The organism is Arthrobacter castelli DSM 16402, assembly GCF_000430705.1.
Lineage (GTDB): Bacteria > Actinomycetota > Actinomycetes > Actinomycetales > Micrococcaceae > Arthrobacter_C > Arthrobacter_C castelli.
Genome location: NZ_AUMN01000005.1, coordinates 1 through 57671, shown reverse-complemented (window position 1 = coordinate 57671; position 57671 = coordinate 1). Strand labels below are relative to the sequence as shown.

The window sequence follows — 57671 nt, the reverse complement described above, 5'->3', positions numbered from 1 at the left end:
CTTGTGCTTGGCTGCGAAGCTCAGGGCGATGGGGGCCATGATGGCGACGGCGGCCGGGCCCAGCGCGCCGACGGCGGTGATTGCCGCGGTGATGGTGAACATGATCCACGGGATCATTGCCACCCGGTTGCGGACCAGCCGCAATGCTCCCTGGATCAGCAGGTCAATGGTGCCGTTGTTCTGCGCGATAGCGAATAGATACGTGACACCGACGAGCGTCAGGAACAGCCCGCCGGGGAAGTTGGCCAGAACGGCGTCGGCCTCCATGCCAAGGAAGACGACGCCGAGGAAGAATGCCCCCACAAACGCCAGCGCACCCATATTGATAGGCAGGAACGTGGCGAGCAGGAACATCACCGCCAACACGATGATGGATAGAACAGGGGCCGACATGAATTCTCCTTACACCCGGCGTGCTTGTGATTGGGCTAACAGGTCCAGTGGCCTAGCCTCCTGCACACTAGGTCTCCTTGTCAACAGGCGGAGCGGCTGTAGACTCGAAAAACGTCACCACATTGGCGCCCAGTGTCGCGCCGCCAGGAGGGGAAACATGCGTGAATCATCAGCCTCGGGCCCGTTCACCCGCGTGCCGCGCCCCCGATTGTATGAACAACTTGTCGAACAGCTGCTCGGCTATATTGAGGCACGCCAACTCGGACCGGGCGACGTATTGCCCGCCGAACGCGAACTGGCAGAGCAGCTGGGTGTCTCCCGTGCCACGCTGGCCCAGGCGCTGGTCGCCCTGGAAGTGCTCGGCGTCATCGACGTGCAGCACGGCACCGGCGCGGTACTCGTGTACCGGCCCAGCATTGCCCCGGTGATCAAGGGGCTGCGCGAACACAGCAACCGGCTGCCGGACATCGTCGAAGCCCGCAGCACCCTGGAAGTTAAGCTCGCTACGCTGGCCGCGGCCCGGCGCACCGACGCGGACATGGACGCCATCGATGCGGCGATCGAGGCCATGGCAGCGGAAGTCAGCTCCGGGGACAAGGGCGCCCACGGCGACGAATTGTTCCACCAAGCGGTCACCGCGGCGGCGCACTCGTCGGTGCTGGAACAGCTGATGGCATTTATCGCCGAGATGGTCCTCGAAACCCGGCTGGAATCGCTCGGCCAGCCCAACCGCCCGGAGCAGTCTCTGGCCTCGCACCGCACCATTGCCGAGGCCATCCGCGCGCAGGACCCGCAGCAGGCCGCCGATGCCATGCAATCGCATATCGAACTCGTCTCAGACGTCGCGCTGTTGAAATAGGGGTATCGGAGGGCGGCGACTGCTCCCCTCCAGCGTGAATCGGTATTAGATTGGGTCCATGTCCAACATCATCGAAAAGATCGCCGAATCGTTCAAGAGCTTTGGGGCCTCCACCGTCTATGGAGATCCCGTCACGATTAACGGCGCGGAAATAGTGCCGGTCTGCTACGTCCAGTACGGGTTTGGTGGAGGAGGCACCGCCGATGACGAGGGCGGCGGTGGTGGCGGTGGAATCGCGGTGCCGGTTGGCATCTACCGCACGAACGACTGCGGCAAACCGGTGTTCCGGCCCAACACCCTCGCGCTGCTGGTATCGCTTACCCCCTTGGTGTGGACCGTTGGCCGGGCTGCGTCCCGGGTTCTCAAGGAGTCGCGCCGATAGCCTTGGAATCGAAGCGCACGAAAAGGAGGTTGCCATGCCGGCAGTTGAAAGGACCACCGATGTTCTGATTGTGGGCGCCGGCCCCACCGGGCTGATGCTGGCCAACTGGCTGGCGAAGCTCGGCGTCGACGCCATCCTGGTCGACGGCAAGTCCGGCCCCACCCGGGAGTCGCGTGCGCTCGGGGTGCAGGCGCGGACCATGGAGATCTACGACCAGCTGGGCGTCGCGGACCAGGTGCTGGACGAGGCCTATATCGCCCAAGGTGTCGCCCCTGGCTATCAAGACAAGGCATTCGGCTTCGTCCGGTTCGCCAATATCGGCTCCGGTGTCTCGCCCTATCCCCACTTGTACATCCTGGAGCAGAGCCGCAACGAGAAGTTGCTGTACTCGAACTTGCAGCGGCTCAGTGGTGCGGTGCTGTGGCAGCATCGGCTTCAGGACCTGGACCAGGAGACAGCGGACGACGGCGGCAGCCGGGTGACTGTCACGCTGCAGGGCCCGGACGGGGAAGTGACGATCCGGTCGCGTTACTGCGTCGGAACGGATGGACCGTCGTCGGTGGTGCGCAAGCTGCGTGGTATCGACTTTGAGGGCCGCACCAACGAGCACACCTTCTTCGTGGCCGACGCCGCGGGGGTCGAAGGGCTGGTCCCCACCTCGATCAACCTCCGGTTCGGCCGGAAATTCTTCCTGCTCACGTTCCCGATGGGAAGCGACGGGCACAACCGGTTGCTGGGCGTGGTTCCTCATGGATCGGACGATCCAGCCGACGATGTCGCCGAGTCGTCCATCCGACCGATGCTGCAGCGGGTCTTCGGCGTGACCTATGCTTCGACGTCGTGGTTTTCCACTTACCGCTTGCATCACCGGGTGGCTGCGCAGTTTACCGACGGTCCGGTGCTGCTGGCCGGAGACGCCGGCCACGTCCATTCGCCGGTCGGCGCCCAGGGCATGAACACCGGATTGCAGGACTCGCACAATCTGGCCTTCAAGCTCGGTGCCGTGCTCAAAGGCGAGGCGCCGCCGTCGTACCTTCAACGCTATGAGGCTGAACGCCGCCCGGTGGCGCTGCGGCTGACCAACACCACCGACCGGCTGTTTGCCGCTGTCACCTCCAATAATCCGGTACTGCGGGCGGTGCGGAGGTTCCTGCCGCGGATCGCGGCGCCGGTGCTGCTGCGGATCATTCCCAGGCTGTCCGGCAGCTCGCGGATGTTTGAGTACCTGGCCCAGGTGCGGATCCATTACTGGATGGACGAGTCGGCGCGTGAACGTGCGCAGGGACAGCGGGACCGGATTGTGGGGCGGCGGCTGCCCTGGACCGGGCAGAACTTCGAATCGTTGAAGGCCGCCGCGTGGATGGCGCACGTGTACGGGGAGGTCGCCGAGGACCGGTTGCGGTCGCTGCGGGACGAACTCGACGTCGACGTACGCCAGTTCCCCGCCGCGCCGGCCAATGGCCTGACCGGCGGGAAGGTGCTGCTGGTCCGGCCGGACGGATTCGTCGCCGCGGCCGCCTACCCCGACCAGGCCGCAGCGGAATTCGCCGCTGCGCTTCAGCGGCACATTGGCAATTGACCGGCACACACACCACTTGCCCACCGATGTAAGCCCCAAACGCCACTCATCTGGCGGTCCTCGACGACCTTCTCCATTTCGGACCCTTCGAATGCATAATTATTCGACCGAAGCAGTCTTCCTGACTCATGCAATCAGCCTCGGTTCCACCTCCACCGCCATGCCCACGCCCGGCTGGCAACGTGTGTCAGTTGGGGATCCTTCATCGGCGCATACCGAAGTGGGATCGCAATGAGCCAAGTGTTATCGGGGATCCAGATTGGCAGCGTGGAGCACCACTGCCGGAGGAAACGGGGCGACCGTCACGCTTCGTCTTCAAGCACGATGTTGTCGATTAACCGGGCTGATGGCAGCCGCAGCGCTGCGAGCACCACTGCGCCATCTTTGAGTTCGTCGACCCTATCCAGGGTGATTGGGGCGACGGCGTCGAAGTACTCAAGAGTCATCGGCACTTTGGTCGCATCGAGCACGGATCGTCCCCGGCGCAGCCCCTCGGCAACCGACCGTTCGCCGGAGGAGAGACAGGCCTGTACCTCTTGCAGCGCCCGATAGAGCAGTGGCGCACTGCTCCGCTCCGCCCCGGAGAGACGGACGTTCCGGCTGCTCATGGCGAGCCCGTCCGGCTCCCGTTCGGTCCGTGCGCCGACCACTTCGACACTTAAGTGAAGGTCTTCCGTTATCCGCCGAACGACCTGTACCTGCTGATAATCCTTCAACCCGAAGTACGACCGGTGCGGGCGGACGATGTTGAACAACTTGGTGACCACTGTAGCTACTCCCGCGAAGTGTTCCGGGCGGGACGCCGCCTCGTATCGGTCCATGGCTACGGTCGGCGACACCTTGGTACCGAAATTCTGCGGATACATTTCATCGTCACTCAACAGAAGCAGTGCACTTACATCCTCCTGTGCACAAACGAACTCGTCCTTCGCCGGATCACGAGGGTACGTGTCGAAATCCTCACCAGGACCGAATTGCAGAGGATTTACGTAGAGGGTAACCACCACATGCTCGTTCTCTGCGCGTGCGCGGCGCATGAGGGAACGATGCCCTTCGTGGAGATAACCGAGAGAGGCCACATGGCCCACCCATCCCACCGTGGCCTCGCGCCACCGCTGGTATTCGGCGATGGAATGAAATATCTCCATGGCCACTCCCTTCCTCTGAGACGAACCTGATCCGCAGCGTTAGCGTTCATCGTCGAAACCCCACGCAGTGACAGCCTGCTCAACCTGTACCTGTGCACTGCCCATTCGTCGGTCCTGGCCATGCAGGGATCGGCCTACGAGAACGAGCCCATCGCGGCTTTCCGAATCCCTGTCCCAAGGGGAAGGGGCCATTTTGAGCCGAGTGGGGATGGGTGTCACAAGTCGGTCAACCTCCAACTCGAACCGGATTCGTGGGTGTGTTGCTCTCCATCGGGTGTGAAGATTCGCACCGGGTCTGGCCCGACATTGCGGGCCTGCCAATCTGCGACGGCCACGCCACTGCGCTCGGGTAGGGCGATGATGGTCCGTCCGCGCTGGTGGACCCACTGCTGCACTTCCGCATCCTGCGAGGGCCGGTAATGCGGGAGGACGACAGCGCCAGCAAGGAGATCCAACCCGGCGAGGTCGGTCAGGCCTGCGTCATTGGGATCGGCCAGCTCTGCCATGGCAATGTCAGCACCAAACAGGATGGCTCCGGCACTTCCTCCATACACACGGCCCCCGCCGGCCAGGAAATCGAGCACCACCTGCAGTAGCTGGCGCTGCTGCAGATGCTGTAACAGATCGAAGGTATTGCCACCTGGAATTGCCAGCACGTCGCTTCCCCGCAGCCGCAGCATACTATCCTCGGGGCTGCTGTTGGTGTCGTCCAGACCCCAGGGATCGATGGTGAAGTCACCGCGGCCGCGCAGGGCGTTGCTAAGCCACTGCACACTTCCGGTGCGTGCGGCACCGGCTGCCATCGCAAACGGCCAGATGCTGACGCCCTGACCAGAACTGAACGCCTCGTCCCACAAGGCCGCCTCGTCGTGTTCGCTGCCACCGCCACCAAGATAAAACCGCATCACCAATCATCATCCCCATAGAACTCTGGCCAGTCCAACCACCCCATTAGCGGAATCGCACTCAGGCCAAACCCGCGTCTCCAGTTGCACCTCATAGAAGCTGACCGAGCGGCCCGTTGGCCGATCCCTCAACTGACACAGCATGTCAGACTCTACGAATGAGCCGTCACGATCCTCAGCCCGCCGTCGACGAGCGGACCACTCTCCAGCAGTTCCTGGACTATCAGCGCGAAACGTTGTTGATCAAAACCGAGGGACTGGATCGGCAGCAACTGAACCAGCAGCTCCCGACGTCCGACCTAACGTTAGCCGGCCTGCTCAAACACCTCGCCCACGTGGAAGACGACTGGTTCCATGTCAAATTCCTGGGTCGAGCCGAGCTAGAACCTTGGGCCAGCGCCCCCTGGGATGAAGACCGAGACTGGGAGTTCCACACCGCCAGCGACGACGAACCTGACACGTTGCGCGTGCTCTATCGCTACGCATGCGACCGCAGCCGCCAAGCCGTGGACGACGTGGAACTGGACACTTTGTCAGCCGGACGCGACCGGGATGGTCACCAATGGAGCTTACGCTGGGTGATGACCCACTTAGTCGAGGAGACCGCCCGACACAACGGCCATGCAGACCTGTTGCGCGAGGCAATTGACGGCACCACGGGAGAATGACTTCAGCGCCGACTGAAGCCGATGTACCCTTTCGTAAGGGACGGAATTTCGTTCCGCTGGCAGGATGGAGTCATGACCACCAACCGAGCACGAGTGATCGGAATGCTGGGCGGAATGAGCTGGGAGTCCAGCGCTCAGTACTACCGCCTTGCTAACGAGCTCGTGCGAGAACGGCTGGGCGGGCTGCACTCGGCTCGTGTGCTGCTGGCGTCGGTGGACTTCGCCGACATCGAGGCGCTGCAGGCCGCCGGGCAATGGGACGAGGCCGGAAAGGTGCTCGCGGAGGCCGCCAAGGGGCTCGAGGCGGGCGGCGCCGAGCTGCTGCTGATCTGCACCAACACGATGCATAAGGTCGCCGACCGGGTACAGGCCGCGATCCATATCCCCCTGCTGCACCTGGCTGACGCGACCGCTCAGGCGATCATCCGTGCCGGCCTCGGCACTGTCGGGCTGCTCGGCACCGCCTTCACCATGGAGCAGAACTTCTACCGGGACCGGCTGGCCAGCCACGGCCTCACCGTGCTCGTGCCGTCCGCGGACGATCGAGCCGATGTGCACCGCATCATCTACGACGAGCTATGCCAGGGCCTGCTGCACGAGGAATCACGGCAGATCTATCGCGACGTTATCAGCCGCTTGGCCGAAGCCGGTGCCGATGGCGTCGTGCTCGGCTGTACCGAGATCGAACTGCTCATCTCGGCGGCAGACAGCCAGGTTCCCGTTTTCCCGACTACCCGCCTGCACGTCGAGGCCGCCGTCGACGCGTCACTAGGCGCACCTGCTCGGACCTGAACGTCCCGCTGCCCGATCCTTCCCCGGGGCATTCGGAGCCCGGTGTTAATGACGGCAGGGCTATTTGGAGTCCTGAGGCAGGCAGTGTCCTCGCGTGACACTGTTGGTCTCCGCCGCCCCGGGTCAGGGGTTTTGGTGCGCCTGGACGCCGTCGAGGATGACATCCAGCCCGTCTTTGAACCAGTCTCGTTCGCCGGCGGGGAGCGGCTGGGCGATGAGCCGGCTCAGGTGGGGGAAGTCTCTCAGGTCCACATCGTGGAGTCGGTGCTGCCAGGTACGGCCGGGGTCGTCCCCTGCGTTGGCGTGCCGGTCCCCGAGGACGACGCGTGCGCTGCCCTGGACGTAGTTGTTGATGGTCATGATTGCACGGGCAGCCGCGTCCGGTGTCAGCTTCAGCTCGTCCAGGGCGGACAGCGCCCATTCCATCGCCGCTAGAGAAGCCGTGCCGAAAGGTGGGGTAACGGTGGTGGTGGCGGTGAGCATCCACGGGTGGGTCAAAAATGCTGACCAGTCCTGGCGGGCAAGTGCATGCATGGCCTCCCGCCAGCTCAGACGGGATGGATCGGGGTACGAATATTCAGAGGTGACCTGCTCTACCATGGCGCCGATCAGCTCGTCCTTATCGGAGACGTGCCGATACAGCGACATTGCCCCGGCACCCAGCCGTTCGGCGACGCGACGCATCGTCACCGCGTCGAGACCATCCTCGTCGGCAAGCTCAATCGCCGCCGCGACGATCCGCTCACGGGACAACGGGCCCGTGGCCCCAACTCGTGGACTCAACCGATACCTCCTGAGGACCCCACTCTACCGTAATGGGTACGCCGTACGCTACGCTTGTTGCGTACGACGTACTCAAGGAGGAATCATGTCCGCCTCAACTTCCCGTTCCCTCGATGCGCGGTCGCGGTGGCTCGGTCTTGCCGTGCTGACGCTGCCGGTGATCCTGACCTCGATGGACATCACGATCCTGCACATCGCGATCCCGACGATTACCCGTGAGCTGACGCCGTCTCCCAGCCAGACCCTGTGGATATTGGATGCCTACGGGTTCCTGCTGGCCGGCCTGCTCATCGTCATGGGCAACGTCGGCGACCGCATCGGCCGGCGTAGGCTGCTCCTGATCGGTGGGGCAGTGTTCGGTGCGGCCTCGACGCTGGCGGCGTTCGCACCGGGCCCGGAGGTGCTCATCGCCGCCCGGGCCCTGATGGGGATCGGCGGTGCCACGCTGATGCCCTCGACGCTGTCACTGATCCGCAACATGTTCACCGACCCGGCGGAGCGCACCCGGGCCATCGGTATCTGGACCGCGAGCCTGTCCGGTGGCATCGCGCTGGGTCCGATCATCGGCGGTGCGCTGCTTGAAGTCTTCTGGTGGGGGTCGGTCTTCCTCATCAACGTACCCGTCATCGTGCTCCTGCTGGTGCTGGCACCCCGGTTCGTCCCCGAGTACCGGAATCAGGCACCGGAGCGGTTGGACGTGCTCAGCGTCCTGCTGTCCTTTGCCACGATCCTGCCGGTCGTTTGGGCGATCAAGACCGCCGCCGAGGAACTCGCTCTCACACCGGCCGCGGTGACCGGGCTGGTCGTCGGCGTGTTCGCCGGCGCCGTGTTCCTCATCCGGCAACGGCGTCTGCAGTCTCCCCTGGTCGATGTCGGCCTGTTCGTCAACCCGCGCTTCAGCGGGGCCGTCCTGGGGGCGGGTCTGGCGATGTTCTCGCTGGTCGGGGTGATGTTCTACAGCGCGCAGTACCTGCAGCTCGTTGCAGGCCTGTCGCCGCTCATCGCGGCCTTCGCGATGTTGCCGATCATGGCCGCTGTCGGCGGGATGTCTGTTCTGGCCTCCGTGCTCGTGCCCCGCTTCGGCTACCCCCTCGTCTTCGGAGCAGGCTCGGCCGTGGCAGCGGCAGGGATGCTCGCCTTCAGCAGGGTCCCGGTCGACGACGGCCTGATCGTCGCAGTCGTCGCCTCGGCTTTCATCGGTGCCGGCATCGCGCCGATGATGACGCTGGCCACCGACGTCGTGGTTGATGCCGCCCCGCCATCCCGCTCCGGTGCCGCGTCCGCACTGTCGGAGACTGCCGCGGAGCTGGGTGCCGCGCTGGGTATTGCCGTGCTCGGCTCGATCGGCACCGCCCTGTACCGGTCACGCGTCCTCGACGGGGTGCCCGCCGACCTCCCCCCGGAGGCCACTGAGGCCGTCAGCTCCAGCCTCGGCGCAGCCCTCAGTGTCGCCGAGCAGCTTCCGGCCGAAGCCGCGGCTCACCTCGCTGACCTTGCCCGCCACGCCTTCACCCACGGGCTGAATGCCGCCACGATAACCGGGGGACTCGTCCTGGTCGCGACCGCCATCGTGTGCCCGATACTGCTCCATCGCGGAAGACCCCCGGCCCGGCCTACGCACCCGCCGGAAGACGCGGGGAAACGATGAAAAGGCTGCGCTGCCTGGACCACTGCCGCTCGGGGACATGAAGCCGGCGCGACTGCGGCGGCAGTCCCGTAAGAGCAACCCTCACCGGTCACACCCAGCCCTGACCAGCACCGTTGAAGTGTCGCGGCCGAGACCGTCCCAGTTACCCCGTCCGGTGATCTGTCCGGTGACGGGGCCCTATACGACACACCTGCTGCGACACCCAGAAGATGTCGAGCGTGCCAGCATTGCCGTGCCCTCCAGCCCTGCAGACACTAGAACGGGGCTGTATTAACCAATCGGTGCTCACTCAACAGGGCGCATACTTATACAGCTTCAGTCACGCCTCCGATGGGGCTACTGGCGACACGAAATCCGGACGGGCCGACACGGTGGTGATACGAAATTGGGGCTGGTGACAAATTGCTCCGGAACTTTACAACCGACTTGCCGGGGGCCAAACTACACCGCCGAGTACCCGCCGTCGATCAGCAGATTCTCTCCGGTGACCATGCCGGCGTCGTCGCTGGCGAGGTAGCCGATCATGGCCGCGACTTCCTCCGGCTGGGCGAACCGGCCGGCGGGGATCAGTTTCTTCATGTCCTCACCCTTCTGCCCGGCCCAGGCTTTCTTACCTAATTCGGTCTCCACCACGGTGGGCGACACCGCATTGATCGTGACCCCGGCCGGTGCCCACTCCAGGGACATGGCCTTGGTCATCCCGACGATTCCGGCCTTGCTGGTGCAGTAGGCGACGTGCTGGTCCAGCCCGACCACGCTGGCTTGCGAGGCCAGGTTGATGATCCGCCCGTAGCCGCGCTCGGTCATCTGCCGGCCGGCAGCCTGTGCCATGGTGAAGCTGGCGGTCAGGTTGAGGGCCATCGTGGCGTTCCACTTATCCAGCGAGAGGTCCACTGCCTTGTCGAGCAGCGCCACGCCGGCGGAGTTGACCAGGATGTCGACTTGCCCGGTGGCGTCCACCGCTTCCGCGACGACCTCCGTGGCCGCACCCTCACGGGTCAGGTCCGCCACGATCGCGTGGTGCCCCTCGCCGGGCAGCCCGTCGGTTGCTTCGGCGAGCCGGTCGGAGATATCGACGCTGACCACCCGCGCCCCGCGCTCGGCCAGATGCGTGGCGACGGCGAGTCCGATGCCGCTCGCCGCGCCGGTGACCAGCGCAATGCGGCCGGAGAACGTGGTGCTCATGGGCCTTCCTCGTAGCTGCCAATGGCCGCGACCTTCTCCGCCGACGAACTGGATTCATCGAAGGTGTAGGTGAGCCATTCGCCGGCCAGTTTGCGGGCCAGCTCCAGTCCGACGACCCGCTGGCCGAAGCACAGCACCTGGGCGTTGTTGCTGAGCACGGAGCGCTCCACGGAGTAGGAGTCGTGGGCGGTGACGGCGCGTATGCCTTTGACCTTGTTGGCGGAGATGGCCACGCCGAGCCCGGTTCCGCAGACCAGTAGACCGCGATCGGCCCTGCCCTCGGCCACCATCCTGGCGGCGTCGACGGCGATGTGCGGGTAGGCGGTGTCCGCGTCGGCATCCGCCTCCACGCCGGCGTCGATCACCTCCGACACCACATCGCTGGCTTGAAGGTCCCGCTTGAGGGCTTCCTTATAGTCGTAACCGGCGTCGTCCGCGCCGACCACAATCCTCAATGCCATAGTGATTCTTCCTTTCTCAAGCGTCGTGCCGTTGTCCAACCGGGGTGGAGGGTGCCAGCCCTCCGACAATCATGGCGAACGACGTCGCCCCGGCGTCGGGGGTGCCGACGCTCTTGTCCGCCAGCGGCCGTGCCCGGCCGAGTTTGGGCACCAGGTCTGCCGTATCGGCGGCCTTTTGATGGGCGACGGCGGCCGCTGCGGCGAAGGCTTCGCCGAATTGAGTTCCGTCGTCGACGCCGGCCTGCAGGGTGTCGACAAAGGGAGCCAGGGAGTCCACCAGCGTCTTGTCCTCCACAGCCGCGCCGCCGAGGTCGGTGATGGCACCGCTGAAGGCCGCCGCGGCGGCCACGTAGTCGGCCGCGGCGTAGCTGTCCCGCTCGTCGGTCAACGATCCGCCGGCCGCCTCCAGCGCCGCGCCCCAGAGCACCCCGGAGGTTCCGCCGGCGTGTTCGGCCCAGGCCAGTCCGGCCTGTCTCAGCAACCAGGCCGCGCCCGGCTCGCCCCGCCGCGATTCGTGCTGGACCGCATCGAGGGCGGCGTCCACGCCCTTGACCATGCCTCGGCCATGGTCGCCGTCGCCGGCCACGGCGTCGATGTCACCGAGTTCCTTCTCATTGGCGTGCAGGGTCTGTGCCATGGTCTGCAGACCCTGCACGACGATGGTGGCCAGTTGGCGTGCCGCGGCAGTGGCGGCGGGAATGGATTCCGCTTCCTCCACGCCGGTTTCGCCGGAAGCGCCGCGGACCATGCCTGCCAGCGGTGTCTGCTGCTTACGGTACGCCGGAGTGTAGGTATCGGCCGTCCAGTATTCGGCGAGTTCGTCGTCCAGCCACATCAGCGTCAGGGAAACACCGCCCATGTCCAGGCTGGTCACCAGTTCGCCCACCTCGGGATCGACCACTTCCAGTCCCGCTTCGCGCAGCCGGGCGGCGATCAGCCCCCAGAGCAGGAAGAGTTCCTCGTACTTGGTGGTGCCCAGACCGTTGAGGATCACTCCCACCCTGGTGCCGGCTTCGTCAGGGGCCTGTGCCAGCACCGGATCCGCCAGGGTCGCCGCGAGGTCCGCCGCGGTGGGCAGTGCCTCGTCCCGAATGCCCGGTTCGCCATGGATCCCCAGCCCCACGCCGATCTGCCCTTCGGGCACGGTAAACAGCGGGGTGTCCGCCCCGGGCATGGTGCACCCGGAGAACGCGGCGCCCAGCGACCGGGTGGCGCCGTTGGCTGCCAGGCCGACGCGTTCGACGTCGTCGACCCCCTGGCCTGCCGCAGCCGCGGCTCCCATCACCTTGAAGACGGTGAAGTCGCCGGCAATTCCGCGGCGCTGCTGCTCCGTCTGAGCCGAGGCGATGTCGTCGGTGACGATCACAATCCGGGTGTCGATTCCCTCTTTACGCAACCGCGCCGCGGCAATACCGAAGTTCATCGTGTCGCCGGCATAGTTGCCGAAGCTGAGGATGACGCCGCGGCCCTGGTCGGCCGCCTTGGCCACGGAGTAGACTTGCGCGGCCGACGGGGAGGTGAAGATGTTGCCCACCACCGCGCCAGTCGCCAGTCCCGGGCCGACCAGCCCGGCGAAGGCCGGGTAGTGGCCCGAACCTCCGCCGATCACCACCGCGACCTGCGGTTGCCCGCCTTGGCGGGAGACCACTCCCCCGGGAACTGCCCTCAGGCGGTCCGCATAGAGGTCGGCGAAGCCGGCCAGCTGGTCGTCGACGAAGTTCTCCGGTTCGTTGAAGATCCTGGTCACGGTTATGCCTTTCCCCGGGCCGAGGCCGGCGCGGTGTCCGGATGTGCCACCGGATCGTGGGCGTCTGCGTCCACGTGCAGGTACTTCATCAGGAAGAACGCCAACCCGTAGAGTGCGACGAACGCCCAGACCACGGCTTCGGGCCCGCCCCACGGCAGCACCGCGGCCACCACGGCTCCGCCGAGGAAGGCAGCGCCGCCGGCCGCCGTCGTATACATCGCCATGGCGGCGCCCTTATGCTCCGGTGTCAGCGCGGGCATGATGGCGCCCATCGGGACGAAACCGGCCAGCAGGATGCCGAAGGTCACGCCGGCGATCACCGAGAGTACGAAACCCCAGTCGGAGCCCGGTTCCACCCAGTGCGGCACGTACCACCACAACAGCAGTCCGACGGCCGAGCCGGCCACGCCGAACCATTTGACCGTGCGCTGCCAGCCCCATTTGTCGCCGATGGCGCCGAAGACGGCGTTGAAGGCGATGTTCGAGGCATAGACGATCACCGTCATCGCCAGCCACTGTGTCTGCGACCAGCCGAGGGACCCGCCGATAATGGTGGGCAGGATGATGAACATTCCGTACTGCGGGGCGGTATTGATCAGCCGCACCACGAACCCGGTGAAGATCTTCGGTTGCTTGAAGCTGAGCCGGATGCCGCCGAAGATCACCTGCGAGGCCGATTCGCCTTCCGGAGCAAGCCGTTTGGTGCCGGCGTTGTCCCGTACGCCGAGCATCGCGATCAAGTAACCGACGCCCACCAGGGTCGCAGATGCGATCATGGTCAGCGTTTCGCCCTCATGGCCGCCGCCGAAGACCGGGATGAAGATCAGCGCGAAGAGCGAGCCGAAGGTGGGAAGCCCGCCGGTGAACATCACGTAGAACCAGCCCACGGCCGTGCCGTTGCGCTTGCGCGGGACCACGGCGTTGATCCACACCAGGAACGCGAACGCGAACAGCGGATAGCCGAAGCCGCGGGCGAAATAGGTGACGAAGGCCCCCACCGTGGAATCAGCCGCAAGGCTGAGCAGGAACAGTGCCTCGAAAACGACCCAGATGCCGAACCCGAGGGTCATCACCTTGCGTGGCCCCCACAGATCGGACAGCGCGCCCGACAGGTAGGAGGACACCAGCACCGCCACGCCGTACATGGTGATGATGGTGGGAACCAGGTTGTCGGACCCGAGTGCCTCCGACATGTGCGGGGCGATGAAGTTGGACTCCACGCCGTTGCCGGTCATGAAGATCAGTACGCCAAGGAAGCCCCAGCGTAGCGAATGCGGGATGCCGATCCGGTCCAGGCGGGTCTCCCGCCCGCCTGACGATGCTGCTGTTGCAGTCACGATTATCTCCTCTCACGCCATTGAGCGAGGACGTTAGTTGGGCAGGATGGATACCTTCACGGATGCACCCGAGGTGTCGGATACCATGTCCAGCGCTTCCTGGAACTGCTCCAGGGGAAACTGGTTGGTGCAGATCTCGTCCATCGGCAGGATGGACGATTCGATCATCTTGATGGCGGCGGGCCAGCAGTGCGGGCCGAGGTGGGCGCCGAGGACGTCGAGTTCCTTGTCGTCGCTGATGATTGACCAGTCGACCGAGACATCCGAGCCGAACACGGAATACTCAACATAGGTGCCGAGCTTGCGCAGCAGGTTCAATCCCTGTCCGACGGCGGACGGGTGGCCGGTGCTCTCAATGTAGACGTCGGCGCCGTAGCCGCCGGTCATATCCTTGATGCGCGCCACTGCGTCTTCTGTGCCGATGTTGATGACTTCGTCCGCGCCGCACTTTTTGGCCAGTTCCAGCTTGTCGTCGACCATGTCCAGGGCCACCACCTTCATCGGACTCTTGGCCTTGGCGCCGGCGATCATCCCCAGGCCGATGGGGCCGCAACCGGCCACCACGACGACGTCGTCGAACTTGATGTTGGCACGCTCCACACCGTGCAGCGAACAGGAAAGCGGCTCGGCGAACGCGGCGTGGGCCGGGGGAAGTTCCTTGGAAACTTTGTGCACCCGGGCCTTGGACGGAACGACCATGTACTGCGCCATCGCGCCGTTGTAATTGCGGAAGCCGAACATGTCGTGCGGACCGCACATCCAGTATTCGCCGCGCTGGCAGTAGCGGCATTCACCGCAGGGCACGATCTGCTCGCAGGCGACGCGGTCGCCGACGGCGACGCCGTGGGTGTCGCGGCCCTGCTGGTCGGCGGACACGATGACGCCCACCAGCTCGTGGCCCGGGGTGACTCCGTGCTGGGCCCAGGCCGGGCGGTTCTCGTCGCCCCAGAACTTCGCGGCGCCGTGGTAGCACTTCAGGTCGCTGGCGCATACGCCGACGGCCTCGACCTGCATCAGCATCTCGCCGGCGGCAGGAGCCGGGGTATCAAGTTGTTCGAGCCGATAGTCTTCCGGACCGTGGCACACCACCGCGGTCATCTTCTCCGGCAGCGCTTCGGAGGCCCTTTGCTGCTCCAGTGTTGTTGTCGACATGTCCCGCTCCTCAGAAAGTTTATGTGATCTGCGTCAACATCAAGTACCCTAGTCGCATCTGAACATTTGTCAAGAACAATATTTCTATTTGATGTTTTTCCGGAAATTTTGTTCCCGGATGGCTGGAAGGAGGCACCGATGGCGGTAAAGTCGGAAGTCCATCATCCGCACCCGCCGAGGAGGGGAATGAAGCCGAGCACCACCGCTGAAGCGCCCGGGAGCAAGTTTTCCCTGGCCACCCTCTACGAGGCTGCCCGGATGTACTACCTGGAAGAGGCGAACCAGGTGCAGATCGCCGAACGGATGCAGGTATCCCGCCCCACGGTGAGCCGACTGCTCGCCGAGGCCCGCCGTGTGGGGCTGGTGCGCATAGAGGTGATCAATCCAGCCAACGACGAGGGCCGGCTGCTCGCCGAAGACCTTGCCCGCACCCTGGGACTGCACAAGGCCTACGTGGCCGACGGCGACCAGTCCGCCCGCATGGGAGCTGGCCTGTCGGCCCAAGTGGACGAGGTGTTCGCCGATATCGGCCTGACCGCCGGCGACGTACTGCTGGTCTCTTCGGGCCGCACCGTATACGACATCGTCGAAGGCGTACTGCCGCGCCTGCCCGGCGTCATCATCTCCCCCACCGTGGGCGGGCAGGCCGAACCTGAACCGTGGTACCAAACCAACGAGATCGCCCGGACGATGGCCGAAAAGACCGGCGGCAGCCCGGCGTTCCTCTTCGCCCAGGCACTGCCATCACCGGAGATGTACACCAGCATCCACCGCGATGCATCGTTCCAGCGGATCCAGCGCCTCTGGGAAAACGCCTCAATGGCGCTGCTCGGCGTCGGCGCGCCCCCATCCAGCCGGGGATCGATCTCCAAATTCATCCCGAGCGATGACGACTCGCTGCTGCGCGCGGTGGGTGACATTTGCCTGAACTTCTTCGACGCCGCCGGACACGATGTCCCCTTCCCCGGCAGCGAGCGGATGATCAACACCCGGTTGGAAACCCTGCAGCAGGTACCGCACACGGTCGCTGCCGCCGTCGGACTCAACAAGGCCTCCAGCATCGTCGCCGGGGCGAAGGCGGGCTACTTCAACCGGTTGATCACCGACGCCCGCACCGCCCGCGCCGTCATCGACCTCGTGGAGGAAGAGTAGGCGCAGCCGCCCCGCCCCGTCCTGCTGCCGGACACAGCACCGCACGCTCTGTCCAGTCGCCACAGAATACGACCTTCCCTAAGGAATCGCCGGTTGCAACCGGCGACTCCTTAGGGAAGCGGCTGCTCTGTTCAGGTAAGCGGCGATTCCTTGGGTAACGGCATCTCGGGAAGCCTTATGCCAGCGCAGCGCGGGGTCCCATGCCAAGGCCCCATGCATGACTCCATCCCACCGCGCATGACGCACGAATGACGGCGTCCACGCGCACGAATGGCTCCATTCGAACGTCTATGACCCCGCGATGGCGCGCGGCCCCGCGCCGGCGCTCACGCGCCGGACAGCGCACGGCCCCGCCCATCCGCGCGGCCCCGCGCCGGGGCTCAACTGTAATCGCGCTGGACTGCCGCGAGCGCGTGCATCTGGTCGCGGATGGCCGGATACAACCCGGCGTAGGTGTCGAACAGCCGGTCATAGATTTCGACATTGGCCGGATTCGGCTCGACGGTGTGGTCGGGCTGCGCCCACACCGTATCGGCCGGAACCGATCCGGTGCCGATCGCCGCCATCAGCGCATCGCCATAGCTGGCGCCGATCGTCTGGTGAGGCACCACCTGGGTCCGGCCGGTGATATCGCTGATGATCTGGGTCCACAGCGGCGCATTGGTGCCGCCACCGACGGCGACGAGGCGCCGCACGGGTTCGCCGCTGCCTTCAACTGACTCGAGGATCTGCCGGACGCCGAATGCCATACCTTCATAGGCGGCACGCAGCAGGTGTCCCCGGCCGTGCCGCAGAGTCAGCCCGGTCACCGTGCCGCGAGCGTCCGGATCCTGGATCGGCGAGCGCTCGCCGGCGAAGTAGGGCAGCACCAACAGGCCCTCCGCGCCGGGCTGGACCGCCGCGGCTTCCTCGAGCAATTGGTTGATTGGCACATCCCCGAACAATTGCCGCAGCCAGCTGATCAGACTGCCCGACGTCGCCATGCCGGCAGCCAGGGTCAAGGTGTCCTTGGTGACGCCTGAGCAGGCCCAGAGCATGGGGTGGCTGCGGGGTTCGCTGAGGATATGGACCAGGAACATGGTGGATCCATACATCAACATCAGGTCTCCGGGCTGCTGCACGCCGGCGCTGAACGCCTCGGCCCACGCATCCACCGTTCCGGCGCACACCGGCGTCCCGGCGGGAATGCCGGTGAAATCCGCCGCGGCAGCGGTGACTGTACCAACCACCTCGTCAGACCAGGCCAGCCGCGGTGTTGCCAGGTGCCCGGCGACCGCTGCGACGTGCTCCGGATGCCAATCCAGCCGCCTCACGTCGTAGAGCGGATCGCATTGGCTCGCCGAGTGATGGTCCTGGATGTACTCGCCAGTCAGCTTGGCCACGATATAGGAGTTGAGCCCGAACCAGTGCGTCGCACGCGCGAACACTTCGGGCTCGTGATTGGCCAACCAGCGGAGCTTGGGCCCTACGGCCTGCGAGGATAAATCCTTTCCGCAGGTCTCGAAGATGCTCCCGGGGCCGAATTCTTCGGTCAGCTCCGCAATTTCCGCGGTGGCGCGGGTGTCAACCCCGTACAGGATGGCCGGACGCAACGGCGTGAACGCGTCGTCAGTCACCACCAGGCACGGCCCCATCCCGCTGACGCAGACTCCCTTGAGGCTGCCGGCGTCGTTCCGTGAAAACAGTTCACGTGACAGCACGGCGATCTCCTGCCACCAGACCGCCTCGGCGTCGAACTCCGCCCACCCGGGGTGAGGCAACTCGACATCATGGGTGACACTGGCACGGTCCACTATGGAACCGTCGGCAGCGGCCAGCACGGCCTTGCTGCTTCCAGTGCCTATATCGATTCCCAGGAACATCGTCGTATCCACCCGTCGCGAAGAGTCCACTCCATGCTATCGGCCGCCCCAGACAATCCGCGCTATCCAAGGCCATGCACCGCGGGTAGGGTATGGACTGCAGAGTGAAATCGTCAGCTGTACAGGAGGTTGATATGAGCGACCCAGTCCCCGACCCCTTGGAACCGGACGCACCTGAGGCGGACATCCTGGAACAGCGCCGGACCGCCTCCTGGGATGACGAAGAAGACGTCCCCCACGCACCGCAGTCGCCGACAGAAGCCAACGAGGCTGACGTCGCCGAGCAGGAGCTCTATGTGGAGGACGACGAAGAGTACCCCCGCGACAACGAGTAGCCGATTGTGACATCGCCGTGAGCAATGTGTGCTCGCGCACATAACTTGCACCGTCATTGCGTGAGTGCAAAAATACACTTTGTGAGTAATAGTGCAACTCCTGCCGGGGGCCTGCGGGAACGGAAGCGCAGTGCGTTGCGTGCCTCCATCAGCGATGCTGCGCGCGCGCTGACCTTGGAGCACGGCTTCTCGCACTTCACCATTGAGCAGCTGTGCGAGCAGGTGGGCATTTCCCGGCGCACCTTCTTCAACTACTTTCCCAGCAAGGAAGATGCGCTGATAGGGCACCACGAGGACGGCGTGCCCGAACATCTTGCCGAGGCATTCGTCGCCGGCGGGGTTGAATCGCCGGCTGGTGAAATCTCGGGCTCGCTGTTCGACGATCTCGTGGAATTGTCCTGCCGGATGATGGAGCAGTCCCCCTTGGACCGGACGCAGCATCGCAAGTTGATTGCTGCCATCGAGAAAGAACCGGCCTTGCTGGCAAAGATTATTGGCAGCAAGGACAAGTGGGAGGCGGAGATTGTCGAGCTGATCGCAGAGCGCGAGCAGCTGGATCCGGATGATACCCGCGCCGTCACCGCCACGGTCCTACTGACAGGTTTGTCCCAAAAGGCGGGCCAGAAATACTTCAGCGCCGACAACGACGACAGCTATCGCACGGTTCTCACCGACTACTACGCCACCGCAAAAACACTCTTCTAAGTCTCGAAGGAACTCATGACCACCACGGCCTCGCGGTCCTCCGAACCGCTGCTGCTCACTCAGCGGCGGATCTGGATCATATTCTCCGCCCTCATCGCGGGCATGCTGCTCGCCAGCCTGGACCAGACCATTGTCTCCACCGCCATGCCCACCATCGTCGGCGAGCTCGGCGGCGTAGAGCACCAGGCATGGATTGTCACCTCCTACCTGCTGGCCACCACGATTGTGATGCCGATTTACGGCAAGTTCGGCGACGTGCTGGGGCGGCGAAACCTCTTCCTGTTCGCCATTGCGTTGTTCACCGTCGCGTCGCTGCTGTGCTCGCTGGCCACCGATTTCTGGAGCTTCGTCACCTTCCGCGCCATGCAGGGCCTGGGCGGCGGCGGCCTGATGATCCTCTCCCAGGCGATCATCGCCGACATCGTTCCCGCCAATGAGCGCGGCAAGTACATGGGCCCGCTGGGCGGCATCTTCGGCCTCTCGGCTGTCGCGGGACCGCTGCTGGGCGGCTTCTTCGTTGACCACTTGTCCTGGCAGTGGTGCTTCTACATCAACATTCCGATCGGCCTCGCCGCTTTCGCGCTGGCGTATTTCGCCTTGACCATTCCGAACAAGCGCGCCGAGAAGAAACTGGACCTGCCCGGCGTCGGGCTGCTTTCTGTCGCCACCGCCTGCCTGATCTTCTTCACCGACTTCGGCGGCAATGAGGAGCAGGGCTGGGACTCGCCGCTGACCTGGCTCTTCGGCGCCGGGATTGTTGTTGCGGCAACCCTGTTTATCTTCGTCGAACGCCGCGCCGAGGACCCGATCATTCCGCTGGGACTGTTCAAGAACCCCATCTTCATCCACAGCACCGCAATTGGTTTCACCCTCGGGCTGGGGATGTTCTCCGCCCTGGCGTTCATGCCAACGTTTTTGCAGATGTCTTCGGGAACGTCCGCCGCCACATCCGGATTACTGATGCTGCCTATGATGGTGGGCATGATGGGAACGTCCATCTACTCCGGTCTCGCCATCACCAAATCCGGCCGCTACAAGAAGTACCCGATTACGGGAACGCTGCTGACCATTGCGGCGATGCTGTGGATGACGACGCTGGAGGCCAGCACCCCCATCTGGGTCATCTGCGCCATGCTGTTCTTCTTCGGCGCCGGACTGGGCCTGATCATGCAGGTGGTGGTCCTGGTGGTGCAGAACTCCGTACCGGCCAGTATCGTCGGAACCGCCACCAGCACCAACAACTACTTCCGCGAAGTCGGCGCCTCCCTCGGTGTGGCAGTCTTCGGTTCCATCTTCACCTCGCGGCTGAGCGATAAGCTCACCGAGACATTCGCCGGTTCGGGTGCAGCCGGCGGCAACGCGGGCTCGGCCGCTGCGAACCTCGGCCCGGAAGCGATGTCAAAGCTGCCCGAACCCATCCAGGACAGCATTGTTGCGGCCTACGCGGACTCGCTGGCCCCGGTCTTCTGGTACTTGATTCCATTTTTGGTGATCGCATTCTTGCTGGCATTGCGCCTCAAGCAGATCCCGCTGTCCGACACGGCGGGCATGGTGTCCCGCGGCGAAGCCATCGGCGGCGAGGAAGCGGAGCGTCTGGAGACCGAGCGGCTGGCTTCGGAACGCGCGGCGGAGCCGTTGGTGCCCCTGGGAACCGACCCGGAGCAGCGGGGAACCGGACGTACAGGCATCGGCAGCAAGGACGACGACGGCGCTTCCGGCTAAGGAGCCCGGCTTCGGCCCGGCTTCGGCCAGCCTTGGGCCAGGCTTGGAAATCGTTCCGGCCGTGGCGGGCACCCCGATTGCGGGTCCGTGCCTACAATGGCGAATATGGGCACCAATAACTCACATGCCGACGTCGTCATTATTGGAGCAGGAGCCGTGGGAGCGGCCACTGCGTGCGAACTGGCAAGGCGCGGAGCCTCGGTCACCGTGCTCGAAGCAGGCGATGCCGTGGGCAACGGCTGTTCCTACGCTAACGCCGGGCTGCTGGCACCCAGCCATGTTGAGCCACTGACGACGCCGGCGAATGTGCTGGACGGGCTGCGCTATATGTTCGCCCCGGACAGTCCGTTCCACGTCCACCCCAACCCGAAGCTGCTGCCGTGGTTCCTCCAGTTCGCGGCCGCATCCACCCCCCGGCGTGCCCGCGCCATGACCGCGCGGCTGCAGGAACTGGCCGAACACAGCCTGCAACTGCATGCCGCATACGCGGACGACGGGATGGACACCGGCTACCGGCACAGCGGCTCGATGGATGTGTTCCTCACAGAACAGCACTACGAGCAGACGCGGGAAACCTTCGACGACGGAGCAGGTGCGCCCGGAGGCGGAACCCATCAGCCCGGGGCTGATTCCGGCCAGACCCGATTACTGACCGCAGACGAAACCCGCACATTGGAACCAGCATTGGGAACGGTCGCCGGGGCGATTCACCGGCCGGCCGAGGCCATCTGCGGAAGCCAGGAGTTCGTCGCCGCCACGTTGAAGACCGCAGAGCAACACGGCGCCACCATCCACTGGGGAACCCACGTCCGGCAACTGGACGCCGGCGCCACACGCATCACCGGCGTCAGCACGAACCGCGGCCGTTTCACCGGCGACGAATACGTCGTGGCCGCCGGGCTGGAATCCGACCGGCTGTGCGGGAACGTGGGTGTCCGAATGCCGCTGCAAGGTGCGAAGGGGTATGTGGTTGACCTCGAGGTGACCGGTGAGGTTCCGGAGATTCCCATGCTGTTCAAGGAGCTGAAAGTGGTTGCCACGCCGTATCCGGACCGGCTGCGGCTCTCCGGCACGTTGGAGTTGGGCGGCGATCCGCGGGAACTCAACCAACGTAGAATTCAGGCCATCCGCGACGCCGGCGACCGTGGGCTCCCCCGGCTGAACATCAGCAGGACCATCCAGACCTGGGCCGGACAACGGCCCTGCACCTCCGACGGCGTCCCGGTCATCGGCCGCAGCACGAAGCGTCCCAACCTGACGGTGACTGCCGGGCATGGAATGTGGGGGCTGACTCTCGGACCAGTCACAGGAGAACTGGTGGCGCGGGGCCTGCTCGAAGCTGCCCCGACCCTGCATGAAGCGGCTTTCTCGCCCGACCGGTTCAGCCGCAGCTGACTAAACCTGGCTAACCCGCTGATTGAGCCGCTGATTAAACGAAATGGTGCCGGCGAGCGAGGAGTAGTTGGGGGAAACTCCATCGCTCACCGGCACCGTGACCGATCCGGGGGAAGATCGGCCGTTCATCACTCGCACCTTCATGAGGTACTTAAAAACCTACGGATCGAATGTAAACAAACGCCCTAAATGACCTTAACGCCAGCTGTGAATATCAATTTGATGACGATCCCGTCATCGTCTTGACAATATTCGATGTGTTTTCTCCGAATTTGCGTAACACGTAGCCGACGACGGCAAGGGCAAACAGTGAGTTTGGGAGAGCCGGATTCCGGAAACTCCTCACTCGCAGAGCTTGCTTGAAGTATTTAAGCCGCCCTGTCCGACGGTGCGCCGATACTGCCTCGCCCCGGCCGGACCGAAGTTCATGGCCGGCCGGGCAACTTCCGTTGTCAGTTGGAGGGGAAGTTGAAGGTGGCGTTGGAGGTGTGGGCTGGTTCGGGCCAGCGTTGAGTGATGACTTTGTTGCGGGTGTAGAAGCGAATGCCGTCGGGCCCGTAGATGTGCAGGTCCCCGAACAGGGAATCGTTCCACCCGCCGAAGGAGTGCCAGGCCACCGGTACCGGCAACGGGATATTGACCCCCACCATGCCCACCTGCACCGAACGCTGGAACTTCCGCGCGTAGGCACCGGAGGAGGTGAACACCGCGGTGCCGTTACCGTACGGGTTGGCGTTGATCAGTCCGATCGCCTCATCCAGATCCGCGGCGCGGACCACGACGAGCACCGGTCCGAAGATCTCCTCCGTATACGCACTCATCTGCGTTTTGACCTGGTCGATGACGGTGGGCCCGACGAAGAACCCCTCCTCATTACCCTCCACGACCAGATCCCGGCCGTCCACGACCAGGGCGGCACCATCGGCCTCGGCCTCACCGACAATGCGGGTGACTTTCTCCCGGGCGGCGGGGGTGATCACCGGGCCCATATCCGAATCCGGGTTGGTGCCCTCGGCGACCGTGACGTTGTTCGCGCGTTCGGTGACCTTGCCGACCAGGGTGTCGGCGGCGTCGCCGACGGCGACCGCGACGGAGATTGCCATGCAGCGTTGGCCGGCCGACCCGAACGCTGCAGCGTTCAAGTGGTCGGCGGCCAGGTCCATGTCACCGTCCGGCAACACCACCGCGTGGTTCTTCGCCCCGCCGAGGGCCTGGACCCGCTTACCATGGGCGGTGGCCGTCTCGTGCACATGCTTCGCGATCGGCGTCGAGCCCACAAACGAGACACCGTCCACCTCCGGGTGGGTCAGCAGACCGTCGACGGCCTCCTTATCGCCCTGGAGCACATTGAACACCCCGTCCGGCAGGCCCGCCTCCTTCCACAGCCGCGCCATCAGCATTGAGGCGGACGGGTCCCGCTCCGACGGCTTCAAAATGAACGCGTTACCGGTGGCGATCGCCACCGGAGCCATCCACAACGGCACCATCACCGGGAAATTGAACGGAGTAATCCCGGCCACCACACCGAGGGGCTGCCGGAACGAGTACACATCAATGCCGGTCGAGACCTGATCCGAATACTCACCCTTGAGGTGCTCGACCAGCCCGCAGGCGAACTCGACGACCTCCAGGCCGCGGCCGATCTCACCGGCGGCATCGGAGAGGACCTTGCCATGCTCGGCCGTGACCAGCTCAGCCAGCTCATCAACATGCGCCGAGAGCAGTTCACGAAACCGGAACAACACCGCCGTCCGCTTCGACAACGACACCTGCGCCCAGGAATCCGCCGCGGCCCGGGCAGCAGCAACCACACTCTTAATATCGTCCTGGTTCGCCAACCGCAACTCACCAGTGACCTGCCCGGTCGCCGGGTTAAACACATCCTGCGACCGCGACCCCGAACCCGAAGTCACCTCACCATTAATAAAATGCGCAATCGTACTCGCCATCAATAAAGTCCTTACGTCTTGTTGCTCTCAGTCGTCGTTTCCGGCCTGGCCCGGTGCTGACCCGGTGCTGTCAGTACGGCCAGGACCGCGTCGGACCGGCCGGTTCCGGGCTGGCTTTTGAATCAGCTGCCGGTGTAGTACGTGTCGGCCACGTCCAACGCCTCGTCCAGAATGGCCAGCCCCTCGCGGACTTCGTCGGGAGTTGCCGTGCACGGCGGCACCACATGGGTGCGGTTGAAGTGAGTGAACGGCCACAGGCCGCGGCTCTTGCACGCGGCCGCGAATTCGCCCATGGGAGCGGCTTCCGGGCCGCTGGCGTTGAAGGGCACCAGCGGTTCCCGCGTGTCGCGGTCCTTGACCAGCTCCACGGCCCAGAAGACCCCCAGGCCCCTGACATCCCCGACGCTTGGGTGTCGTTCGGCGATTTTCGCCAGCTCGGGCCCGATCACCTCGTCACCCAGCATCTTCGCGTTTTCGTTGATGCCTTCATCGCGGAAGATGTTGATCGATGCAACCGCGGAGGCGCAGGCCAGCGGATGGCCCGAGTAGGTCAGCCCGCCGGGGTACGGCCGGTCATCGAAGGTTTCGGCGATACGTCGGGAGATAACCACCCCGCCCATTGGCACATAACCGGAGTTGACGCCCTTGGCGAAGGTGATGAGGTCCGGGGTCACGCCCCAGTGGTCGATCGCGAACCATTCGCCGCAGCGGCCGAAGCCGGCCATGACCTCGTCGGAGATCATCATGATCCCGAACTCATCGCAGATGGCGCGGACACCGGCCAGGTAGCCATCGGGCGGCACCAGGATCCCGTTGGTCCCGACCACCGGCTCGAGGATGATGGCGGCGACAGTGTGTGCGCCTTCCACCATGAGGGTGTCCCGCAAATGTTGCAGTGCACGTTCGCATTCCTGCTGCTCATCGTCAGCGTGGAAGGCAGAGCGGTACGGATAAGGGCCCCAGTAATGCACGACGCCGGGCATGGCAGGTTCCGAGGGCCAGCGGCGCGGGTCACCGGTCATGGAAATGGCACCGGCCGTGGAACCGTGGTAGCTGCGGTAGGCGGCGAGGATCTTGTGCCGGCCGGTGTGCAGCCGGGCCATCCGGATGGCATTCTCGGTGGCGTCCGCTCCCCCGTTGGTGAAGAAGACAGCATCGAGATCCCCGGGCGCAAGGTCTGAGATCAGCCGGGCTGCTTCCGACCTGGCGTCATTGGCAAACGGCGGCGCGACCGTGGCAAGCTTGCCCGCCTGCTCCTGAATGGCTGCCACCAGTTTGGGGTGCTGATGGCCGATGTTCAGGTTGACCAGCTGCGAGGAGAAGTCCAGATACTTCTTGCCTTCGTAATCCCAAAAGTACGACCCGCTTCCACCGGCAATCGGTAGCGGCTCGATTTGGGCCTGGGCAGACCAGGAATGGAATACGTGGGCCTTATCAAGCTCCTGGACGCGGTCACCCGTCGCAGGGTCCGCTCCCTCCTGAGCAATGGATGGTGTCATTGTGGCGCTCCTGCCGGTCAGTAATGTGCTTCTTCCGGAAGCATACGTGCCACACCTTACTAATACAATAGTATCTTTGTTACACTACAAAAATGAACGACCGAGGCACTCAGCTGGGGTGGTCCCCTGAAGAACCCACGGCCCGCGGGGTCGCCAACGCCGTCAGCCGCGCCATCCGCGAGGGAACGCTGCAGCCGGGAGAAAAGCTACCGCCCATACGCACGGTGGCAGCAACGTTGAAGCTCTCTCCCACCACGGTCAGCGCCGGGTGGTCGCTGCTGGCACGGTCCGGCTCCATTCAAACGAACGGCCGGCGCGGGACCACCGTTGCCGAATTCCGCCAGGGTTCGGGACGGTACCGCCGGGCAATGGATCAGCGGGGTTTGTTCACGCAGGATCTGTCCACGGGCGTTCCCGACGCCCGGCTGCTGCCGGATTTGGGTCCTGCGATGCAGACGCTGACCACTGCGGCCACCCCCGGCGGCTACCTCGACGAACCGGAAGTTCCCGAGCTGATTGAAGTGCTGCGCCAGGATTGGCCATACCGCGCAGAGGAAATGATCATCACTGACGGGGCCCTTGATGCATTGGAAATGGTGACCCGCGCCCGGATCCGCTTTGGTGACCGCGTCGTCGTCGAACATCCTTCCTTCCCCCTGCTGATCGATCAGTTGGAAACAGCCGGAGCGGAGATCGTCGGGGCCCCCGTCGATGGGCAGGGCATGCAGCCGGGCCCGCTGGCCGAAGCCTTGCGCACCCCTGCGACGGCCGTGTGGCTCCAGCCACGCGCCCACAATCCGACGGGCGCATCCATGACACCGGAGCGGGCCGGCGAACTGGCCGGAATCATCAGCGGTTCCGGCGCCTTGGCGGTTGAAGACGACTCCGCCGGCGCCGTCGCGTCGAGCCCGTCGGTCAGCCTCGGACAGTGGATTCCGGAGCAGACCGTGCATGTGCGCAGCTTCTCCAAATCGCACGGCCCCGACCTGCGGCTGGCAGCCATGAGCGGACCGTCCAGCATCATGGGTGACATCTCCGCGCGTCGCCAATTGGGCCAGGGATGGAGCAGCCGGTTGCTGCAACGCATCCTGCTCGCCCTGCTCACTGGGGAGGCCCCACGCCAGCAGGTTGCCGATGCGCGGGATGAATACCAACGACGGCGGCAGGCAGTTGTCAGCGAACTGGCCGCACACGGCATCGAAGTGGGCCGCCCGGATGGGATCAACATCTGGGTACCTGTCATGGACGAATCGGCCGCCATTGTCCGGTTGGCCAGCCAGGGCATCGGCGTCACCCCCGGAGCGCCGTTCTCCGTACTTCCGGATAAGAGCGGTCACATCCGGGTGACCGTGGGTGCGGCCAGCGATTCACATGCTGAGCTGGCCGCGATGATCGCTTCGGCAGCGCGGGCCGGCGGTTGGACCGGCGGACGGTAATGCACCGCGCCTGAGGGATCCACAATGCCGGTCCTTGTACAGAGCGTGCGTTGCACCCTGGCCTTCAGGGCCCTTCCTCGCGACGCTGATGCGCAATCTGTTCGGCACGTGGTGGTAACGGCGCGCCAATCGACGCGGCGAAGTCAAGAAAGCCCTGGTGACCACGGCGTCCGGGTTTTACATACTGTCAGTGGCGCGTGGAAAGATGAATGGCATGGCCCCTTCCAGCTTCCCGTTGGTCGACGTCGGCGACATTATCCGCCACGTCGGCGGGGCCGCGTTTGCCCGGGCGCAGAGCTATGCTCGTGATGATTCGGTCGCCGAGCTGGAGTTCGACGACGTCACGGGCCGGGTGACCAGCCGGGTCTATGGGACGGCGGCAATTCCGTACCGCTGCCGGATTCAGCTGGTCCGGATGAACAATGGCCGGCACCGGCCAGAGGACAGTTCGTGCAGTTGCCCCATGGTTGAGCAGTGCAAACACGTTGCCGCGACGTTGCTGCATGGCAACACAAACCACATGCTGAGCTCGAACGTGTTCTCCGATTCGCGCCAGCCTCAGTCCGGTTTGCAGGAAGAGTCCGAGAGTCGGCAGAAATTCGATTGGCGCCAGTCGCTGACCGGGCTGCTGGACGACGTCGGCCCCTCCCAACGCTCCACCTCACCGGACGGCGGTCGGCAGGCCATCACACCGCTCGGGTTGCAGTTCGACCTCGCCGCGCCGCCGGCACGCGTCCCGGCCCCGTGGCGTTCGGCCCGCAGGCAGGAGAACCCCAAACCGGCCGGAAGGCAGCTCCGGCCGGTGGTGCGCCCGGTGATGCTTAACAGCAATGGGCGCTGGGTGAAGAACAACCTGCGGTGGAACACCATCAGCTACAAGACCTACGGGCTGAACCTGGACCCGGAACAGCACCGTTGGTTCAGCCAGTTCGCTCCCCTGCACCGCGCCAATGGGCTGGCCTACTATGGCGAGGACAACGACTGGCTGCAGCTGGACGAATTCAGCAGTCCGCTGCTGTGGCAGCTGCTCAAGGAAGCCGAACGGCTCGGCATCGAATTGGTCGGCGCCCGCAAAAACCTGAGCGTGGTCGTCGGCCAGCAGGCGGTGCTGGGTATGGATGCGCGGCTGGCCACGGGCGACGGCGGCGGCTCCAGGCCCGGCTCCGGGTCCGGGTCCAGGGATAGCTCGGGACCCGGGGGCGACCTCACCTTGGCGCCCACAGTGGAGATCGACGGCGACCCCCACCCGGTGGAAACGTCCGGGACCATCGGTCACCACGGCATCTACAGTTACAGCACCACGGATCCGAAAGTGATCACGCTGGCGCCAGTGGCTAAACCGCTGGCAGAGCAAGAACGCCAACTGCTGGCCGATACGAATCCGCTGACCATTCCGGCGGACGAGGTTGACCATTTCCTGGAGGATTTCTACCCCGCCCTGAGCCAGCGGGTGGAAGTGGCCAGCAGCGATTCGTCGGTCTGCTTCCCCGAAGTGGTTCCTCCGGTGCTGGTACTCACGGCAACCTACGGTCCGGCGAACACCCTTGGCACCGCCTGGGACTGGGAGTACACCCACGGGCAGCGCACCAGCCGTAAGCCGCTGCGCCCGGAGCCCGGCGAAACCGGCCACCGGGACCACGCGGCCGAAGCGGCATTGATGAACGCCGCGTGCCGTGCCCTGCAGATCCGGGAGCTGCCCGCCGATGCCACGTTCCAGAACTTCGATGCAGTCGATTTCACTGAACAGATGCTGCCGCGCGTCGAAGAACTCGAGGGCGTGCGGGTCGACATCGTCGGCGAACGGCCGGACTACCGGGAACTGACCGAGACGCCTGAGCTGACAGTCAGTACCGTGGAGACCGACCAGAGTGACTGGTTCGACCTCGGCGTGCTGGTCACGGTCGAGGGGCGGAAGGTGCCGTTCAACGATATCTTCAAGGCGCTGACCCGCGGCGAACGGAAGATTATGCTCGTCGATAAGACATACTTGTCACTGGAGCAGCCTATCTTCGACCGGTTGCGCCGGTTGGTCGATGAGGCTTTGCTGCTGCAGGGCAGGACGCAGGAGAAGAAGCTGTCCGGTTCCGGACAGGAACCGGTGCCGGATGTGGCGGATGAATTGCGGATCAGCCGGTACCAGGCCGGACTGTGGGCCGAGTTGGAGGAGCTGGCCGAAGAAACCGAGCAGGCGAGGGCCTGGCGACAGTCCGTTTCGGGCCTGCTGGAACTCGAGTCGGTGGAGCAGACCGCCGTGCCCGCCGCCGTGCAGGCGGATTTGCGCCCGTACCAGGTCGACGGCTTCAACTGGCTGGCGTTCCTCTGGCACCACGGGTTGGGCGGCGTGCTCGCCGACGACATGGGACTAGGCAAGACGCTGCAGACGCTGTCCCTGCTGGTGCACCGCAAGGAGGTGGCCGGCGGCAGCACCGGAAACCGGCCGTTCCTGGTGGTGGCGCCGACGTCGGTGGTTCCCAACTGGGTTGCCGAAGCGACCAAATTCGCGCCGGGGCTGAACGTCATCGGGATTTCCGAGAGCCGGAAGCGCAGCCGCCAGTCGCTGGAGGCACAAGCTGCCTCCGCCGACGTCGTCGTCACTTCCTACGCGTTGTTCCGCATCGACTTCGAGGCGTACCAGAAGATTCGATGGGATGGGCTGGTGCTGGACGAGGCCCAGTTCGTGAAAAACCGGACGGCCAAGGTGCACCGCTGTGCCCGTGACCTGCAAGCGCCGTTCAAACTGGCAATCACCGGCACGCCGATGGAGAACAACCTGATGGAGCTGCATTCCATCTTCTCCATCGTTGCGCCGGGCCTCTTCCCCATCTCAACGAAGTTCGCCGAGCAGTACCAACGACCTATCGAGCGGAACGGGGACAAGGATCTGCTGGCACAGCTGCGGCGACGGATCAGGCCGTTGATGATGCGCCGCACCAAGGAAGCGGTCGCCGCGGACCTGCCTGCCAAGCAGGAACAGCACCTTGAGGTGGAACTGGGGTCCAAGCACCAGAAGATCTACCAGACGCATCTGCAGGCGGAGCGGCAGAAGATCCTCCGCTTGGTCGAGGACATGGATCGGAACCGGTTCACCATTTTCCAATCGCTGACGCTGCTGCGGTTGCTGAGCTTGGACGCCTCACTGGTCGATGACGAGTACGCCGCCGTCCCCTCGGCCAAGCTCGACGCCCTCTTCGAACAGCTCGGCGATGTGGTGGGCGAAGGGCACCGCGCGCTGGTGTTCAGCCAGTTCACCAGCTTCCTGAAGAAGGCGGCCGAACGACTGGAGGCGGAGGGCATCGACTACTGCTACCTGGACGGCTCCACCCGGCACCGCGCCGGGGCCATCGACCGGTTCAAGGACGGCGAAGCGCCGGTGTTCCTGATCAGCCTCAAGGCCGGCGGGTTCGGACTGAACCTGACCGAGGCGGACTACTGCTTCCTGCTGGACCCGTGGTGGAATCCTGCCACCGAATCCCAGGCAGTCGACCGCACCCACCGGATCGGCCAGACCAAGAACGTGATGGTCTACCGGCTGGTCTCCCGCGACACCATTGAGGAAAAGGTGATGGCTTTGAAGGAACGCAAAAGCCAGCTCTTCTCCTCGGTAATGGACGACGACGGCGTCTTCGCCTCCCAGCTCACCGCCGACGACGTCAGGGGCCTGCTCGCATAGTCCGGGTAGGCGACGTGACGTGTGTTATAATACGCCCATCCGCATCGGTTCGACGATGCATGGAATTGCGCCACCCAGATGCACACCCAGATGCACACCCCGACCGCATGAGGCCCGGCCCATGGTGACCATGACCCAGCACGATACCGAATCCCCCGCCACCGGATCGGATGTCCTCGTTGTGCAAGACCTGGTGCGCAATTTCGGTGAGCTACGTGCCGTCGATGGCGTGTCGTTCCGCATCGCGCCGGGCGAGACCTACGGTGTATTGGGCCCCAATGGCGCGGGCAAGACCACTTCGATCTCGATGATCGCCGGTCTCCTGCGTCCGGACTCCGGCAGCGTGCACGTGGCAGGGCAGCTCATGGGGCCGCGGCAGGTCGGGCCGAAGGCACTGCTGGGGCTCGTCCCGCAGGAACTGGCCATCTACCCGGAACTGAGCGCCGCCGAAAACCTCAGGTTCTTCGGCAGGCTGCAAGGCTTGGGCGGCGCCGAGTTGCGATCGCGCACCGACGAGGTCCTCGACATCATCGGACTGTCCGACCGCGCCAAGAGTGCCACCAAGGAGTTTTCCGGCGGGATGAAACGCCGGTTGAACATCGGTATCGGACTGCTGCACCGTCCGGCTCTGCTCATCCTCGACGAGCCGACCGTGGGCGTCGACCCGCAGTCCCGCAACTCGATCCTCGAATCGGTGGAGGCACTGGCCACCGAAGGAATGTCCGTACTGTACACAACCCACTACATGGAAGAGGCGGAGCGGCTGTGCGACCGGATCGCAATCGTCGACTCCGGACGGATCCAGGCGGAGGGCACCCGTACCGAGCTGATCCGGATCGTCGGCGAACTCGACGAAATCCGCCTTGACGGCTCCGGGGATATCGCCGCCGCAGCCGGCGCACTCGAGCGCTTGCCAGCCGTGGAGCACGTGCTGACCGAGGCCCGTACACTGCGGTTGACGGTACGCGAGGCCCCCACAGCGGTGGCGGGGATCGTCAACGCTGCCGGCCAAGCCGGTATGGAATTGGCCGATGTCGAGATTTCGCGTCCGGACCTCGAGTCAGTGTTTCTCCATCTGACCGGCAAGGCTTTGCGCGACTGATGCTGCGGCAGCTGTGGACTATGACCGCGTCGGATATCCGGCTGCGGATCCGGGACAAGTCGGTGCCGATCTTCGGCCTGCTGGTGCCGTTCGCCCTGATCTTCGTGATGAACCTCGTCTTCGGCGACACGGGCGACACCGATCTCGATGCCGTGACCGTTGCCGCAGCCCAACAGGACTCCGGCGAACTGGGCGCCGTCGTCGTCGACGCCGTGACCGAAGTGCCGGGGATCGACCTCACCGTTACCGACGTTCCGGCCTCGGAGATCCGACCGCTGGTGGAGGCCGGCGACGCGCAGTTGGGGATCACCGTGCCGGCCGACTTCACAGAGAACGTCACCGGCGGCCAGGGCGCACAGCTGAAGCTCATCCAAGGCGAGAGCGCCGCCATGGAGGTCGGGATCCTGACCTCCGTGATCGAAGGGGTGACCGGGCAGTTCGCCGCAGCTGCCGAAGCCACTACTGCCGCCGCCGGGCTGGCGCTGCCGCCGGATGAGGCCGGCCGGATCGCTCAGCAGGTCATTGAGTCCGAGGCGCGCGTGAGTGCCGTCGAGGGCCGGACGGCCACCGAGCAGCTGGGCGCCGGTGCGAGTATCGTGGCCGGCCAGGCCGGGCTGTTCCTGCTCTTCACGGTCGGCTTTGGGGTGCTCGCGCTGCTCAATGAGCGACAGCAGGGAACCCTCGCACGGCTGCAGGCGATGCCCATGCCGCCCGGTCTGGTCGTGCTCTCCAAGGCGCTGTCCAGCTTTATCCTGGGCGTGGTGGCCACGCTGGTGCTGTTGACCGCCGGCTCCCTGCTGTTCGGCGTTTCCTTCGGTGCGCCACTGACGGTGCTGGTGCTCGTGCTCTGCGTGGTGGCGGCCGGCACCTCGCTGATGTTCATCATCGCCCGAGTGGCGCGCACCCCCGAGCAGGCGGGCGTGATGCAGTCGATCTTCGCGATCGTGCTCGGTGTGGCAGGCGGGGCCTTCTTCCCGATCACCGCATCCGGCCCGGCCGGGATGCTGCTCGATCTCAATCCCGTGGCCGCCTTCACCCGTGGCCTGGGAATCAGTGCCGGCGGCGGCGGGCTGGGGGACATCAGTCAGCCGGTGCTCATCATGCTCGGCTTCGCTGTGGCGGCTCTTGTGGTTTCCCGACTGGTCCCCGACCGAGGGGCGGCGGCATGAGGAACCTGCTCGCCATCTCGGCGACCGAGCTGCGGCGGTTCATACGAGACCGGTCAAACATCTTCTTTGTCTTTTTCATGCCGCTGCTGCTCGTGGTGGTCCTGGGGCTGCAGTTCGGCGGTGGCGGCTCCGAATCGCGTGTGGCGGTCAGCGGTGCCGGTGGACGGCTGCGGCAAGCGTTGGCCGCCGAACTGGATGAGCTGTCAGTGGCGGTAGGCGCCACCGGCGACGAAGCCATGCGCGATCAAGTGGCCCGGGGCCGGGCCGCCGCAGGTGTGTACATCCCCAACGACGCCGCCGCGGCCTTCGCTGCCGGGGATCCGACACAGGTCGAGCTCATCGTCGGCACCCAGGGCGGCTCGCAGCTCATCACGCAACAGGTCACGACCGCGCTGCAGGCGGTGTCGCTGGAGAGCGCGCAGCGGGCTGCGTTGACCGGGCAGGGCATCCCGCCCGATGAGGCGGAGCGGGCGCTGGCCGCGGCCGAGCAGGACGTAGGTCCGGTGCACGTGACAATTGAGAGCGTCAGCGAGCTGGACGAGGAATTCAGCGGGCTTGGCCAGTTCGATCTCGGCGCGGCCAGCCAGCTGCTGCTGTTTGTCTTCCTGATCTCCCTGGCCGGCTCGGTCACGCTCATCCAGTCCCGGCAGTATGGCGTGCAGCGACGGATCGTGGCTGCCCCTGTCTCTCCGAGGCAGGCATTGGCGGGACAAGCCCTGGGGCGGTGGGTGATCGCAGTTTTCCAAGGTTCCTACATCATGGCGGCTACAGCCTTGATCTTCGACGTGGACTGGGGCAACCTGTGGCTGTCGCTACTGGTGCTCATGGTGTTCGGGGCCGTCGCGGCCGGCGGGGCAATGCTGATCGGCTCGCTGATGGACAGCGACAACGCTGCCAGCGGCGTGGGCGTGGGCGTTGGCCTCGTGCTCGCTGCGCTGGGAGGCTGCATGCTGCCCCTCGAGCTGTTCCCTGACACCCTGCGGACCATCGCGAATGTCACGCCCCACGCCTGGGCCTACGAGGCCTACGCCGAGATCCAGCGACACGGAGGCGGCTTGACGGATATCCTCCCACAGCTGGCCGCGATGGCTGCGGTGCTGCTGGCACTCGGTGCATGGGCACTGCGCCGCAGCGTGGCCAGGGCGATGTGAGGGCGGAGCGCCTCAGGTGCCCTCCGGTGCACCGGCCCTACCCATGGCATTCCCCGGCGGCGCGGCCTAGTATGTGGTCAAGCCCTACCCGCTCCGGGAACCGGGCACGCCCTGACAAGGCCTGCATTCCACTTCCGGCGCGGAGTGAGACTTTTGTGATCGGATCCGCACCAAAGATGGGCGGATCTACTGCGAACAGGAGGGGTATCAAATGGCAGGGAACAGAGCTGTTGCCTACAAGGAACCGGGCCGGGTCGAGGTTATCGATATCGACTACCCGGAGTTCGAGCTCAAGGACGGCCCGGGGGTGAACCCGGCCAATGTCGGCCGCCAAGTGCATCACGGTGCGATCATCAAGACCGTCGCCACCAATATCTGCGGCTCCGACCAGCACATGGTCCGCGGCCGCACCACCGCTCCCAAAGATCTGGTCCTCGGGCACGAGATCACCGGCGAAGTGGTCGAAACCGGCCGGGATGTGGAATTCGTTAAGAAGGGCGACATCTGCTCGGTTCCCTTCAACATTTCCTGCGGTCGGTGCAAGAACTGTATTGAGCGCAAAACCGGGATCTGCTTGAACGTCAACCCCGACCGGCCCGGCAGCGCCTACGGTTACGTGGACATGGGTGGCTGGGTCGGCGGCCAGGCCAACTACGTATTGGTTCCCTACGCCGATTGGAATCTGCTGACGTTCCCGGACCGGGATCAGGCCCTGGAGAAGATCATGGACCTGACCATGCTCTCCGACATCTTCCCCACCGGGTTCCACGGTGCCTATACGGCCGGCGTCGGGGCTGGTTCAACGGTCTACGTCGCCGGCGCAGGACCTGTGGGGCTGGCGACCGCCGTCGGCGCACAGTTGCTCGGCGCCGCCGTCGTCATTGTCGGTGATATGAATGCCGACCGGCTCAAGCAGGCACGCAGCTTCGGATGCGAAACGGTTGACGTGTCCAAGGGCCATCCCAAGGACCAGATCGAGCAGCTGCTCGGTGTGCCGGAGGTCGACGCCGCGGTCGATGCCGTCGGTTTCGAAGCCAAGGGCCACGGCGAGGGCGCGGCGGAGGCACCCGCGACGGTGCTGAACTCGTTGATGGATGTCACGGCCGCCGGTGGTTCCATGGGCATCCCCGGTCTCTACGTGACCGGAGATCCGGGCGGGGTCGACGAGGCAGCGCAGAAGGGGTCGCTGTCATTGAGCCTGGGCACCGGATGGGCCAAGTCCCTGTCGTTCACCACTGGCCAGTGCCCGGTAATGAGATACAACCGTGGCCTGATGCAGGCGATACTGCACGACAAGGTGCACATCGCCAAGGCCGTCAACGCCAAGGCGATTGGCTTGGAAGAGGCGCCGCGCGGCTACGAGGAGTTCGACGCCGGCGCCGCCACCAAGTACGTGCTCAACCCGAACGGGTACTTGCCCGCATAGCGACCGGGGCTCTCCCGGCGGGGGTATAGGCAGCTGTGGCGGTATCCGGGGGTTCGCCGCCACAGCTGCCTTCTCACGTGGTCGATGACCATCCGCTTGGTTGTCACCGCTCCGTCAGATCCCTTTGGCCTCGCCTGCCCGCCAGACGAATTCGGGCAGATTACCGTTGACCTCCCAGTCCCCCAGAATCCGTGCCTTATAGATCGCCGGATTGTGCGAACTCAACGTGCGGGCATTGCGCCAGAACCGGTCCAGCTGTGCCGGCGCCTTGGTCGCGGAGGCGCCGAGGGCGTCAAAGAGCCGCGACCCGGAACGCTGCGTCAACTCCCCCGCCACAACCTGGGTTTGGCTGGAACCAAGTTCGACGGCGGTAATTGCCGCTTGTTGCGACTCCGGGGTGGCCGTATGGCGCTGGTCGAAGGCAGTCTGAGCCAGCCGGGCAACCTCCAGCGTCGCCGCCGACGTCGCGAACGCATTGGCGGACAGTTCCCCGACCACCTGCTGTATCTGCACATCGGCGCTGGATCTTTCGCCGTTGCCGTGGCTGTAGACCCGGGTGCGGTCGCGGACATGCGCGGCGGTCTCCGTCACGATGGCCTTGCAGATTCCGGCGAGCGTCGCGTTGTGGATCAGCTGGAAGATCCCGGTCAGATACGGAGCGCGGTCCTCGCTGAACAGCACGTTCTCAGCAGGGACCGGGACGTTATCGTAGATGGTGGTTCCGCTGGCCGTCAGCCGTTGGCCGAAGCCGTCCCAATCGTCGCGGATGTCCACGCCAGGGGCGGAAGTATCGACCAAGGCATTGACATCCACGCCTTCGGAATCGCGTGCTCCCGTGAGGATCCAGTCGGCGAACAGGCTGCCGGTGGTGTAGTACTTCGTACCGGTGATACGCCAGCCCTCTTCGTCCGGCTCAATCCGCGTACCAACCTCACCAACCTTCGCCGGCCCCGTCTCGCTCCAGGCGTTTCCGACCAGCTGGCCCTTGCCAATCCGGCGCAGCCAGTCAGTGCTGGGGGTGCCGTGTGTGCTGTGTGTACTGCCGCCTGAGTACAGCCGGTCCTCCACGAAGGCAAAGTGCGATCGCAGGGCCTGCGGGAGATTGGAATCCGCGGCCGCGAGTTCGATCAACAGCGTGAAGAACTGCGGCAGCGTCGCGCCGTCTCCGCCGAGCTCGCGGGGAATCCGGATCGCTCCGAAACCGGCATCGCCAAGCCAGCGGATCTGCTCGGACGGCAGAATCCGGTGCCGCTCGCGCTCGACTGCTCCTGCTGCGATCCGTTCAAAGACCGGGCGATACTTGGCGGCCAGTTCCGCGTCAGTCGGTGGAGCTGTTTCCGCTTCTATGCTCGCTGTCGTCGTCATGCCGTCACCCCCACCTGGTTGAACGCGCCACGATAGGCCGCGCCGCGGTGGGTCGGCGGCAGTAGCGGACTCGCTCCAGGGAATAGCCGCTCGCGCAGGGTGGATTCGCGGTATTCCTTCCGGTACCGGCCGCGCTTCTGCAGTTCCGGCACCAGTTGTTCGACGACGTCGGTGAAGGTTCCGGGCGAGAGGAACTGGACGATGTTGAACCCGTCCAGGTCTGCCGTCTCGACGATCTCCTCGATCCGGTCAGCCACCTGTTCGGCGGTGCCGGCGATGAAGAATTCGTCGTTGCGGGGGTCTGCCATGGAGTCGATCACCTCGTGGGCACGCTTGCGGTTCGGCCCGGTGGAGAATTCGGCCTCCGCGGTCTGGCCATGGTCGCGGCCCACGTATTTGAGGTATTCGTCGGTCTCCAGCGAGGCGATGTCGATTCCGGAACCGCCACCGAAGTGCACCAGATGTCCCTCGACGTCACGCAGCCGCACTACTTCGGCGACCTTGCGTTTCACCTCTGCCTCGGTCTCACCGAGGACGATGTTGACCGATGCGAGCGCCTTGATCGCGTCCCGGCCGCGCCCAGCCGCCTCGGCCCGGGCGCGCAGGTCCGCGACGCTGGCCGCCACCCGCTGCACGCTGCGCCCGCCGACAAAGACCGCCTCCGCGTGCCGGGCGGCGAATGCCTTGCCCCGCTCGGAGGTACCCGCCTGGTAGATCACGGGGGTGCGCTGTGGACTCGGCTCGGACAGGTGCGGTCCATCGACCGTGAAGTACTTGCCCTCATGGCCGATCTCGTGGACCTTGGCCGGATCGGTGTAGACGCCACGGCCGCGGTCCCGGATCACCGCGTCGTCCTCCCAGGACCCTTCCCACAGTTTGTACGAGACATCGAGGAATTCCTCGGCCAGATCGTAACGGTCGTCGTGCTTCACATGCGCCGGCAGGCCAAAGTTGCGGGCGGCGTCGGGCAGGTAACCGGTGACCACATTCCACGCCAGCCGGCCCTTGGTCAGATGATCCAGCGTGGACAGCCGGCGCGCATTGCCGAACGGCGGCTCGTAGGTGGTGGAATATGTGACGGCGAAACCGAGGTGCTCCGTGGCCGCCGCCATCGCCGGGACCACCAGGTACGGATCATTATTGGGCACCTGCACACCCCGTTCGACGGCGGGATCCCGGCTGCCGCGGTAGACGTTGTACGTTCCGACGACGTCGGCCAGGAAGATCGCGTCGAACAAGCCGCGCTCGAGCAGCTGGGCTGTTTCCGTCCAGTATTCCAGGTCGGTGTAGTGGTGCCGCCGGTTTTCCGGGTGCACCCACAATCCATGGTTGATGTGGCTGACGGTGTTCATTTCGAACCCGTTGAAGTGGATCTCCTTGCTCACGCTTGCCCTCCTGTTGGCTTGTTCTCGCGCTGCGGCAGTGTCGGCACGGCGGCCAGCAGCTGTTGTGTGTATTCGTGCTGCGGATGGGTGAAAATGTCGCCGGCGGTGCCGTACTCAACGGTCTGTCCGTCTTTGAGCACCAGCACCTCGTCGCTGACCTGTTGGATCACGCCCAGGTCGTGGCTGATGAAGAGGTAACTCAACCCAAGGCGACGCTGCAGGTCTTCAAGCAGGTCCAGCACCTGTGCCTGGATGGACACGTCGAGGGCCGAAACCGGTTCGTCGAGCAGCAGCACCTGCGGTTCGGTGGCCAGTGCCCGGGCGATCGCCACCCGCTGCCGCTGCCCGCCGGAGAGGGTGAGCGGCCTGCGCCGAAGGACGTCGCGGGCCAAGCCCACCTGCTCCAGCAACGCAGCTGCCCGCTCAGTTCGGTCGCGGCGGGTGCCGATGCCTCCCGCGTGGAGGGCATCGCACAGTACGCGTTCGACGGTAAAGCGGGGGTCGAAGGAACTGAGCGGATCCTGGTTCACCAGCTGGATATCCGGCCGGTGCCGGCGCCGCTCCTTCTCGGGAATGCCGGACCACTGCAGCCCGCCGAGGGTCACCGTGCCGCCGTCGGCCCTGCTCAATCCGAGGGCGATCCGCGCGGTGGTGGATTTTCCCGAGCCGGATTCGCCGACGATTCCCAGCGTGCGGCCGCGTTCCACAGTGAACGAGACATCGCGAACCACCTGTCGGCTGGCGCCTCCGGGCTGTGGGTACCTCTTGGACAATCCGGTGGCCTGCAGCGCCGGAGCGTTGGGGTCGAGGTCGCTGGGCCGCCCGGTTTTGGCCGGCTCCATGCTGTCCGCCCCTGGTGCACTACTGCCCGCCCCTGATGCTGCTGCCACGTCCCGGCGCCGCTCCTTCGCGGCTGAGGGAACCGCATCCAGCAACGCCTGGGTGTACGCATGCCGCGGGTTCGTCAGCACTTCAGACGTCCGGCCCGATTCAACAATGCGTCCGGACTTCATCACGGCCACTTCGTCCGCCAGCTCGGCAACCACCGACAGGTCATGCGAGATGATGATCAATCCGCGGCCCTTGTCCTTGAACGACTGCAGCAGCTTCAGGATCTGTGCCTGCACGGTCGCATCAAGCGCCGTCGTCGGCTCGTCAGCAATCACCAGCGACGGGTTCAACACCGTGGCCTGGGCGATCAAGGCCCGCTGCCGCAGTCCGCCGGAGAGTTCACCGGAGAGTTGCCGCCGCCGCAGCTGCGGATCATCAACTCCAGCCTCCAGCAGCGCCGCCTCGGTCCTGGCGGATCGCTCAACCGCGGAACGGACGCCATGGGCCCGCAGCGCCTCGTCGATTTCCTGTCCGATAGTGCGCAGTGGATCCAGTGAGACCAGCGCGTCCTGCAGGATGTAGCCAATCTCCTTGCCGCGGAGGGACCCCAGAGTCCGCTCCGAAGCCGCCGCCACCTCGGTTCCGAGGACATCCAGTTTCCCCGCGGTAACGACGGCGTTTGCTGCGTTAAGGCCCAGCAATGCCCGCGCCGTGACAGACTTTCCCGAGCCCGATTCGCCCACCAGCGCCAGGCATTCACCCGGAGCCAACGCCAGCGACACGTCTTCGACCACCGCACGGCTGCTCCGGCCGCTGCGGAAGCTGATATTCAGGTCCCGCACCTCGAGGAGCCCCGCAGGACGCAAGGAGGTTCCGGCGTCGGACTTTACTGGTGTTGTACTCATGACTTACTCCTGTCCTTCCAGCCTGCGCTGTGCATAGCGGCCGACGACGGTCGTGGTCAGCGCGGCAAGGGTGATGAAGATGCCGGGAAAGACCGCAATCCACCAGGCGATTTGGATGTAGCTGCGTCCGTCGGCGAGCATTGCGCCCCATTCGGCTGCCGGTGGTTGCGCGCCGAGGCCAAGGAAGCTCAGCGACGATGCCCAGACCACGGCCTGCCCGACGCCGAGGGTGGCCAGCACCAGCAGCGGCCGGACGACGTTGGGAATCACGGTGTGCCACAGCGTGTAGGCAGGCGAGCGTCCGAGCGCATGCGCGGTTTCCACATACGGGGCGGCGACGACCTGGAGCGTCTGGGTTCGCAGCATCCGCGCATACCCCGGCGCGGTTCCAATGCCGACGGCGACTGCCGAGGTGACGACGCCGGTGCCGGAGATCGCGATCACGATCAAGGCGAGCAGCAGGCCGGGAAACGCAAACAGGATCTCCACCGCACGGCTGATCGCCGTGTCCACGAACCGGCCCATCACGCCGGCGGTGATGCCCAGCAATCCGCCGAGGGTGAGCCCGATCGCCGTCGCAGTAAAGCCGATCAGCAGCGATTGGCCCGCGCCGGCCACCACCCGGGAAAAGACATCCCTGCCGTTCTGGTCCGTCCCGAACAGGTGCTCTGCCCCCGGGGCCGTGAACGCCGCCGACGGATCGATCGCGTACGGATCGTGCGTCATGAACAATTGCGGCGCGGCAGCCGCCAGCAACAGGAACACCAGCACGGCACCGGCCGTCCAGATGCCAAGTGGGATATCGAGGGCAAAACGGGTAAGTTCGCTCGACCGCAGACGGCGGTTCCGGCCCTGTTGCGGCCCGGACGGCTGTGTTACCTCCGGGTCTTGAACTGCAATACTCATGCTTGCTCCTCCTGGACCCGGGGATCGACCACGCGGTACAGCACGTCGACGATCAGGTTCACAATGATGTAGACGGCGGCGATCATCAGCACCACCGCCAGCGTGATCGGCAGATCGCGGCTGGTAATGGCGTCGACCAGGCTGCGGCCCAGGCCCTGCCGGGCGAAAATAACTTCCACGACGACGGCGGCGCTGACCAGCGAGCCGATCGCCCAGGCCGACAGCGTCAGACCGGGCAGCAGCGCGTGCCGGAGCACGTGCCGGATCCGGACCGACCAGTCGCTGAGTCCGCGGGCCCGTGCTGAAAGCACGAAGGGCTGGACGAGTGCTTCCTCAAAGGAGGTGCGCGTGACCTGGGCGATGAAGCCGGCCAGCGGAATGGCCAGCGCCAGCGAGGGCAGCACCAGCGCCGCGAAGCCGCCATTTCCGGCCACCGGGAACCAGCCAAGTACGACGGCGAAGATCACCAGCAGCACGATGCCCGCCCAGAACTGCGGCACAGAGGCGAAGAGCACTTCCACGCCCCGGCCCACCGATTCGAGGACCCGGCTCCGTCCGACAGTCAGCAGGGTGAAAGCCAGGGCCATCGCCCAGGCGAACACCATGGCCAGTGCGGCCAGTTGCAGGGTGGGAAGGATCTGCGGTCCCAGTATCTCCAGCACCGGCACCTTGTACACATAGGAGGTGCCGAAGTCGCCCTGCAGCAGGCCGGCCAGATAGTCCAGGTACTGCAGTACCAGCGGCTGGTCGAGCCCGAAATCCTCGCGGATGCTGGCGATCGTGGCCGGCGAGGGCGAACTGGCATTCGGCCCCAGAATCACCTTGACCGGATCTCCGGGGACGAGGCGCAACACGAAGAATGCCACCGTAACCGCTGCCCACAATACGAACAGCGAGCCCAGTGTCCGCTTGGCGATCACCAGCGGAAGCGATCCCCTCGAGGCTGTGGTGCGGGGCAGCTCGGTGTGGACGGCCGGGCCGGTGCTTGTCGACGTCGTACTCATGATGCAGCCACCACCTTTGCGTCATAGAGATAGGGAACCGACAGCGATGGCTCCAGCCGGACGCCGCTGACCCGGTCCGTCCTCACGCCGATCTGGCTGGCCTGGTTGAACAGCGTCAACTGGTACGCTCCATCGCTGACGATCTGCTGGGCCTCGAGGTAGAGCCGACGCCGCTCATCGGGGTCATTCGTGGCCAGCGCATCGTTCAGGATGCGGTCCAGTTCCGGATCGCTGAGCCCGGCCCTATTGGAGCCGAATCCGTTGGAAGGCAAATATTCGGAGCCCAGAATGATCCGCAGCACATCGGCGGTGTTGGTGTTCCAGTACCCCGCGCGGAGGTCGTACTGGAAGGTATTCGTCCGCTTGGTCACGGTCGCCGTGTCCAGGTTCTGGATCACCATCTCGATGCCGATCTGCTTCGCGCTGGCCTGCAGCTGGGTCATCAGTGCCGTGAACGCCGACGGCCAGGAACCTGGATCGTAAGGCAGCACCACGGAAAGCCGCTTGCCGTCCTTGGTCCGGTAGCCTTCGTCGTCGCGGCCGGTCCAGCCCGCCTCGTCCAGCAACCGGTTCGCCTTCTCCTGGTCCGGAGCGTAAACGTCTTCGAATCGTGGCGAGTAGAAACGCGTGGCCGAACTCAGGGGCCCACCGGCGTGGGTGACCGTGCCGAAGTACACGCTCTCGATGCCGGCCTTCACGTAGGAGCCGTAGAGGAACGCCTTGCGGACCCGGATGTCGTCGAACGGCGGCCGGGTGATGTTAAAGGTCAGGTTGGTCGGATTGCCGGGCCGGTCCTGCAGGATCAGGGACACCCGGTCATCGGCTCTGGCCTCGGCGAAATTGACCGCCGGCATCCGGTCGATGGCGTCCACCTGGCCCGCCCGCAGCATGCCGTAGCGGGTGGCGTCCTCGGGGATAATCCGCCACACCAGCTCGGCGATATGCGCTGGCCCCTCGTGCTCGGCGAAGGGCGGCGCACTGTTGTAGTCCTCGTTACGAACCAGTTTGACCTTGCTCTGCGGCACGTAATCCACCACCTTGAACGGACCCGTGCCAACCGGTGACGCGCAGTTCTCCGCCTGCGACCGCTTCAGCGCCTTCGGAGACTGGATGCCAAGGAACGGCTGGGCGAGGACCTCGAGGAACGCGGCGTACGGCCGATCAAGGGTCACCACCGCCGTCGTCTCATCCACCACCGTGGTTTTGACGTACGGCTCCAGGTAGCCGCCAGCCGTACCGGAATGCGTGTCCGGATCGACCATGTGCTCCAGGTTCGCCTTCACCGCTGCGGCATTGAAGGGTGTTCCATCCGTGAACGTGACGTCGTCGCGCAGATGGAAGGTGTACCGGAGTCCGTCGTCGGAGACCTCCCAGGAGGTGGCGAGCCAGGGGTGGATTTCGCCGTCCTTGTCCATCGAAACGATTGAGTCCAGGTAGTTGGCGGCAAGGGACGCCTGAGGCATGTCGCCACCGACGTGAGGGTCAAGGCACGTGATGTTCTTGCCAGTCGCAAACACAAACTGACCGCCGCCGTCTTGTGCCGGGTCCCGGGCCTCGGCGGCCCCGGAGCATCCCGTCACAGCCAGCACGACGACGGCTATCATCGCACTTCCCACTACGTGGGCAATTGGTTTTTTCATCGGTCGGTAGGTTCTTTCTATCGTGAGTGCGCCTGCCATTCAGGCGCCGGGTGAGTAGGCCACTACAAGTGCCCGGAGGGCGCGGATCGGTTCATTAGTACCGGTGACGAAACGGCCACCGGCGGCCGGAGATAACGGCAAGATCAGACAATCTGCGCGACGAAGGCTGACTGATTAGCCGTTCAACGGCGGGAAACAGACGGCGCGAAAAAGATGCCCTGTCAGCCGGTTAAGGGCAAGGGGTGAATGAAATGCTAAGCGGGATCAGCTGGGACAGGAATTCATGACAATACGGTGCGGTGCACCGATTCCTTTCGGTGTGCTCTTGCCTGCACCAGGTGCCGCCAACGCGGCGAGTACAGGCCGCTTCATCATCCGAACCACCCGTGAAGCATGGGGTTGGTGCATGGCCAAGTCGGAGCTTGGAAGGCCACATCTCTTGAAGCTGTTCTGAGTATATGCAGGTCCGCCGCGTCGAAACCAGCAATGGCATTAATCATTCGTAATCTTTTTTCCTGCATTGCATTCGGGGCTATTCCTGCTTCCCCGAGCCACCGCTTTTAGCAATCTTCCAATGGAATTCCTGTCGCGCTGATCGGTTGTACATAATATGGCGCTTACGAAGATTCCGGTCTCCATCCTCGACCGGGCCAATGCCCGGGCCGGCTGGACTGAAGCCGCAGCGTTGCAGAGCACGGTCGAACGCGCACAACGTGCCGAGCGGCTGGGCTACCGTCGCTTCTGGGTGGCCGAACACCACGGAGTTCCGGGCATTACCGGATCGGCTCCGACCGTACTGATGGCAGCCCTCGCTGCTGCCACCGAGTCCATTCGCATCGGTTCCGGCGGCATCATGCTGCCCAACCATCAGCCGCTCGTGGTGTCCGAACAGCTCGCCACGCTGGAAGCGCTCTTCGGCGGACGGATCGATGCGGGACTGGGCCGTTCGCTCGGCTTCACCTCCGGAGTGCGGCGGGCGCTTGGCGCCGACAGGGAAGACGCCGCCAGATTCGAAGAAGACCTGGGAAGCTTGCTGGACTATCTGTCGGGCACCTCCGCGATCACCGCCCGGCCGGCGAACCGCGCACAAACTCCCGTGTTCGTGCTGGCAACCGGAGCCGGCGTCGACATCGCAGCACGCGCCGGACTGGCCGTCGTCTTCGGCGGGCCGGGGCTGTTCCGCGCACCTGAAGGCGGGGAACAGCCCCTTACCCGGTACCGCCGGATGTTCCGGCCCTCGAGGTGGTACGCCGAACCGCACATCATCGTATCGGCCAACATCGCCGTCGGCTCCTCTGCCGCCGCAGCCCGTGACCTGCTGTTGCCGGAGGCATGGGCATTGGCACTGTCCCGCACCCGGGGCGAGTTCACGGCGCTGCAGCCAGCCACCGAATTGGACACTGGACAGACCACGGATCGGGAACAGAGATTCGTTGAACAGAACCTGGAGATGGCCATCTACGGCACCGAAGGCGAAGTGCACCGGCGACTGGACGACCTCGTTGTGTCCACAGGCGCCAACGAACTGCTGGTGACCGGAGGGGCGTACGACGTCGGGGCGCAGCTGGAATCTGACGCCAGGATCATCAAGATCCTGGAGGGATAACGCCAGGAACATCTTGTCCAAGCGTTCAGACCAGAATATACTCTGTACTAGTCAGATAGGGCTTAGCATATGGCAACGTGGCAACTTCAAACAGCGAAGGCTCGGTTCAGCGAAGTCTTGGAAACGGCGGCCGCCGAAGGGCCCCAGATCGTTACCAAGCATGGCAAGGACTACGGGGTGATCATGAGCTATACCGACTACCACCAATGGCGGATGGCGATTGCACCCGGGCTCGTCGATTTCTTACTGCAACCCGCAGCCACCATCGAGCTTGATGTTGAGCGCACTAAAGACACCGGTCGGGAAGTCGAATTGTGACCACGACAACCGGGTACCTGCTTGATACGAATGTCTTATCCGAGACTCGGAAACCCCGGCCGAATGAGCACGTGCTGGAATTCTTGCGGACTGTTTCAGGGCAACCGGCCTTCATCTCGGTGTTGACACTTGGTGAACTCAACAAGGGTATCGCCAAGCTGGGATCGGATCCTCGCGCACCCGGGCTGCAAAGCTGGCTTTCAGAGTTGGAAACCGCATATCAGGAACATGTGTTGGCAATAGACTCTGCCGTGGCGAAAGTTTGGGGAGGGCTATCGGCAGAACGGCCGCGTCCGGTCATCGACACGATGCTGGCTGCTACAGCACTGCACCACAGGCTTGTCCTGGTAACGAGGAATGTCTCCGATGTCGCGGGAACCGGAGTTTCCGCACTCGACCCCTGGCAGGACAGCACGCCGTCTATCCAATAATCCGCCCCCGGACCGGTCCTGGGCGCCCTGTGCTGCATCTCAATAAGATGAGTGTGATGGCCGATTCACTCAGCCCGCAGCGACGCAGCTGGAACATGTCCAGAATCCGTGGGAAGAATACCAAGCCGGAGATGACGGTCCGACGGCTGCTTCACGGCGCGGGGTACCGGTACAGGCTGCACGACAAACACTTGCCCGGAAAACCGGACCTGGTGTTCGCCGGGCGCCGCAAGGTGATCTTTGTGCACGGCTGCTTCTGGCATTCCCACTCCTGCAAGGCAGGTGAAAAGGCGCCGGCGCAGAACGCCGAATTCTGGGCCGCGAAGCGCACCCGCACACTCGAGCGCGACGCCGGCCAGTTGGAACAGTTGCTCGGGTCGGGGTGGGATCCACTGGTGATCTGGGAGTGCGAGCTGAAGGACCAGGATGCGTTGCTGGAGAGGGTTACCCGCTTCCTGCGCAACTGACCGGCCACGTACAACGAGCCGGCGTCGTCAGCCGCCTCCACCCGGAGCCCCGGAAAAGCTGCTAAAGGCCTCCGGCCAATCCGGTGCACGCCGCCATGGCGCCGGAACCGCCGGCTTGTTGCTCGGCCACGGACTCGCCATTGACAATGATTTCGCAACTGACTTGAGCGGAACCGTCAGCTGAGTCTGCCGGGACAACTGTCACGGTGCTCAAGGGCGGGCCGGTGAAGTTGATCTGCTGGGTCCAGTCGCCGGTGATCTGCTCGGTGGCCGTCCCGTCGCCGTCGAAATATTGCACCTCTGCCGGCCCGTTGGTCGTTACGATGTACTCCACTTGGCGCGGTTCCGACATCGACTCCATCCCGGCATTGATCGCCCAGATGCTCACAATCGTGATGATGACGGCGATGACCGCCCCGACCGCACCCATGATGATCCCGGCGATGGACATCCCGCGCCCCGGCTTCTTCTTGACCAGGGCGATGATGCCGAGGACGACCGCTACGAGACCGCCAACGATGCTGATGAATCCGACGAACGGGATCAGGCACAACACCACGGCAACGATGCCGAAGACCAGCGACGTAATCGCCATCCCCTTCGACGGCTGGGGACCGCGGTAGGGACTCTGGGGGTAACCGTAGGGACCGGGCTGCTGGTAGGGATTGGCCGGTTGAGCGTATGGATTCTGCTGGGCGAAGGGGTTCTGCTGGTGCTGGCCATACTGGGTATAGGGGTCCTGCTCGCCCGCGCCGGACTGGCCATAGGGATTCTGCTGGCCATAGCCGTATTGGCCGCCGGAGGAAGGTCTCCCGTCCCCGCCGTCGGGTGGTTGCTGGCCGGGATATTGGTTCGACATGACATTCCTTCGGGCAATTGCCGTATGAGCCGGTGGTGCCGGCGGGACTGCTTCCCTCTTAATCCTACCGATTGTAGAAGAGACACCGGCTACGCCTTCCGGATGATTTTCCGCGGATTCGCCTGATGTCGGCGCGGACGCCCCTCGGCCGTGCCAGACTATGGAACATCACCACCGATCCAAGGAGTACATCATGCGCAGCGCCCTGTTCAGCGACCAAAACCAGGAAACGCAGACCAATGAACGGTGGGCCCTGCAATCCCCGAAGATGTTGCGGACCGTGCTCGGCGAGGACATGATCGCCACCAAGGGAGCGATGGTGGCATTCCAGGGGCAGATCGAGTTCAATCACGAGGGCTCGGGCAGCATCGGAAAGCTCATGAAGAAGATGCTGACCAGCGAGGATGCACCGATGATGCGGGTCTCCGGCCAGGGAGAGGTCTTCTTTGCCCGCCAGGCCAACAACATCTTCCTGATGCAGCTCGAAGGTGACTCCGTGTCCGTCGCCAGCAAAAACCTGCTGGCCATGGATGCCAGCATCAACTGGGATATCCGCCGGGTGCAGGGGGCCGGGGCGGTCAGCGGCGGCGTCTTCAACATGCTGCTGGAAGGTCAAGGCATGGTGGGCATCTGCTGTGAGGGTGAACCGCTGATCCTCGATTGCAGCCAACAACCCACCTTCGTCGATGCCCAGGCGGCAGTGTGCTGGTCAGGCAATCTGACGCCGCAGGTGCACAATTCGATGAACATGCGGTCTATGCTCCGTGGCGGTTCCGGGGAGGCGTTCCAACTGGCGTTCCACGGGCCGGGCTTCGTCGTGGTGCAACCCAGTGAAGGCATGCCGGTTCCGGCCCAGAGCCGGTGAAGTCCCGGCGGGGAAACCGCTGAACGAAGCGTTCGTCAGGACAACGATCCGAGGACTTCGTTCAAGGCCTCGGTCGATGACGGGTGTGTATAGACAGCATCGCGGAGCTCACTGGCCGTGATCCCGTGGCGCATCGCCATGGCCAGGAGGTTGATGACCTCCTGGGAATCAACGTGCATCAGCGCAGCGCCAAGCACCTGGTCAGTGGCTGCGTCCACCACCACCTTGACGATTCCTCTGGCTTCGCCCACGATTTTGGGCCGCGGCATGGCAGCAATATCCGGCACTTCCTTGCCGGCCACGAGCACGTCGTAGCCGGCGCTTCTGGCCTGTTCCTCGGTCAGGCCCACTCTGGCTAAGGGCGGGGTCAGGAATATCGTGTACGGCACGGCCGTCCGGTCTGCGGTGGACCGTTGCCCCTGGCCGAGGAGCTGGTCAGTCACAATGCGGTGGTCGTCAAGGGAGATGTAGGTGAACTGAGGCCCTCCCTTGACATCACCGACGGCGAAAACGCCCTCGGCACTGGTCCGCAGCTGTTCATCGACGGCGACGTACCCGCCGTCGTCGACCCTGATACCGGCGGCGTCCAGGTTCAGCCCCTCCGTTGCCGGGCGCCGGCCGAGGGCGACCAGCACCGCATCGGCTTCCACGGTGTGCGCGCCGCCTCCCTGCGTATACGAAACCACCGCCGCCTGGTCAGAATCTTCTATTCCGGTAACCGACGCGGCCGTCACAAAGCGAACGCCGTCCTGCTCCAAGGCGCGGACCGCGACATCGGCAACGTCCCGGTCCTCCCGACGCAGCGGACGATCTCCGTGGTCAAGGACTGTGACTTCCGAGCCGAAATGCGCGAACATCGAGGCGAACTCCAGGCCCACATATCCTCCGCCCACCACTGCCAGGTGCCCGGGCAGCTCGCCGGCATGCTGCAAGGACGTGGAATCGTGGACCCGTCCCTTACCGGTCTCGACACGGGACCCGTCAAGCTGCGGAGAAGCCGGGACGGCGCCGGTGTTGAGCACCACGGTATCGGCGGTTATCCGCATCCGGTCAGCACCGGCCGCGACTTCAACTTCGCGTGGACCGGTGAAACGTGCGCGTCCGGTAATGGCCAGCGCCGCGTCGAGCGAATCCAGCATGGAGAAGTTCTTCCGCCGCATCGCTCCGGTCAGGGTGTCGCGCCGGGACACGGCATTCTGGAACCAGGTTTCGGGGTCGTCGCTGTCCCGGCGGGTGTCGGCATCGTGGACCAAGGCCTTTGTCGGCACGCATCCGATATTGATGCACGTGCCCCCGTACATCTGGTCCGATTGCTCCACCATAGCCACGCGTTGTCCCGACTTGGCCATGGCCGCTGCCAGGGTCTTTCCGCCTTTGCCCCAACCGATAACCAGCACGTCCACGTGTTCGTTCATGGCGACCGCCTTTCTGCTCGCGTTCCTACGGTACTCAGGGGTTATGAGGTGCAGGCAACGTCATCCAGCGCCTCCGCCACTGACTCGGGGTTGCTGAGGCTGGCGTAATGCCCGCCGTCGACCTCCACCGGTTCGATCCCCAACCGCTCGCTGATCTGCCGCCTCATGAACGACGGCGGGAAAAACTGATCATCGCGGCACAGGATGGCGGCGGTCGGCACGTCGGGATGCCGGTCCGCCGGCCAGGGGCGTGACATCCACTCGCCTTGCTGGTCGCGTTCCCTGGACCGCGCTTCATCGGCGAGGTCGCCGGGAACCCAGTTGAAGAACGCGGCATCGGAGCCACTGTCGACGTCTTCCCGGTCGTGGCAAGTGTTCGTCCACCAGTCCATGAAGGCCTCGCCCGGCCACGGGATCATGCCGGCGAGGTAAACAAGACCGTCGGCGTGCAGCGCCTCGCATGCCAATGGCGCCGTGAAACCTCCCAGCGAGTGGCCGACGACGATGACGTCCTTCCGTCCGTCCCCTGGAACCTGATTGTCCACGGCATCGGTCATCGCCTGGACGTAGTCCTCAAGTCCGGCTTCCGCGTCCTCGATGGGCAAGTCGACCGCCACAGCGCGGTGGCCCTTCCGCTCCAGCAACGGGGCGACGAGGTGCCAGTCCCACGCGGTCGATCCACCTCCATGAATCAGTACGAACGTGCTCATTGCGGTGCCTCCTCGGTCCCCGATGCTCGACCAGCGACAGTTCAATGGATGGTATCGGATACGACGTCGACGTCGACCATCAGCCGCACTGGTTCGGCCTCGGACAACCCCACAAACCGCGCCTTTCCGGTCGGTGTCCGTCCTTGCCGCCACGCTTCCTCTATCGCGGCGTCCAATGTCGGACGATGGTCGCGGCCTTTCTGGAAAGCCTCGAATATGCGGCGTGCTTCCTGCTTGTCACTGTCCAGTTCGATACGAACGGTTGCCATACCCGGGACCATACACCGGCCACCGCGCCCTGCCCAGATCGGTGCACCGGTCCCGGTTCGAACGCGGGCCGAATCAGGGGCGGGCCGAATCAGGCGCGGGCGAGCGCGGCCTCATCCGCTGCGGTGTCCATGGCCGTCCATGGCAGTTCGGGTGGGTGGGCCAGATGCCACTGAACGGATTCGGCGACGCGTCGCTCCGGACTTCCAGGATCCCACCCCAGCAGTTCCTCGGCCCGCCGCATGGACACCAGCAGGTGCTGAGCCGGCGCGGAGGTGATGACAAGTTCGTCGTGGAGGGCGGATTCGGGAACCGTGACGAATTCCAGCTCCGCCCCGGCGGCACGGACAATCTGTGCCAGCCACTGGCGGATCGGCACGGTCTGCAACTCACCCAGATTCACGGCCGTCCCGTCCGCGGCGCGCACATCGAGCGCTGCCAGCACACCCGTGGCAACGTCTTCAACGTGTGCCCGGGTCCAGAGCAGGTTTCCGGCACCCATCGGCATCTGCTCCCGCCCGGCACGAATCCGGCGGAGCACCGCATCCTCGCGGCGTTGCCAGTCATGCTGGCCGTAAACCGTGGGCAGCCGCAACACCACGGCGCCACGCTCCAACCAGAGACGTTCGACGTCGAGCTTCTCGTAGTCGTCCGGGATGCCTTCGACACCGGATCCACGATGCGGATAGCGATCGCGCCGCAGCTCGGAGTCCTCTGTGATCGGCACCGCCGACTCGCACTGGTTGGTATTCATCCCCGTGTAAGCTTGGTATACGTCCTGGCTGGACAACACCACGGTGGGCACATCCGGCAGCACGCCGACGACGGCAGCCACGTCGCCTTCGGTCAGCGCGCACGTATCGATGACGGCATCCGCGCTGAACGCGTGGATAGTGTTTGCATGATCGGCCAGCGCATGACGGTCGGTCCGCAGGTGTTCCACAGGTACCCACGGTTGCGGTTCATGGTGTCCCCGGTGCACCACCAGCAGCTGGTCACCGCGCTCATGCAGACGTTCCACGACACGGCGCCCGATAAACGACGTGCCACCCAAGACCAAGACCCTCATGACGGCCATTATTCGCCCGGCCGCCGGGAGTGTGCCACCCCTCGTTACAAGTGCGTCGGCTCGAACAGCCTCACCCGGGATTATAGGCGTCTTCTATGTACTCGCGCAGGATCCGGTACACGCCTCGACGACGATCAGCCAAGTCGACGGGGACGTTGTGCTGCCTAACAGTGGCCACATTGGCGATTTTGCGGTCATTCACGCCTGGTTGTGCCCGTGGCTGCGATCACTTGTTCTTGGACGCGTGTAACGCCACGTGTAGTAGCTTCCCAGAAGAACAGGAAGAATCACTCCCAGGGTCAGTGTCAGGTCGGACCTTCGTCCGAGGATTTCGCGTTGCATCTCGAAGGTTTCAGCCTGCTGATACTGGAAGAAGGAAATCACCGCAAAAACGGCGAACGCCGCGAAGACGACCGCACTGATGGCGGTCGCCCACGCGGCTATCCTAGGTAGATGTTTACGCATTTTCCTTCGCCGTGAACGGGCACACTTTACCGGGTGGACAGTTGGGCGGAGTTACGGCCGGTGTCTGCGCTCGACAGTTGGAAATGAACACCGCACCAGTTGATGCAACCACCACATCGAAAATGATACCTCTCCCGTTGGCTTGATTCGCACAGGTCTCTATGGCGTTACCTGCAGCACCGGACATATACCCGAAGATCGCGCTGCCCACGACCAAGCTAGGAAATTTTGTAGTGATGCCGGCGACGACTTCTCCTGCCGTGCCCCCGGTCTGCAGTATGGATTCGACTTCATTGGCGACACAGGAGTCGAGCATCACGACGGCCTTGCTGCTATAGCCAAGACCCTGCTGGACGAAAGGCCCCTCGTAGTTGTAGCCATTGCAGTTGGAGGCGGCCGCAATCCCCCCGGACGGAGCAGCAGTGGCAATCCCTGCCGTCGTCAGCATGGAGGTGGCAACTAATGCCAGACCGGCTATTAGCGCCCCGATCCTGTGCGTCATGGATATCCGGCGTTCCGTGGTTTTCCGTATTTGTGTTCCTTTCATGAATCCTGAATCTAGAACTAAAGAAACCGCGGGTCAATGCTTCGAAATAGAATTCGCCCAAATTCTAGTTATCCACAGTAACAACATTGACGGGTGACATCGTGACTGCAACACTACGCGCATTCCCCTCAATGAAGCGTCACGAACGAAACCACGAGTAGGCAGAATCTGCAGAAGAAAATTCCGTATTGCGTCAGTCAAACCACCGGCCAACGCAGGCAGCACAACCCTTTCTGTTCTTGTCCCACTCCACTCGAGTCTCACCGCCGTCTCAACACGCCTAGGAACGCGCCCACAGTTCGATATCGAACTCACCGGATTTTGAAGAACCCTTGCATATTTCGCGGCTTCCTGCTGGGGGACTGTCCGGTTTCGATTCGAACGCTTGCCATATCCGTACGCTACGGCGTTCCAGGGAAGAGCCACTAAAGAACATCCGGTGTCACTTGGATTCAGACCGGGTCAGTGCTTGGCCAGGCAGGACAAAACGGGCGAATCGACCGGTTTGGGCGCTCCGTACCGTCGTTGTCCCGCCTGGACGAACTACAGGTGTGTTGGTTCGAACAGCTGCAACCGGGCTTCAACGACGACGACGTTCGGCCCGTCGGCCGCATAGGAATCCTCGAGCGCTGGCCCGATGCCGTCCGGGCCGACCTTCCGAGCCGGAACACCAAACGACTCAGCGAGCGCCACGTAATCGGGGCGGGCGAGTTCGGTGGCGGTGGCCTGTCCGAAGGCCCCTTCCATGTACTCACGCAGGATGCCGTACCCGCCGTCGTCGACGATCAGCCAGGTGACCGGGGCCTTGTGTTGCCTGGCAGTGGCCAGCTCGGCAATGGAATACATTGCCGAACCGTCCCCGGAGACGGCCAGCACCCGCTGGCCATGTCCGACGGCGCCGCCAATGGCTGCGGGGAAACCGTAACCGATCCCCCCGGCACCTTGGGCGGAGTGGAACTGGCCGGACTTGGGATCCCAACAGGACCAGCCCCAGTACCCGGCGATAGTCATGTCCCAGAAAGTCTGCATGGTTTCCGGCGTGGCTTCACGCAGGTCGGCCATGAACTTCCGTTCCATGGTCAGCTCCTGCTGATCGAGCCGGGCGGTGATCTTCGCCAGGGTCTGAGCCACCATGTCCTCGACGGAGGTACCGTGCCAGGACCTCGCCTGAGTCGCAGGCACCGCGTCGGCGAGCGCTTCCAGGGCCAGACCGGCGTCGGCGTGGATCCCGAGCGCTGGGTGGTTGGATTCCAGCACCCGCCACTCGGCGTCGATCTGGACCATCGTCCCCCGCGGAGTCAGCGTGAAGTAGTTGGAGGTGACTTCGCCCAGCGACGTACCGATGACCAGCAGCACGTCGGCGTCCTCCATCACCGCGGTGGCATAGCGGTCCTCCACCCAGCTCTGCAGCGACAGTTCATGGTCGCGCGGGAAGGAACCGTTGCCGCCGTTGGACGAGAGCACCGGCGCCCGCAGCTTTTCGGCCACCTGAAGTAAAGCTTGTTCGCCCTGCCCGCGGCGTACTCCCCCACCTGCGATGATGGCCGGCCGTTTCGCTGCGGAGAGCTGGTCCGCGGCGGCTTCGATCAATTCGGCCCGGGCAGGCAACGGTGAGGGCGCCGCGCCGACGTCGCGGACCGGCGGAATCTGGTGGCCGGCCAGCAGGATGTCCTGGGGTACCTCCACCCACACCGGTCCCATCGGGGCGGTGAGCGCTTCGGACCACGCGCCCGCAATGGCCGACGGGATCGCCGAGGCGTGCTGGACGAGTCGTTGGGTCTTGGACACGTTCGCCGCCGACGCCTGCTGGTCATCGAGCTGGTGCAGCATTCCCTTGCGCCGGGCCCCGAGGCCTTCCGATGGGATCTGCGACGAGATCACGACCATCGGAACGGCGGTGGCGTAGGCCTCCTGCAGCCCGGACAACGACGTCAAGGCTCCGGGACCTGTGGACAAGAAGACGACGCCGGGCCGGCCGGTGGCTCTGGCGTAACCGTCCGCGGCGAAGGCCGAGTTGTTCTCCACCCGTGAGGATACGAAGTGCAGGCTGCCGCGGCCCATGGCGTCAAACAGCCCCAGGGCGTGCTGGCCCGGTATTCCGAAGACGGTGTCAGCGCCCAGCGCGGTGAGGGTTTCGACGACGAGGTCCCCGCCGTTGCGTTTACCGGCGGCCGTCACGGCGGGTTCTTCGACAGCGGATTGCGATACGGACGCTTCGCTCATCCGATCGCATCCTGCTGCCGGACGGTGGCAATATCCACCCTGCCGTCGTCGTTCCCCTCCGCCTGAGTCGAGGTGCCCAGAGCCATCAAGGACACCAAATCGTAGGTCACGTGGGAGGCCGCAACGCCGGTGATGTCAGCGTGATCGTAGGCAGGGGAAACTTCGACGACGTCGGCACCGATCAGGTTCAGGCCACGGAGCCCGCGCAGGATCTCCAGCAGTTCCCGGCTGGTCATCCCTCCCGCTTCCGGAGTCCCGGTGCCGGGGGCGTGCGCCGGATCCAGCACGTCGATGTCGACCGAGATGTACAGCGGCCGGTCACCGATCCGCTCCCGCAGCTTGTCGACCACCTCGTCCACCCCGAGACGGAAGATGTCGGCCGAGGTGACGATTCCGAAGCCGAAGCGCCGGTCATCCTCAAGATCCTTCACCCCGTACAAGGGCCCGCGGGTTCCCACGTGGCACAGCGCCTCGGTGTCGATGATGCCTTCTTCGAACGCCCTGCGGAACGGGGTGCCGTGGGTGTATTCGGCGCCGAAGTAGGTGTCCCAGGTGTCCAGGTGCGCGTCGAAGTGCAGCAGCGCCACTGGTCCGTGACGCTCGGCCGCTGCACGCAGCAATGGGAGCGCCAGGGTGTGGTCGCCGCCGATGGTGACCAACTTGCCGCCGTCGGACGTCAATTCCAGTGCGGATGCCTTGGCGGTGTCCAAAGCTTCCTCGATGTTGAACGGGTTGACTGCGATATCGCCGGCGTCGGCCACTTGCACATTCTCGAACGGAGAGACCTCGAGGGCCGGGTTGTACGGGCGGAGCAGGCGGGACGCTTCACGGACATGGTTGGGCCCGAAGCGGGCGCCGGGACGGAACGATACCCCTGTATCGAACGGGATTCCGACGACGGTGACGTCCGCCGCGCCGACCTCGTCCAGCAGGGGCAGTCGGGCGAAAGTGGCGGCACCGGAATAGCGCGGAACCCGGGAGGAATCGATGGGCCCGACGTTGCCGTTGGCTGCCGTAATACGTGCTTCAGTCATAAATCCTCTTCCTTGAAGATGCGGCGGTGCGTATCCGCCATGGTACGTGAGGGTTTTCTCAAACGCATCAAATGTTTTCCGGTTGTCACCGCTGGGCGTTCACCAGGGTCCAGATCACGACAGTCTCCTCGTCGGTATCGTTGGACCAGCTGTGCGGTTCGTGTCCCGGGAAGGTCATGGTGTCCCCCGGGCCGAGGTCATACGCTTCGTGCGTCATGATCAGCGTCAGCCTTCCTTGAGCCACGTGGAGCACATCCACCTCGCAGTCCACGCTGTACAACTCCGACTCCCCCTTGCCCCGCGGGGAAATCACGGCACGGATCATCTGGACGCGGCGCTCGGACCGGACAGTGAGCAGGTGCTCGTCGATCCCCTCGCCGCCCAGGCTGATCCGCGGTGCACTGTCGAGCCGCACCAGATTTGTCTCCGGGGCCGTGAACAACTCGCCAATCGAAACGGACAGCACCTCGCACAATGTGACCAGCGAAGCCACCGACGGTGATGTCAGGTCCCGCTCAATGCGACTGAGGAACCCCTTGGTAAGTCCGCTCGAGTCCGCCACCTGCTCGATAGTCATCCGCTGCGCCTGCCGGGCAGCCCGGATCCGGGAGCCAATCGCCACCTGCGAATAGCTCGGTTCAACCGGAAGTGCTTTCATACCGCTCCTACTACATCCGACGCGCTCCGGCGGGCCCGGTGATTCCGACGAAGGGTCCGCGAATTGTTAGCCACGTCACAAGAGCCTACTGGAAAACCAATGTTGCGCGGCACGCAATTCGCCTCTCCGCCGGGCACGGGTGCATAACGATTGTCGCGACGTCTCCGTTCGACGTCGTCGGAAAACAGCTTGCCGAGGTAGCCCCTTGGCCGCGAGGTAGCCGCTTGGCCGTCAGGTAGCCCCTTGCAACGGGCTACCTGACGGGCAGGGCGCTACCTCGGCGGTTGGGTGCCATACTCGGGGCATGGCCACGTACGTAAGTGTTGCATTCGTCGACCGGGTCGAACGAGGGCTGGTGTTTGGTCGCGGCGAATGGCCGCTGCACATCACCCTCGTCCACTTCACGTCCGAACTGCCCCCAGCGTCGATCGCCGAACTGATGGCTGATCCCGCCCGCGACCTGCTCGGCACTGCCGTCCGGATTGGTCCTGACGAGATGTTTGGGCGGCGCCGCAGTGTGCAGGTCTCCTTGGTGGAGCATGACCCAAGATTGCAAAGCTGTCATGAGTCGATGGTCCGCCGGCTCACCGCCAGCGACGCTTCGGTCACCAGTTCTCGCCAGTCAATGGAGAATTTCCGCCCGCACGTAACGGTTACCAATGGCCGGAGGGTCCATCCCGGGGATGTCATCGAGCTGACCCAGGTCGGCTTGGTGGAAATGCGCCCGGACGGAGACGCGACTATCCGCCGGATTCCGGAACTGTGGAGCGTGGAGTAACAGCTCGGCCGGGACTCACCGTGTGGCGAGGCGCATATCGGTCAACAGCCGGCGCCGTTGGGGTTTTCGATGCAGTTGTCGGCGTAGAGGGATGTCTCGGAGGTCCAGATACTCATCAAGTGCGGGTCTGAGGGCACCGCCGCCTCGCCCGCAACCGGCCGCCAAGGGCCACCGTCGACCGAATAATCGCCGGCGAAATACGTCACCAGCGACACGTTATAGTCACCGGTTTCGGTATACCGGTGGCTGGTGGCCGTTTCGGTATTCATCGCACCGACATCCAGCTTCGTCCCGCCGGTGGTGGTGGTTTG

Annotated in this window: 51 protein-coding genes, 1 pseudogene and 1 riboswitch (1 of these 53 running past the window's edge); of the genes and pseudogenes, 23 read left to right on the top strand and 29 right to left on the bottom strand. The window is 64.5% G+C overall.

Features of this window, described 5'->3' with window-relative positions; all coding sequences use genetic code 11:
- On the bottom strand, positions 1–393 hold the beginning of the coding sequence (locus tag H535_RS0107395) for an SLC13 family permease (RefSeq protein WP_026819044.1). Its footprint begins 981 nt before the window's first position; 393 of the gene's 1374 nt are visible here — the first part of the coding sequence; its start codon is at positions 391–393; its stop codon lies off the left edge, out of view.
- 157 nt (positions 394–550) lie between these two features.
- On the opposite strand from H535_RS0107395, the gene H535_RS0107390 reads away from it, so the two are divergent.
- From H535_RS0107390 to H535_RS0107380, 3 genes are read left to right on the top strand one after another with little or no spacing between them, the layout of a single operon-like run.
- Positions 551–1252, top strand: coding sequence for a FadR/GntR family transcriptional regulator (locus H535_RS0107390; RefSeq protein ID WP_026819043.1), 702 nt, complete (start codon positions 551–553; stop codon positions 1250–1252).
- A gap of 58 nt (positions 1253–1310) precedes the next feature.
- On the top strand, positions 1311–1634 hold the full coding sequence (locus tag H535_RS0107385) for a hypothetical protein (protein WP_026819042.1): 324 nt from the start codon (positions 1311–1313) through the stop codon (positions 1632–1634).
- Positions 1635–1668: 34 nt separating this feature from the next.
- Positions 1669–3213, top strand: coding sequence for an FAD-dependent monooxygenase (locus H535_RS0107380; RefSeq protein ID WP_026819041.1), 1545 nt, complete (start codon positions 1669–1671; stop codon positions 3211–3213).
- 302 nt (positions 3214–3515) lie between these two features.
- Here the strand turns inward: H535_RS0107380 and panC are convergent, their stop codons facing one another.
- Complete coding sequence (gene panC / locus H535_RS0107375; RefSeq protein WP_026819040.1) at positions 3516–4361, bottom strand: pantoate--beta-alanine ligase; 846 nt, start codon at positions 4359–4361, stop codon at positions 3516–3518.
- Positions 4362–4576: 215 nt separating this feature from the next.
- Positions 4577–5266, bottom strand: coding sequence for a Type 1 glutamine amidotransferase-like domain-containing protein (locus tag H535_RS27680; RefSeq protein WP_051298757.1), 690 nt, complete (start codon positions 5264–5266; stop codon positions 4577–4579).
- A 158-nt stretch (positions 5267–5424) separates the two neighbouring features.
- Here H535_RS27680 and H535_RS0107365 point away from each other — a divergent pair, with 158 nt between their 5' ends.
- Positions 5425–5934 (top strand): DinB family protein, encoded by a 510-nt coding sequence (locus H535_RS0107365; protein WP_026819039.1) that lies wholly within the window; start codon positions 5425–5427, stop codon positions 5932–5934.
- Positions 5935–6006: 72 nt separating this feature from the next.
- Positions 6007–6726 (top strand): aspartate/glutamate racemase family protein, encoded by a 720-nt coding sequence (locus H535_RS0107360; RefSeq protein ID WP_035768719.1) that lies wholly within the window; start codon positions 6007–6009, stop codon positions 6724–6726.
- A 123-nt stretch (positions 6727–6849) separates the two neighbouring features.
- Here the strand turns inward: H535_RS0107360 and H535_RS0107355 are convergent, their stop codons facing one another.
- Positions 6850–7509: a TetR/AcrR family transcriptional regulator gene (locus tag H535_RS0107355; RefSeq protein ID WP_026819037.1), complete on the bottom strand. Its 660-nt coding sequence runs from the start codon at positions 7507–7509 to the stop codon at positions 6850–6852.
- An 85-nt stretch (positions 7510–7594) separates the two neighbouring features.
- On the opposite strand from H535_RS0107355, the gene H535_RS24075 reads away from it, so the two are divergent.
- Positions 7595–9157 (top strand): MFS transporter, encoded by a 1563-nt coding sequence (locus H535_RS24075; RefSeq protein WP_051298755.1) that lies wholly within the window; start codon positions 7595–7597, stop codon positions 9155–9157.
- 441 nt (positions 9158–9598) lie between these two features.
- Here the strand turns inward: H535_RS24075 and H535_RS0107345 are convergent, their stop codons facing one another.
- From H535_RS0107345 to H535_RS0107325, 5 genes are read right to left on the bottom strand one after another with little or no spacing between them, the layout of a single operon-like run.
- The gene (locus H535_RS0107345) at positions 9599–10342 is read right to left on the bottom strand and encodes a GolD/DthD family dehydrogenase (protein ID WP_026819036.1); all 744 of its coding nucleotides are present in this window, start codon (positions 10340–10342) and stop codon (positions 9599–9601) included.
- Positions 10339–10803, bottom strand: a complete 465-nt coding sequence (locus H535_RS0107340; protein WP_026819035.1) for a ribose-5-phosphate isomerase — start codon at positions 10801–10803, stop codon at positions 10339–10341. The genes H535_RS0107345 and H535_RS0107340 overlap by 4 nt, the downstream gene beginning before the upstream one ends.
- Before the next feature lie 16 nt (positions 10804–10819).
- Positions 10820–12550: a dihydroxyacetone kinase family protein gene (locus H535_RS0107335; RefSeq protein ID WP_026819034.1), complete on the bottom strand. Its 1731-nt coding sequence runs from the start codon at positions 12548–12550 to the stop codon at positions 10820–10822.
- Positions 12551–12552: 2 nt separating this feature from the next.
- Positions 12553–13887 (bottom strand): RbtT/DalT/CsbX family MFS transporter, encoded by a 1335-nt coding sequence (locus tag H535_RS24070; protein WP_051298753.1) that lies wholly within the window; start codon positions 13885–13887, stop codon positions 12553–12555.
- Between the two features lie 33 nt (positions 13888–13920).
- Positions 13921–15039, bottom strand: a complete 1119-nt coding sequence (locus H535_RS0107325) for a zinc-binding dehydrogenase (RefSeq protein ID WP_051298751.1) — start codon at positions 15037–15039, stop codon at positions 13921–13923.
- A gap of 186 nt (positions 15040–15225) precedes the next feature.
- Here H535_RS0107325 and H535_RS0107320 point away from each other — a divergent pair, with 186 nt between their 5' ends.
- A complete protein-coding gene (locus tag H535_RS0107320; RefSeq protein ID WP_026819032.1) occupies positions 15226–16191 on the top strand; it encodes a sugar-binding transcriptional regulator in 966 nt (321 codons plus the stop codon).
- Between the two features lie 380 nt (positions 16192–16571).
- Here H535_RS0107320 and H535_RS0107315 read toward each other — a convergent pair whose 3' ends face one another.
- Positions 16572–18083: an FGGY-family carbohydrate kinase gene (locus tag H535_RS0107315; protein WP_342667721.1), complete on the bottom strand. Its 1512-nt coding sequence runs from the start codon at positions 18081–18083 to the stop codon at positions 16572–16574.
- 104 nt (positions 18084–18187) lie between these two features.
- On the opposite strand from H535_RS0107315, the gene H535_RS0107310 reads away from it, so the two are divergent.
- The 4 genes from H535_RS0107310 (at position 18188) to H535_RS0107295 (ending at position 22210) form a co-directional block, all read left to right on the top strand.
- Positions 18188–18388 (top strand): hypothetical protein, encoded by a 201-nt coding sequence (locus tag H535_RS0107310; RefSeq protein ID WP_026819030.1) that lies wholly within the window; start codon positions 18188–18190, stop codon positions 18386–18388.
- Between the two features lie 81 nt (positions 18389–18469).
- On the top strand, positions 18470–19093 hold the full coding sequence (locus H535_RS24065; RefSeq protein WP_051298749.1) for a TetR/AcrR family transcriptional regulator: 624 nt from the start codon (positions 18470–18472) through the stop codon (positions 19091–19093).
- A gap of 15 nt (positions 19094–19108) precedes the next feature.
- Positions 19109–20815: an MDR family MFS transporter gene (locus H535_RS0107300; protein WP_026819029.1), complete on the top strand. Its 1707-nt coding sequence runs from the start codon at positions 19109–19111 to the stop codon at positions 20813–20815.
- Between the two features lie 105 nt (positions 20816–20920).
- Positions 20921–22210: an NAD(P)/FAD-dependent oxidoreductase gene (locus tag H535_RS0107295; RefSeq protein WP_026819028.1), complete on the top strand. Its 1290-nt coding sequence runs from the start codon at positions 20921–20923 to the stop codon at positions 22208–22210.
- A 452-nt stretch (positions 22211–22662) separates the two neighbouring features.
- On the opposite strand, the gene H535_RS0107285 is transcribed toward H535_RS0107295, so the two are convergent.
- Positions 22663–24159 (bottom strand): CoA-acylating methylmalonate-semialdehyde dehydrogenase, encoded by a 1497-nt coding sequence (locus H535_RS0107285; RefSeq protein ID WP_026819027.1) that lies wholly within the window; start codon positions 24157–24159, stop codon positions 22663–22665.
- 122 nt (positions 24160–24281) lie between these two features.
- Entirely contained in the window at positions 24282–25658 is a 1377-nt protein-coding gene (locus tag H535_RS0107280) for an aspartate aminotransferase family protein (protein WP_026819026.1), read from the bottom strand.
- 92 nt (positions 25659–25750) lie between these two features.
- On the opposite strand from H535_RS0107280, the gene H535_RS0107275 reads away from it, so the two are divergent.
- The 6 genes from H535_RS0107275 (at position 25751) to fdhA (ending at position 35612) form a co-directional block, all read left to right on the top strand.
- The gene (locus H535_RS0107275) at positions 25751–27094 is read left to right on the top strand and encodes an aminotransferase-like domain-containing protein (RefSeq protein ID WP_026819025.1); all 1344 of its coding nucleotides are present in this window, start codon (positions 25751–25753) and stop codon (positions 27092–27094) included.
- A gap of 214 nt (positions 27095–27308) precedes the next feature.
- Positions 27309–30764, top strand: a complete 3456-nt coding sequence (locus H535_RS24060; protein WP_162144860.1) for a DEAD/DEAH box helicase — start codon at positions 27309–27311, stop codon at positions 30762–30764.
- Between the two features lie 130 nt (positions 30765–30894).
- Positions 30895–31866: an ABC transporter ATP-binding protein gene (locus H535_RS0107265; RefSeq protein WP_051298816.1), complete on the top strand. Its 972-nt coding sequence runs from the start codon at positions 30895–30897 to the stop codon at positions 31864–31866.
- 20 nt (positions 31867–31886) lie between these two features.
- On the top strand, positions 31887–33035 hold the full coding sequence (locus H535_RS0107260) for an ABC transporter permease (protein WP_026819023.1): 1149 nt from the start codon (positions 31887–31889) through the stop codon (positions 33033–33035).
- Positions 33032–34186: an ABC transporter permease gene (locus tag H535_RS0107255; protein ID WP_026819022.1), complete on the top strand. Its 1155-nt coding sequence runs from the start codon at positions 33032–33034 to the stop codon at positions 34184–34186. The genes H535_RS0107260 and H535_RS0107255 overlap by 4 nt, the downstream gene beginning before the upstream one ends.
- A gap of 211 nt (positions 34187–34397) precedes the next feature.
- A complete protein-coding gene (gene fdhA / locus H535_RS0107250; protein WP_026819021.1) occupies positions 34398–35612 on the top strand; it encodes a formaldehyde dehydrogenase, glutathione-independent in 1215 nt (404 codons plus the stop codon).
- A gap of 114 nt (positions 35613–35726) precedes the next feature.
- Here the strand turns inward: fdhA and H535_RS0107245 are convergent, their stop codons facing one another.
- Genes H535_RS0107245 through H535_RS0107220 form a run of 6 tightly spaced genes read right to left on the bottom strand, consistent with a single transcriptional unit; the run spans position 35727 to position 43648 of the window.
- A complete protein-coding gene (locus H535_RS0107245) occupies positions 35727–36977 on the bottom strand; it encodes an acyl-CoA dehydrogenase family protein (protein ID WP_051298745.1) in 1251 nt (416 codons plus the stop codon).
- Positions 36974–38362, bottom strand: coding sequence for an LLM class flavin-dependent oxidoreductase (locus H535_RS0107240; RefSeq protein WP_026819019.1), 1389 nt, complete (start codon positions 38360–38362; stop codon positions 36974–36976). Before H535_RS0107240 ends, H535_RS0107245 begins: the two co-directional genes overlap by 4 nt.
- The gene (locus H535_RS0107235; RefSeq protein ID WP_026819018.1) at positions 38359–40098 is read right to left on the bottom strand and encodes a dipeptide ABC transporter ATP-binding protein; all 1740 of its coding nucleotides are present in this window, start codon (positions 40096–40098) and stop codon (positions 38359–38361) included. Before H535_RS0107235 ends, H535_RS0107240 begins: the two co-directional genes overlap by 4 nt.
- 3 nt (positions 40099–40101) lie before the next feature.
- Positions 40102–41004: an ABC transporter permease gene (locus H535_RS0107230; protein WP_026819017.1), complete on the bottom strand. Its 903-nt coding sequence runs from the start codon at positions 41002–41004 to the stop codon at positions 40102–40104.
- A complete protein-coding gene (locus H535_RS0107225) occupies positions 41001–42008 on the bottom strand; it encodes an ABC transporter permease (RefSeq protein WP_245580212.1) in 1008 nt (335 codons plus the stop codon). Before H535_RS0107225 ends, H535_RS0107230 begins: the two co-directional genes overlap by 4 nt.
- Positions 42005–43648 carry an ABC transporter substrate-binding protein gene (locus tag H535_RS0107220; RefSeq protein ID WP_051298743.1) on the bottom strand — a complete coding sequence of 548 codons (1644 nt, stop codon included), beginning with the start codon at positions 43646–43648 and terminating at the stop codon, positions 42005–42007. The genes H535_RS0107225 and H535_RS0107220 overlap by 4 nt, the downstream gene beginning before the upstream one ends.
- Before the next feature lie 316 nt (positions 43649–43964).
- A riboswitch (SAM riboswitch) is annotated at positions 43965–44093 on the bottom strand.
- A 165-nt stretch (positions 44094–44258) separates the two neighbouring features.
- Between H535_RS0107220 and H535_RS0107215 the strand changes: the two genes are divergently transcribed.
- The 4 genes from H535_RS0107215 (at position 44259) to H535_RS0107200 (ending at position 46470) form a co-directional block, all read left to right on the top strand.
- Positions 44259–45254 (top strand): MsnO8 family LLM class oxidoreductase, encoded by a 996-nt coding sequence (locus tag H535_RS0107215; RefSeq protein WP_026819014.1) that lies wholly within the window; start codon positions 44259–44261, stop codon positions 45252–45254.
- A gap of 69 nt (positions 45255–45323) precedes the next feature.
- On the top strand, positions 45324–45572 hold the full coding sequence (locus H535_RS0107210) for a type II toxin-antitoxin system Phd/YefM family antitoxin (protein WP_026819013.1): 249 nt from the start codon (positions 45324–45326) through the stop codon (positions 45570–45572).
- Complete coding sequence (locus H535_RS0107205; RefSeq protein ID WP_035768707.1) at positions 45569–46003, top strand: type II toxin-antitoxin system VapC family toxin; 435 nt, start codon at positions 45569–45571, stop codon at positions 46001–46003. The genes H535_RS0107210 and H535_RS0107205 overlap by 4 nt, the downstream gene beginning before the upstream one ends.
- A gap of 56 nt (positions 46004–46059) precedes the next feature.
- Positions 46060–46470 (top strand): very short patch repair endonuclease, encoded by a 411-nt coding sequence (locus H535_RS0107200; protein ID WP_026819011.1) that lies wholly within the window; start codon positions 46060–46062, stop codon positions 46468–46470.
- Positions 46471–46531: 61 nt separating this feature from the next.
- Here H535_RS0107200 and H535_RS27675 read toward each other — a convergent pair whose 3' ends face one another.
- Entirely contained in the window at positions 46532–47329 is a 798-nt protein-coding gene (locus H535_RS27675) for a DUF4190 domain-containing protein (RefSeq protein ID WP_051298741.1), read from the bottom strand.
- Positions 47330–47522: 193 nt separating this feature from the next.
- Here H535_RS27675 and H535_RS0107190 point away from each other — a divergent pair, with 193 nt between their 5' ends.
- Positions 47523–48194: an AIM24 family protein gene (locus tag H535_RS0107190; protein WP_026819010.1), complete on the top strand. Its 672-nt coding sequence runs from the start codon at positions 47523–47525 to the stop codon at positions 48192–48194.
- 35 nt (positions 48195–48229) lie between these two features.
- On the opposite strand, the gene H535_RS0107185 is transcribed toward H535_RS0107190, so the two are convergent.
- From H535_RS0107185 to H535_RS0107145, 9 genes are all read right to left on the bottom strand, one after another.
- Entirely contained in the window at positions 48230–49609 is a 1380-nt protein-coding gene (locus H535_RS0107185; RefSeq protein WP_026819009.1) for an FAD-dependent oxidoreductase, read from the bottom strand.
- A 41-nt stretch (positions 49610–49650) separates the two neighbouring features.
- Complete coding sequence (locus tag H535_RS0107180; RefSeq protein WP_026819008.1) at positions 49651–50319, bottom strand: alpha/beta fold hydrolase; 669 nt, start codon at positions 50317–50319, stop codon at positions 49651–49653.
- A gap of 41 nt (positions 50320–50360) precedes the next feature.
- A complete protein-coding gene (locus tag H535_RS0107175) occupies positions 50361–50588 on the bottom strand; it encodes a hypothetical protein (RefSeq protein WP_026819007.1) in 228 nt (75 codons plus the stop codon).
- Positions 50589–50677: 89 nt separating this feature from the next.
- Positions 50678–51655, bottom strand: coding sequence for an NAD-dependent epimerase/dehydratase family protein (locus H535_RS0107170; protein WP_162144859.1), 978 nt, complete (start codon positions 51653–51655; stop codon positions 50678–50680).
- A gap of 198 nt (positions 51656–51853) precedes the next feature.
- Complete coding sequence (locus H535_RS0107165) at positions 51854–52120, bottom strand: hypothetical protein (RefSeq protein WP_026819005.1); 267 nt, start codon at positions 52118–52120, stop codon at positions 51854–51856.
- Complete coding sequence (locus H535_RS0107160; protein ID WP_026819004.1) at positions 52113–52622, bottom strand: hypothetical protein; 510 nt, start codon at positions 52620–52622, stop codon at positions 52113–52115. The genes H535_RS0107165 and H535_RS0107160 overlap by 8 nt, the downstream gene beginning before the upstream one ends.
- A gap of 588 nt (positions 52623–53210) precedes the next feature.
- A complete protein-coding gene (locus H535_RS0107155) occupies positions 53211–54890 on the bottom strand; it encodes a thiamine pyrophosphate-binding protein (protein ID WP_051298739.1) in 1680 nt (559 codons plus the stop codon).
- Complete coding sequence (speB, locus tag H535_RS24050; protein WP_051298737.1) at positions 54887–55924, bottom strand: agmatinase; 1038 nt, start codon at positions 55922–55924, stop codon at positions 54887–54889. The genes H535_RS0107155 and speB overlap by 4 nt, the downstream gene beginning before the upstream one ends.
- An 85-nt stretch (positions 55925–56009) precedes the next feature.
- Positions 56010–56582 (bottom strand): helix-turn-helix domain-containing protein, encoded by a 573-nt coding sequence (locus H535_RS0107145; protein WP_026819002.1) that lies wholly within the window; start codon positions 56580–56582, stop codon positions 56010–56012.
- 304 nt (positions 56583–56886) lie between these two features.
- Between H535_RS0107145 and H535_RS0107140 the strand changes: the two genes are divergently transcribed.
- Positions 56887–57360 (top strand): 2'-5' RNA ligase family protein, encoded by a 474-nt coding sequence (locus tag H535_RS0107140; protein WP_026819001.1) that lies wholly within the window; start codon positions 56887–56889, stop codon positions 57358–57360.
- A 41-nt stretch (positions 57361–57401) separates the two neighbouring features.
- Here H535_RS0107140 and H535_RS29330 read toward each other — a convergent pair.
- A pseudogene (locus tag H535_RS29330) lies at positions 57402–57671 on the bottom strand (hypothetical protein); the annotation flags it as partial.

Bases quoted from the DNA above. Each gene is read 5' to 3' on its own strand.
- H535_RS0107390 (WP_026819043.1), top strand. From the start codon at position 551: ATGCGTGAATCATCAGCCTCGGGCCCGTTCACCCGCGTGCCGCGCCCC.
- H535_RS0107385 (WP_026819042.1), top strand. From the start codon at position 1,311: ATGTCCAACATCATCGAAAAGATCGCCGAATCGTTCAAGAGCTTTGGG.
- H535_RS0107380 (WP_026819041.1), top strand. From the start codon at position 1,669: ATGCCGGCAGTTGAAAGGACCACCGATGTTCTGATTGTGGGCGCCGGC.
- panC (WP_026819040.1), bottom strand. From the start codon at position 4,361: ATGGAGATATTTCATTCCATCGCCGAATACCAGCGGTGGCGCGAGGCC.
- H535_RS27680 (WP_051298757.1), bottom strand. From the start codon at position 5,266: ATGCGGTTTTATCTTGGTGGCGGTGGCAGCGAACACGACGAGGCGGCC.
- H535_RS0107365 (WP_026819039.1), top strand. From the start codon at position 5,425: ATGAGCCGTCACGATCCTCAGCCCGCCGTCGACGAGCGGACCACTCTC.
- H535_RS0107360 (WP_035768719.1), top strand. From the start codon at position 6,007: ATGACCACCAACCGAGCACGAGTGATCGGAATGCTGGGCGGAATGAGC.
- H535_RS24075 (WP_051298755.1), top strand. From the start codon at position 7,595: ATGTCCGCCTCAACTTCCCGTTCCCTCGATGCGCGGTCGCGGTGGCTC.
- H535_RS0107345 (WP_026819036.1), bottom strand. From the start codon at position 10,342: ATGAGCACCACGTTCTCCGGCCGCATTGCGCTGGTCACCGGCGCGGCG.
- H535_RS0107340 (WP_026819035.1), bottom strand. From the start codon at position 10,803: ATGGCATTGAGGATTGTGGTCGGCGCGGACGACGCCGGTTACGACTAT.
- H535_RS0107325 (WP_051298751.1), bottom strand. From the start codon at position 15,039: ATGTCGACAACAACACTGGAGCAGCAAAGGGCCTCCGAAGCGCTGCCG.
- H535_RS0107320 (WP_026819032.1), top strand. From the start codon at position 15,226: ATGAAGCCGAGCACCACCGCTGAAGCGCCCGGGAGCAAGTTTTCCCTG.
- H535_RS0107310 (WP_026819030.1), top strand. From the start codon at position 18,188: ATGAGCGACCCAGTCCCCGACCCCTTGGAACCGGACGCACCTGAGGCG.
- H535_RS0107300 (WP_026819029.1), top strand. From the start codon at position 19,109: ATGACCACCACGGCCTCGCGGTCCTCCGAACCGCTGCTGCTCACTCAG.
- H535_RS0107295 (WP_026819028.1), top strand. From the start codon at position 20,921: ATGGGCACCAATAACTCACATGCCGACGTCGTCATTATTGGAGCAGGA.
- H535_RS0107285 (WP_026819027.1), bottom strand. From the start codon at position 24,159: ATGGCGAGTACGATTGCGCATTTTATTAATGGTGAGGTGACTTCGGGT.
- H535_RS0107280 (WP_026819026.1), bottom strand. From the start codon at position 25,658: ATGACACCATCCATTGCTCAGGAGGGAGCGGACCCTGCGACGGGTGAC.
- H535_RS0107275 (WP_026819025.1), top strand. From the start codon at position 25,751: ATGAACGACCGAGGCACTCAGCTGGGGTGGTCCCCTGAAGAACCCACG.
- H535_RS24060 (WP_162144860.1), top strand. From the start codon at position 27,309: ATGGCCCCTTCCAGCTTCCCGTTGGTCGACGTCGGCGACATTATCCGC.
- H535_RS0107265 (WP_051298816.1), top strand. From the start codon at position 30,895: ATGACCCAGCACGATACCGAATCCCCCGCCACCGGATCGGATGTCCTC.
- H535_RS0107260 (WP_026819023.1), top strand. From the start codon at position 31,887: ATGACCGCGTCGGATATCCGGCTGCGGATCCGGGACAAGTCGGTGCCG.
- H535_RS0107255 (WP_026819022.1), top strand. From the start codon at position 33,032: ATGAGGAACCTGCTCGCCATCTCGGCGACCGAGCTGCGGCGGTTCATA.
- fdhA (WP_026819021.1), top strand. From the start codon at position 34,398: ATGGCAGGGAACAGAGCTGTTGCCTACAAGGAACCGGGCCGGGTCGAG.
- H535_RS0107245 (WP_051298745.1), bottom strand. From the start codon at position 36,977: ATGACGACGACAGCGAGCATAGAAGCGGAAACAGCTCCACCGACTGAC.
- H535_RS0107235 (WP_026819018.1), bottom strand. From the start codon at position 40,098: ATGAGTACAACACCAGTAAAGTCCGACGCCGGAACCTCCTTGCGTCCT.
- H535_RS0107230 (WP_026819017.1), bottom strand. From the start codon at position 41,004: ATGAGTATTGCAGTTCAAGACCCGGAGGTAACACAGCCGTCCGGGCCG.
- H535_RS0107225 (WP_245580212.1), bottom strand. From the start codon at position 42,008: ATGAGTACGACGTCGACAAGCACCGGCCCGGCCGTCCACACCGAGCTG.
- H535_RS0107220 (WP_051298743.1), bottom strand. From the start codon at position 43,648: ATGAAAAAACCAATTGCCCACGTAGTGGGAAGTGCGATGATAGCCGTC.
- H535_RS0107215 (WP_026819014.1), top strand. From the start codon at position 44,259: ATGGCGCTTACGAAGATTCCGGTCTCCATCCTCGACCGGGCCAATGCC.
- H535_RS0107210 (WP_026819013.1), top strand. From the start codon at position 45,324: ATGGCAACGTGGCAACTTCAAACAGCGAAGGCTCGGTTCAGCGAAGTC.
- H535_RS0107200 (WP_026819011.1), top strand. From the start codon at position 46,060: ATGGCCGATTCACTCAGCCCGCAGCGACGCAGCTGGAACATGTCCAGA.
- H535_RS27675 (WP_051298741.1), bottom strand. From the start codon at position 47,329: ATGTCGAACCAATATCCCGGCCAGCAACCACCCGACGGCGGGGACGGG.
- H535_RS0107190 (WP_026819010.1), top strand. From the start codon at position 47,523: ATGCGCAGCGCCCTGTTCAGCGACCAAAACCAGGAAACGCAGACCAAT.
- H535_RS0107185 (WP_026819009.1), bottom strand. From the start codon at position 49,609: ATGAACGAACACGTGGACGTGCTGGTTATCGGTTGGGGCAAAGGCGGA.
- H535_RS0107180 (WP_026819008.1), bottom strand. From the start codon at position 50,319: ATGAGCACGTTCGTACTGATTCATGGAGGTGGATCGACCGCGTGGGAC.
- H535_RS0107175 (WP_026819007.1), bottom strand. From the start codon at position 50,588: ATGGCAACCGTTCGTATCGAACTGGACAGTGACAAGCAGGAAGCACGC.
- H535_RS0107170 (WP_162144859.1), bottom strand. From the start codon at position 51,655: ATGAGGGTCTTGGTCTTGGGTGGCACGTCGTTTATCGGGCGCCGTGTC.
- H535_RS0107165 (WP_026819005.1), bottom strand. From the start codon at position 52,120: ATGCGTAAACATCTACCTAGGATAGCCGCGTGGGCGACCGCCATCAGT.
- H535_RS0107160 (WP_026819004.1), bottom strand. From the start codon at position 52,622: ATGACGCACAGGATCGGGGCGCTAATAGCCGGTCTGGCATTAGTTGCC.
- H535_RS0107155 (WP_051298739.1), bottom strand. From the start codon at position 54,890: ATGAGCGAAGCGTCCGTATCGCAATCCGCTGTCGAAGAACCCGCCGTG.
- speB (WP_051298737.1), bottom strand. From the start codon at position 55,924: ATGACTGAAGCACGTATTACGGCAGCCAACGGCAACGTCGGGCCCATC.
- H535_RS0107145 (WP_026819002.1), bottom strand. From the start codon at position 56,582: ATGAAAGCACTTCCGGTTGAACCGAGCTATTCGCAGGTGGCGATTGGC.
- H535_RS0107140 (WP_026819001.1), top strand. From the start codon at position 56,887: ATGGCCACGTACGTAAGTGTTGCATTCGTCGACCGGGTCGAACGAGGG.